Source organism: Streptomyces sp. NPDC093018 (genome assembly GCF_040684035.1).
GTDB lineage: Bacteria > Actinomycetota > Actinomycetes > Streptomycetales > Streptomycetaceae > Streptomyces > Streptomyces murinus.
On the sequence record NZ_JBFBFF010000026.1, the window covers coordinates 1 to 54028 of the forward strand.

Annotated in this window: 63 protein-coding genes and 3 pseudogenes (1 of these 66 cut by a window edge); 28 read left to right on the plus strand and 38 right to left on the minus strand. The window is 71.4% G+C overall.

Going from position 1 to position 54028, the window contains the following annotated elements; genetic code table 11:
• Window positions 1–174: 174 nt before the first annotated feature.
• Entirely contained in the window at window positions 175–2544 is a 2370-nt protein-coding gene (locus AB0N90_RS35470) for an excinuclease ABC subunit UvrA (protein ID WP_365203400.1), read from the plus strand.
• A 3-nt stretch (window positions 2545–2547) separates the two neighbouring features.
• On the opposite strand, the pseudogene AB0N90_RS35475 reads toward AB0N90_RS35470, so the two are convergent.
• The 7 genes and pseudogenes from AB0N90_RS35475 to AB0N90_RS35505 form a co-directional block, all read right to left on the minus strand.
• A pseudogene (locus AB0N90_RS35475) lies at window positions 2548–3023 on the minus strand (hypothetical protein).
• A gap of 48 nt (window positions 3024–3071) precedes the next feature.
• Window positions 3072–3716 (minus strand): RraA family protein, encoded by a 645-nt coding sequence (locus AB0N90_RS35480; RefSeq protein ID WP_365203402.1) that lies wholly within the window; start codon window positions 3714–3716, stop codon window positions 3072–3074.
• A 27-nt stretch (window positions 3717–3743) separates the two neighbouring features.
• On the minus strand, window positions 3744–5795 hold the full coding sequence (locus tag AB0N90_RS35485) for an AAA family ATPase (protein WP_365203404.1): 2052 nt from the start codon (window positions 5793–5795) through the stop codon (window positions 3744–3746).
• Window positions 5796–5862: 67 nt separating this feature from the next.
• Window positions 5863–6513 carry a TetR family transcriptional regulator gene (locus AB0N90_RS35490; protein WP_365203405.1) on the minus strand — a complete coding sequence of 217 codons (651 nt, stop codon included), beginning with the start codon at window positions 6511–6513 and terminating at the stop codon, window positions 5863–5865.
• A 20-nt stretch (window positions 6514–6533) separates the two neighbouring features.
• Window positions 6534–8654, minus strand: coding sequence for an aminoglycoside phosphotransferase family protein (locus tag AB0N90_RS35495; RefSeq protein WP_365203407.1), 2121 nt, complete (start codon window positions 8652–8654; stop codon window positions 6534–6536).
• Window positions 8655–8932: 278 nt separating this feature from the next.
• Complete coding sequence (locus tag AB0N90_RS35500; protein WP_243279501.1) at window positions 8933–9670, minus strand: HAD family hydrolase; 738 nt, start codon at window positions 9668–9670, stop codon at window positions 8933–8935.
• Entirely contained in the window at window positions 9670–10551 is an 882-nt protein-coding gene (locus tag AB0N90_RS35505; protein WP_361682557.1) for a GntR family transcriptional regulator, read from the minus strand. Before AB0N90_RS35505 ends, AB0N90_RS35500 begins: the two co-directional genes overlap by 1 nt.
• A 162-nt stretch (window positions 10552–10713) precedes the next feature.
• Here AB0N90_RS35505 and AB0N90_RS35510 point away from each other — a divergent pair, with 162 nt between their 5' ends.
• Complete coding sequence (locus AB0N90_RS35510) at window positions 10714–10902, plus strand: hypothetical protein (RefSeq protein ID WP_361682559.1); 189 nt, start codon at window positions 10714–10716, stop codon at window positions 10900–10902.
• Between the two features lie 12 nt (window positions 10903–10914).
• Here AB0N90_RS35510 and AB0N90_RS35515 read toward each other — a convergent pair whose 3' ends face one another.
• From AB0N90_RS35515 to AB0N90_RS35525, 3 genes are all read right to left on the minus strand, one after another.
• Window positions 10915–11844: a winged helix-turn-helix domain-containing protein gene (locus AB0N90_RS35515; RefSeq protein ID WP_365203409.1), complete on the minus strand. Its 930-nt coding sequence runs from the start codon at window positions 11842–11844 to the stop codon at window positions 10915–10917.
• Between the two features lie 322 nt (window positions 11845–12166).
• Window positions 12167–13402, minus strand: coding sequence for a GNAT family N-acetyltransferase (locus AB0N90_RS35520; RefSeq protein WP_365203411.1), 1236 nt, complete (start codon window positions 13400–13402; stop codon window positions 12167–12169).
• A gap of 71 nt (window positions 13403–13473) precedes the next feature.
• Window positions 13474–14076, minus strand: a complete 603-nt coding sequence (locus tag AB0N90_RS35525) for an aerial mycelium formation protein (protein ID WP_361682565.1) — start codon at window positions 14074–14076, stop codon at window positions 13474–13476.
• Window positions 14077–14259: 183 nt separating this feature from the next.
• Here AB0N90_RS35525 and dtd point away from each other — a divergent pair, with 183 nt between their 5' ends.
• On the plus strand, window positions 14260–14685 hold the full coding sequence (dtd, locus tag AB0N90_RS35530) for a D-aminoacyl-tRNA deacylase (protein ID WP_037653536.1): 426 nt from the start codon (window positions 14260–14262) through the stop codon (window positions 14683–14685).
• A 102-nt stretch (window positions 14686–14787) separates the two neighbouring features.
• On the opposite strand, the gene AB0N90_RS35535 is transcribed toward dtd, so the two are convergent.
• From AB0N90_RS35535 to AB0N90_RS35580, 10 genes are all read right to left on the minus strand, one after another.
• Window positions 14788–15753 (minus strand): folate-binding protein, encoded by a 966-nt coding sequence (locus AB0N90_RS35535; protein ID WP_361682567.1) that lies wholly within the window; start codon window positions 15751–15753, stop codon window positions 14788–14790.
• A 10-nt stretch (window positions 15754–15763) separates the two neighbouring features.
• On the minus strand, window positions 15764–16201 hold the full coding sequence (locus AB0N90_RS35540) for a transcriptional repressor (protein WP_037653437.1): 438 nt from the start codon (window positions 16199–16201) through the stop codon (window positions 15764–15766).
• Between the two features lie 66 nt (window positions 16202–16267).
• Window positions 16268–16843 carry an FABP family protein gene (locus AB0N90_RS35545; RefSeq protein ID WP_037653438.1) on the minus strand — a complete coding sequence of 192 codons (576 nt, stop codon included), beginning with the start codon at window positions 16841–16843 and terminating at the stop codon, window positions 16268–16270.
• Between the two features lie 210 nt (window positions 16844–17053).
• Window positions 17054–17992 (minus strand): hypothetical protein, encoded by a 939-nt coding sequence (locus tag AB0N90_RS35550; RefSeq protein ID WP_365203413.1) that lies wholly within the window; start codon window positions 17990–17992, stop codon window positions 17054–17056.
• Window positions 17989–18732: a hypothetical protein gene (locus tag AB0N90_RS35555; protein WP_365203415.1), complete on the minus strand. Its 744-nt coding sequence runs from the start codon at window positions 18730–18732 to the stop codon at window positions 17989–17991. The genes AB0N90_RS35550 and AB0N90_RS35555 overlap by 4 nt, the downstream gene beginning before the upstream one ends.
• On the minus strand, window positions 18729–19436 hold the full coding sequence (locus tag AB0N90_RS35560; RefSeq protein ID WP_365203417.1) for a hypothetical protein: 708 nt from the start codon (window positions 19434–19436) through the stop codon (window positions 18729–18731). The genes AB0N90_RS35555 and AB0N90_RS35560 overlap by 4 nt, the downstream gene beginning before the upstream one ends.
• A gap of 278 nt (window positions 19437–19714) precedes the next feature.
• Window positions 19715–20002 (minus strand): DUF1416 domain-containing protein, encoded by a 288-nt coding sequence (locus AB0N90_RS35565; RefSeq protein WP_006348354.1) that lies wholly within the window; start codon window positions 20000–20002, stop codon window positions 19715–19717.
• Between the two features lie 30 nt (window positions 20003–20032).
• Complete coding sequence (locus AB0N90_RS35570) at window positions 20033–20878, minus strand: sulfurtransferase (protein ID WP_365203419.1); 846 nt, start codon at window positions 20876–20878, stop codon at window positions 20033–20035.
• Between the two features lie 125 nt (window positions 20879–21003).
• Window positions 21004–21084, minus strand: coding sequence for an Ms5788A family Cys-rich leader peptide (locus AB0N90_RS35575; protein WP_350751515.1), 81 nt, complete (start codon window positions 21082–21084; stop codon window positions 21004–21006).
• Window positions 21085–21291: 207 nt separating this feature from the next.
• Complete coding sequence (locus AB0N90_RS35580; RefSeq protein ID WP_365203421.1) at window positions 21292–22038, minus strand: DUF2993 domain-containing protein; 747 nt, start codon at window positions 22036–22038, stop codon at window positions 21292–21294.
• Between the two features lie 173 nt (window positions 22039–22211).
• On the opposite strand from AB0N90_RS35580, the gene AB0N90_RS35585 reads away from it, so the two are divergent.
• On the plus strand, window positions 22212–22475 hold the full coding sequence (locus AB0N90_RS35585) for a DUF3099 domain-containing protein (RefSeq protein ID WP_085565426.1): 264 nt from the start codon (window positions 22212–22214) through the stop codon (window positions 22473–22475).
• 19 nt (window positions 22476–22494) lie between these two features.
• Here the strand turns inward: AB0N90_RS35585 and AB0N90_RS35590 are convergent, their stop codons facing one another.
• Genes AB0N90_RS35590 through AB0N90_RS35600 form a run of 3 tightly spaced genes read right to left on the minus strand, consistent with a single transcriptional unit; the run spans window position 22495 to window position 23392 of the window.
• A complete protein-coding gene (locus tag AB0N90_RS35590; RefSeq protein WP_085565427.1) occupies window positions 22495–22857 on the minus strand; it encodes a DsrE family protein in 363 nt (120 codons plus the stop codon).
• Window positions 22858–22889: 32 nt separating this feature from the next.
• Window positions 22890–23123 (minus strand): hypothetical protein, encoded by a 234-nt coding sequence (locus AB0N90_RS35595; RefSeq protein WP_161254105.1) that lies wholly within the window; start codon window positions 23121–23123, stop codon window positions 22890–22892.
• Complete coding sequence (locus AB0N90_RS35600; RefSeq protein WP_365203423.1) at window positions 23120–23392, minus strand: hypothetical protein; 273 nt, start codon at window positions 23390–23392, stop codon at window positions 23120–23122. The genes AB0N90_RS35595 and AB0N90_RS35600 overlap by 4 nt, the downstream gene beginning before the upstream one ends.
• Window positions 23393–23566: 174 nt before the next feature.
• On the opposite strand from AB0N90_RS35600, the gene AB0N90_RS35605 reads away from it, so the two are divergent.
• Together AB0N90_RS35605 and AB0N90_RS35610 are read left to right on the plus strand one after the other, a co-directional pair.
• Window positions 23567–24409 carry a DUF5753 domain-containing protein gene (locus tag AB0N90_RS35605; protein WP_346078211.1) on the plus strand — a complete coding sequence of 281 codons (843 nt, stop codon included), beginning with the start codon at window positions 23567–23569 and terminating at the stop codon, window positions 24407–24409.
• Window positions 24391–24663: a DUF397 domain-containing protein gene (locus AB0N90_RS35610; protein WP_358669934.1), complete on the plus strand. Its 273-nt coding sequence runs from the start codon at window positions 24391–24393 to the stop codon at window positions 24661–24663. The genes AB0N90_RS35605 and AB0N90_RS35610 overlap by 19 nt, the downstream gene beginning before the upstream one ends.
• On the opposite strand, the gene AB0N90_RS35615 is transcribed toward AB0N90_RS35610, so the two are convergent.
• From AB0N90_RS35615 to AB0N90_RS35645, 7 genes are all read right to left on the minus strand, one after another.
• The gene (locus AB0N90_RS35615; RefSeq protein WP_365203426.1) at window positions 24650–25843 is read right to left on the minus strand and encodes a methyltransferase domain-containing protein; all 1194 of its coding nucleotides are present in this window, start codon (window positions 25841–25843) and stop codon (window positions 24650–24652) included. The genes AB0N90_RS35610 and AB0N90_RS35615 overlap by 14 nt on opposite strands.
• Window positions 25840–25977, minus strand: coding sequence for a hypothetical protein (locus AB0N90_RS35620; RefSeq protein WP_365203428.1), 138 nt, complete (start codon window positions 25975–25977; stop codon window positions 25840–25842). The genes AB0N90_RS35615 and AB0N90_RS35620 overlap by 4 nt, the downstream gene beginning before the upstream one ends.
• 103 nt (window positions 25978–26080) lie before the next feature.
• A complete protein-coding gene (locus AB0N90_RS35625; RefSeq protein WP_365203430.1) occupies window positions 26081–26932 on the minus strand; it encodes a helix-turn-helix transcriptional regulator in 852 nt (283 codons plus the stop codon).
• Between the two features lie 14 nt (window positions 26933–26946).
• Window positions 26947–27471, minus strand: coding sequence for a DUF6879 family protein (locus AB0N90_RS35630; RefSeq protein ID WP_365203432.1), 525 nt, complete (start codon window positions 27469–27471; stop codon window positions 26947–26949).
• A 325-nt stretch (window positions 27472–27796) separates the two neighbouring features.
• Window positions 27797–29110 (minus strand): hypothetical protein, encoded by a 1314-nt coding sequence (locus AB0N90_RS35635; protein ID WP_365203434.1) that lies wholly within the window; start codon window positions 29108–29110, stop codon window positions 27797–27799.
• A 4-nt stretch (window positions 29111–29114) separates the two neighbouring features.
• Entirely contained in the window at window positions 29115–29369 is a 255-nt protein-coding gene (locus AB0N90_RS35640; protein ID WP_111583978.1) for a MoaD/ThiS family protein, read from the minus strand.
• Window positions 29370–29420: 51 nt separating this feature from the next.
• A complete protein-coding gene (locus AB0N90_RS35645; RefSeq protein WP_365203435.1) occupies window positions 29421–30245 on the minus strand; it encodes an alpha/beta fold hydrolase in 825 nt (274 codons plus the stop codon).
• Window positions 30246–30424: 179 nt separating this feature from the next.
• Between AB0N90_RS35645 and AB0N90_RS35650 the strand changes: the two genes are divergently transcribed.
• The 14 genes from AB0N90_RS35650 to AB0N90_RS35715 all read left to right on the plus strand — a co-directional run bounded on the left by AB0N90_RS35650 (window position 30425) and on the right by AB0N90_RS35715 (window position 44513).
• A complete protein-coding gene (locus tag AB0N90_RS35650) occupies window positions 30425–31204 on the plus strand; it encodes a response regulator transcription factor (protein ID WP_361682594.1) in 780 nt (259 codons plus the stop codon).
• Between the two features lie 87 nt (window positions 31205–31291).
• Window positions 31292–32317 carry a LacI family DNA-binding transcriptional regulator gene (locus AB0N90_RS35655; RefSeq protein WP_086806365.1) on the plus strand — a complete coding sequence of 342 codons (1026 nt, stop codon included), beginning with the start codon at window positions 31292–31294 and terminating at the stop codon, window positions 32315–32317.
• Between the two features lie 154 nt (window positions 32318–32471).
• A complete protein-coding gene (locus tag AB0N90_RS35660; RefSeq protein ID WP_365203437.1) occupies window positions 32472–33521 on the plus strand; it encodes a trypsin-like peptidase domain-containing protein in 1050 nt (349 codons plus the stop codon).
• 93 nt (window positions 33522–33614) lie between these two features.
• The gene (locus tag AB0N90_RS35665) at window positions 33615–33863 is read left to right on the plus strand and encodes a hypothetical protein (protein WP_365203439.1); all 249 of its coding nucleotides are present in this window, start codon (window positions 33615–33617) and stop codon (window positions 33861–33863) included.
• Between the two features lie 174 nt (window positions 33864–34037).
• Entirely contained in the window at window positions 34038–34772 is a 735-nt protein-coding gene (locus AB0N90_RS35670; protein ID WP_361682602.1) for a response regulator transcription factor, read from the plus strand.
• A complete protein-coding gene (locus AB0N90_RS35675) occupies window positions 34769–36250 on the plus strand; it encodes a HAMP domain-containing sensor histidine kinase (RefSeq protein ID WP_365203440.1) in 1482 nt (493 codons plus the stop codon). Before AB0N90_RS35670 ends, AB0N90_RS35675 begins: the two co-directional genes overlap by 4 nt.
• A gap of 40 nt (window positions 36251–36290) precedes the next feature.
• The gene (locus tag AB0N90_RS35680; protein WP_365203441.1) at window positions 36291–37121 is read left to right on the plus strand and encodes a serine hydrolase domain-containing protein; all 831 of its coding nucleotides are present in this window, start codon (window positions 36291–36293) and stop codon (window positions 37119–37121) included.
• A gap of 94 nt (window positions 37122–37215) precedes the next feature.
• The gene (mshD, locus tag AB0N90_RS35685; protein WP_365203443.1) at window positions 37216–38142 is read left to right on the plus strand and encodes a mycothiol synthase; all 927 of its coding nucleotides are present in this window, start codon (window positions 37216–37218) and stop codon (window positions 38140–38142) included.
• Between the two features lie 101 nt (window positions 38143–38243).
• Window positions 38244–38630 carry a GntR family transcriptional regulator gene (locus AB0N90_RS35690; RefSeq protein ID WP_085568618.1) on the plus strand — a complete coding sequence of 129 codons (387 nt, stop codon included), beginning with the start codon at window positions 38244–38246 and terminating at the stop codon, window positions 38628–38630.
• On the plus strand, window positions 38627–39499 hold the full coding sequence (locus AB0N90_RS35695; RefSeq protein WP_365203445.1) for an ABC transporter ATP-binding protein: 873 nt from the start codon (window positions 38627–38629) through the stop codon (window positions 39497–39499). Before AB0N90_RS35690 ends, AB0N90_RS35695 begins: the two co-directional genes overlap by 4 nt.
• Window positions 39496–40485 carry an ABC transporter permease gene (locus AB0N90_RS35700; protein WP_365203447.1) on the plus strand — a complete coding sequence of 330 codons (990 nt, stop codon included), beginning with the start codon at window positions 39496–39498 and terminating at the stop codon, window positions 40483–40485. Before AB0N90_RS35695 ends, AB0N90_RS35700 begins: the two co-directional genes overlap by 4 nt.
• 362 nt (window positions 40486–40847) lie before the next feature.
• On the plus strand, window positions 40848–43079 hold the full coding sequence (locus AB0N90_RS35705) for an RNA degradosome polyphosphate kinase (RefSeq protein WP_365203448.1): 2232 nt from the start codon (window positions 40848–40850) through the stop codon (window positions 43077–43079).
• Window positions 43060–44097, plus strand: a complete 1038-nt coding sequence (locus tag AB0N90_RS35710; protein WP_365203450.1) for a CHAD domain-containing protein — start codon at window positions 43060–43062, stop codon at window positions 44095–44097. The genes AB0N90_RS35705 and AB0N90_RS35710 overlap by 20 nt, the downstream gene beginning before the upstream one ends.
• Window positions 44094–44513 carry an NUDIX hydrolase gene (locus tag AB0N90_RS35715; RefSeq protein WP_365203452.1) on the plus strand — a complete coding sequence of 140 codons (420 nt, stop codon included), beginning with the start codon at window positions 44094–44096 and terminating at the stop codon, window positions 44511–44513. The genes AB0N90_RS35710 and AB0N90_RS35715 overlap by 4 nt, the downstream gene beginning before the upstream one ends.
• A gap of 16 nt (window positions 44514–44529) precedes the next feature.
• Here AB0N90_RS35715 and AB0N90_RS35720 read toward each other — a convergent pair whose 3' ends face one another.
• Entirely contained in the window at window positions 44530–44928 is a 399-nt protein-coding gene (locus tag AB0N90_RS35720; protein ID WP_365203454.1) for a hypothetical protein, read from the minus strand.
• 197 nt (window positions 44929–45125) lie between these two features.
• Here AB0N90_RS35720 and AB0N90_RS35725 point away from each other — a divergent pair.
• From AB0N90_RS35725 to AB0N90_RS35745, 5 genes and pseudogenes are all read left to right on the plus strand, one after another.
• Window positions 45126–45322, plus strand: a pseudogene (locus AB0N90_RS35725) (hypothetical protein).
• Entirely contained in the window at window positions 45306–45836 is a 531-nt protein-coding gene (locus AB0N90_RS35730) for a DUF6879 family protein (RefSeq protein WP_365203456.1), read from the plus strand. The pseudogene AB0N90_RS35725 and the gene AB0N90_RS35730 overlap by 17 nt, the downstream one beginning before the upstream one ends.
• Window positions 45833–46663 (plus strand): helix-turn-helix transcriptional regulator, encoded by an 831-nt coding sequence (locus tag AB0N90_RS35735; protein WP_365203457.1) that lies wholly within the window; start codon window positions 45833–45835, stop codon window positions 46661–46663. Before AB0N90_RS35730 ends, AB0N90_RS35735 begins: the two co-directional genes overlap by 4 nt.
• Before the next feature lie 61 nt (window positions 46664–46724).
• The gene (locus AB0N90_RS35740) at window positions 46725–47165 is read left to right on the plus strand and encodes a hypothetical protein (RefSeq protein ID WP_365203459.1); all 441 of its coding nucleotides are present in this window, start codon (window positions 46725–46727) and stop codon (window positions 47163–47165) included.
• Between the two features lie 4 nt (window positions 47166–47169).
• Window positions 47170–47598 carry a hypothetical protein gene (locus tag AB0N90_RS35745; RefSeq protein WP_365203461.1) on the plus strand — a complete coding sequence of 143 codons (429 nt, stop codon included), beginning with the start codon at window positions 47170–47172 and terminating at the stop codon, window positions 47596–47598.
• A 90-nt stretch (window positions 47599–47688) separates the two neighbouring features.
• On the opposite strand, the gene AB0N90_RS35750 is transcribed toward AB0N90_RS35745, so the two are convergent.
• A complete protein-coding gene (locus AB0N90_RS35750; protein WP_085565449.1) occupies window positions 47689–48687 on the minus strand; it encodes an inorganic phosphate transporter in 999 nt (332 codons plus the stop codon).
• A gap of 7 nt (window positions 48688–48694) precedes the next feature.
• Window positions 48695–49315, minus strand: coding sequence for a DUF47 family protein (locus tag AB0N90_RS35755; protein ID WP_037653474.1), 621 nt, complete (start codon window positions 49313–49315; stop codon window positions 48695–48697).
• A 233-nt stretch (window positions 49316–49548) separates the two neighbouring features.
• Here AB0N90_RS35755 and AB0N90_RS35760 point away from each other — a divergent pair, with 233 nt between their 5' ends.
• Window positions 49549–49893 carry a metal-sensitive transcriptional regulator gene (locus AB0N90_RS35760; protein ID WP_085565448.1) on the plus strand — a complete coding sequence of 115 codons (345 nt, stop codon included), beginning with the start codon at window positions 49549–49551 and terminating at the stop codon, window positions 49891–49893.
• Between the two features lie 20 nt (window positions 49894–49913).
• Here AB0N90_RS35760 and AB0N90_RS35765 read toward each other — a convergent pair whose 3' ends face one another.
• Both AB0N90_RS35765 and AB0N90_RS35770 read right to left on the minus strand, forming a co-directional pair.
• Window positions 49914–50075, minus strand: a complete 162-nt coding sequence (locus tag AB0N90_RS35765) for a hypothetical protein (protein WP_164932561.1) — start codon at window positions 50073–50075, stop codon at window positions 49914–49916.
• A gap of 180 nt (window positions 50076–50255) precedes the next feature.
• On the minus strand, window positions 50256–51122 hold the full coding sequence (locus AB0N90_RS35770) for a hypothetical protein (RefSeq protein WP_365203463.1): 867 nt from the start codon (window positions 51120–51122) through the stop codon (window positions 50256–50258).
• 114 nt (window positions 51123–51236) lie between these two features.
• Here AB0N90_RS35770 and AB0N90_RS35775 point away from each other — a divergent pair, with 114 nt between their 5' ends.
• Window positions 51237–51395: a hypothetical protein gene (locus AB0N90_RS35775; RefSeq protein ID WP_351006830.1), complete on the plus strand. Its 159-nt coding sequence runs from the start codon at window positions 51237–51239 to the stop codon at window positions 51393–51395.
• Between the two features lie 9 nt (window positions 51396–51404).
• A pseudogene (locus AB0N90_RS35780) lies at window positions 51405–51692 on the plus strand (NUDIX domain-containing protein); the annotation flags it as partial.
• Window positions 51693–51804: 112 nt separating this feature from the next.
• Here AB0N90_RS35780 and pstB read toward each other — a convergent pair.
• The 3 genes in view from pstB to pstC are tightly spaced (at most 37 nt apart) and all read right to left on the minus strand, a layout consistent with a single transcriptional unit that may run on beyond the window.
• Window positions 51805–52581, minus strand: coding sequence for a phosphate ABC transporter ATP-binding protein PstB (gene pstB, locus AB0N90_RS35785; RefSeq protein WP_085565458.1), 777 nt, complete (start codon window positions 52579–52581; stop codon window positions 51805–51807).
• Between the two features lie 37 nt (window positions 52582–52618).
• Entirely contained in the window at window positions 52619–53680 is a 1062-nt protein-coding gene (gene pstA, locus AB0N90_RS35790; protein WP_361682629.1) for a phosphate ABC transporter permease PstA, read from the minus strand.
• Window positions 53677–54028: the 3' portion of a phosphate ABC transporter permease subunit PstC gene (pstC, locus tag AB0N90_RS35795; protein WP_361682631.1), read on the minus strand. Its footprint extends 653 nt past the window's final position; only the last 352 of its 1005 coding nucleotides appear in the window; its start codon lies beyond the right edge, outside the window; the stop codon is at window positions 53677–53679. The genes pstA and pstC overlap by 4 nt, the downstream gene beginning before the upstream one ends.

Sequence of the window (54028 nt, forward strand, 5' to 3'; positions counted from 1 at the left end):
CGGACCGACAAACTCGCCATCGCCTACCAGGCCGCACTCCACCTCGCCGCCATCCTCATCTGGACCCGACGCTGACCAAAGAGACAGAACCTAGGGGCGGCCGGGCGGGCACACGCCGGAACCGGTCAGGATCGGAGAAGCCGTTCTTCCACGCCCCCGGTTACCGTGGCCCGCATGGACGCCGCCAACGCCGCCCCCGCCGCCGACCGACATGACCTGATCCGGGTGCTCGGAGCCCGCGAGAACAACCTCAAGGACGTCAGCGTCGAGATCCCCAAGCGCCGGCTGACGGTGTTCACCGGAGTGTCCGGCTCCGGCAAGAGCTCGCTGGTGTTCGACACCATCGCCGCGGAGTCGCAGCGGCTGATCAACGAGACGTACAGCGCGTTCGTGCAGGGCTTCATGCCCTCGCTCGCGCGGCCCGAGGTGGACGTCCTGGACGGGCTGACCACCGCGATCATCGTGGACCAGCAGCGGATGGGCGCCGACCCGCGCTCCACCGTCGGCACCGCCACCGACGCGGGCGCCATGCTGCGCATCCTCTTCAGCCGGCTCGGCACCCCGCACCTCGGCTCGCCCAAGGCGTTCTCCTTCAATGTGGCCTCGATCAGCGGGGCGGGCGCGGTCACCGTGGAGCGGGCCGGGCGGCAGGTCAAGGAGCGGCGCAGCTTCAGCATCACGGGCGGCATGTGCCCGCGCTGCGAGGGCCGGGGCACCGTCACCGACCTCGACCTCACCCAGCTGTACGACGAGGGCAAGTCGCTGAACGAGGGCGCGCTGACCGTGCCCGGTTACAAGGCCGGGGGCTGGAACTACCGCCTGTACGCGGAGTCCGGCCTGATGGATCCGGACAAGGCGATCCGCGCGTACACCAAGCGGGAGCTGGCTGACTTCCTGCACCGCGAGCCGACCCGGATGAAGATCGCCGGGATCAACATGACCTACGAGGGTCTGATCCCGCGCATCCAGCGGTCGATGCTGGCCAAGGACCGGGAGGGGATGCAGCCGCACATCCGGGAGTTCGTGGACCGGGCGGTCACCTTCACGGTCTGCCCGGACTGCGACGGCACCCGGCTGACCGAGGCGGCCCGCTCCTCGAAGGTCGCGGGGATCAGCATCGCGGACGCGTGTGCGATGCAGATCAGCGATCTGGCCGATTGGGTACGGGAGTTGACCGAGCCGTCCGTCGCGCCGCTGCTGGACTCGCTGCGGGGCACCCTCGACTCGTTCGTGGAGATCGGCCTCGGCTATCTCTCGCTGGACCGGCCCTCGGGCACGCTGTCGGGCGGCGAGGCGCAGCGCGTGAAGATGATCCGGCACCTCGGTTCCTCGCTCACCGATGTGACGTACGTCTTCGACGAGCCCTCCACCGGCCTGCACCCGCACGACGTGCGGCGGATGAACGGGCTGCTGCTGCGGCTGCGCGACAAGGGCAACACGGTGCTCGTGGTGGAGCACAAGCCCGAGGTGATCGCGATCGCCGACCATGTGGTGGACCTCGGGCCCGGGGCGGGCACCGCGGGTGGCACGGTCTGCTACGAGGGCGACCTCGCGGGGCTGCGGGCCGCGGGCACCCTCACCGGACGCCATCTGGACGACCGGGCCGCGCTGAAGAAGACGGTGCGCGAGCCCACCGGCGCGCTGGAGATCCGCGGCGCCACGACGCACAATCTGCGCGGTGTCGACGTGGACATCCCGCTCGGGGTACTGACCGTGATCACCGGGGTGGCCGGGTCGGGGAAGAGTTCGCTGGTGCACGGGTCGGTCCCGGCCGGGGAGCACGTCGTATCGGTCGACCAGGCGCCGATCCGCGGCTCGCGGCGCAGCAACCCGGCGACGTACACCGGGCTGCTGGACCCGATCCGCAAGGCCTTCGCCAAGGCCAACGGGGTCAAGCCCGCGTTGTTCAGCGCCAATTCGGAGGGTGCCTGCCCGAACTGCAACGGCGCGGGCGTCGTCTACACCGACCTGGGGATGATGGCCGGGGTGGCCACGACGTGCGAGGAGTGCGAGGGCAGGCGGTTCGAGGCGTCGGTGCTGCGGTACCGGCTCGGCGGGCGGGACATCAGCGAGGTGCTGGCGATGCCGGTGGCCGAGGCGGCGGAGTTCTTCGGCGCGGGCGAGGCGCACACCCCGGCGGCGCACCGGATCCTCGGCCGTCTCGCCGACGTCGGCCTCGGCTATCTCACCCTCGGGCAGCCGCTCACCACGCTGTCCGGCGGTGAACGGCAGCGGCTGAAGCTGGCCACGCACATGGCCGACAAGGGCGGCGTCTACGTCCTGGACGAGCCGACCACCGGCCTCCATCTGGCCGATGTCGACCAACTCCTCGCGCTGCTCGACCGGTTGGTGGACTCCGGCAAGTCGGTCATCGTGGTGGAGCACCACCAGGCGGTCATGGCCCACGCCGACTGGATCATCGACCTCGGCCCGGGCGCCGGGCACGACGGCGGCCGGATCGTCTTCGAGGGCACCCCGGCCGACCTGGTCGCGGCCCGCTCGACGCTCACCGGGGAGCATCTGGCGGAGTACGTGGGGGCGTGAGCCTCAGCGCGCCGCGAGCCACTCTTCGAGGACCCGGAAGTCGGTCTCCGTCGGGCCGTACCGGTGGTCCGCCCGGTGCGGGAGCGCGGGCCCGGGGTGGTGTGCGGCGACCCAGGCGCGGTCGGCCTCACCGATCTCGTCGTCCACCCGGGCGAAGGCCCGCCCCGGGGCCCAGGTGACCAGCGGGCGGGTCTCCAGTGCGGCGGGCCGGGCGGTCCGTCCTCGTCCGGCCACCGCACGACGGGCAGCGTGGGTAGGCCCAGCCAGGCCGCGAGCACGGCATTGGCCTCGTCCGTCCAGGTGGTGGCCCACACCGTCTCGCAGCCCAGGGCGGCGAGACGGTGGCCGAGCGCCGGGTCGACGCGGGTGAGCAGGGGGTGTTCTACGACGGGCGCGGGCGGGCCCTCGTGGACCGGGTACGCGTGGTCCGCCGCCCCGAACGGGATGAGCGGGCCGTCGACGTCGAGGAAGAGCAGCATCACCGTCCAGGATCGGCCCCCGGGGCGGCCGAAGGGCACCCCCTCACCTCACCCCTCGAACCCCCGCGCCTTCAGGATCTCCTCGATCCGCGTCCGGTGGGCCCGCTCCCAGTCGTCCAGTGACTGTGCCGCCTCCTTGGCGAGCTTGGCGCGGGCGGCGGTGAGGATGGTGGGGGCCTGGGCGGCCGGGACGGTGACCACGCCCTCCTCGTCGGCCACGATCACGTCCCCGGCCTCGACCCGCACGCCCCCGCAGCGCACGGGGAGGCCGAAGGGGGTCGCGGCCTCCTTGACGCCCGGGATGGGCACGATGCCGCGGGCGAAGACGGGGAAGCCCAGGTCACGTACCTCGGCGAGATCGCGGATCACTCCGTCGGCGACGAACCCGGCGATGCCGTGCCGCTGGGCCACGGCGCAGACATTGCCGCCGGCCAGGGCGTACCGCAGGTCCCCGGACTCGACCACGATCACCGAGCCGGGGGCGGCGCGGTGGACGGCGGCGTGCAGCATGAGGTTGTCGCCGGGCGGGCAGTTCACGGTGAACGCCGGTCCGGCCAGCCGGGGCATCGGCCCCCACAGCGGCCGTATCCCGATGTCCATGACCTGTTCCACGCCGAGCAGATCGGCGAGGGTGGTGGTGGGGATGTCCCGGAAGGCTTCGAAGTCGGTCTCTTCAGCGGTGAGTTCGCTCATGTACGGCACGCTACCCACCGCGCCCGCTCAGAACGGCAGCGGCCGCCCGTGCACCACGTCCAGGCGCGACACCGCCCGGGTCAGCACCACGTACAGCCGGTGCGCGCCCCGCTCCTCCGCCTCGGCCACGGCGGCCGGTTCCACCGCGATGACATGGTCGTACTCCAGGCCCTTGGCCACGCTCGCGGGGACGAGGGTCAGCCGGGCGCCGAGGGCGTCGGGGGCGGCCGGATCGAGGCCCGCGGCGGTGAGGGCGCGGGCCACGGCGGGCACGTCCGGGTCGGCCGCGATCACCCCGACCGAGCCCTCCCGGGTGAGGGCGCGGCGGGCGGCGGTGACCGTGGTGGCGAGGACGTCCTCGGCCGGGTGCAGGGTCAACTCCCCGTCGGCGCGCAGGGACCGGGCGGGCGGCACCGGCACCTCCAGGCGGGCCAGCAGCCGGTTGGCCAGGGCGACGACCGCCGCCGGCACCCGGAAGCCGGTGGTCAGCGACACCACCGCCGCGTCCGGCCGACCGAGGTGGCGCAGCTGCGCGGACCAGTCGCGGGCGGCCCAGGGCGCGGTGCCCTGGGCGAGGTCGCCGAGGACGGTCAGCGAGCCGAAGACGGCCCGGCGGGCGATGGCCCGGCACTCCATCGGCGAGAGGTCCTGCGCCTCGTCCACCACGATGTGCCCATAGCTCTCGGGGTGTTCGATCAGCCCGGACAGCTCGTCCAGCAGGACCAGATCGGCGGCCGACCAGCGCGCGGACTTGAACGAGCGCGGCGGACGCGCCCACAACAGCGCCTCCTGCTCGCCGGGTTCCAGGAGTCCTCGCGCGGCCCGCGCCAACACCTCCTTGTCGGTGAGGAGTTCGGTCAGCACCTCCTCCGGGCGGAGCCGCGGCCACACCAGATCGAGCTGGGCGGTGAGCGGCCGGGCGCGCTCCATGCGCCGCACCCAGGCGGCCGGCAGCACCCCGGAGCGCCGTTCGGCGAGCGCGCGCAGCCGTCGTACCACCCGGGTGCGCACCCGCTCGCGGCCGACGGCGTACGGCGGCTCCTCCGCGCGCACCTCCCGTACGATCGCGGCGAGTTCGGCGGCGCGCACCCGCCAGCGGTAGGAGCCGTCGGGCACCGCGAGGTCGCTCACGCCGTCCGTGGTGACATGCGCGTACAGCGCCCGGCGCAGCACCTCGGCCATGCGGGGGTCGTGCTTGAGGGCGGCCGTGGGCACCGGGTCGGTGCCGGTGACCGGGTGGCGGGCGATCTCGTCCAGCAGGGTGGACTGGCGCACGCCGCTCTCGCCGAGCGCGGGCAGCACCTCGGAGATGTAGGCGAGGAAGGTGCGGTTGGGGCCGAGGATCAGCAGTCCGGCGCGCTGGAGCCGCTTGGGGTGGGTGTAGAGCAGATAGGCGGCGCGGTGCAGTCCGACGGCGGTCTTGCCGGTGCCGGGGGCGCCCTGCACACACACCGAGTCGGCGAGGGCGGCGCGCACGAGGTCGTCCTGCTCGGGCTGGATGGTGGCGGCGATGTCCCGCATGGGGCCGACACGGGGGCGCTCCAGCTCACGGGCGACGATGCCGTCCGCCCTGAGCGCACCGGCCTGCTCACCTTCCCCGTGCCCCTCCCCCAGGTGCTCGTCCTCGAAGCCCGTGAGGTCCGCCGTCTCCCCGGTGCTGCCGGGCGCCCAGCCGAACCGCCGCCGTACCGCCACACCCTGCGGATCGCGGGCGCTCGCCTGGTAGAAGGCGCGGGAGACGGGCGCCCGCCAGTCGACCACCAGGGGCGGGGCGGCGGGGCTCTCGGTGATGCGCAGCCGCCCGAGGTGGAAGGGGAGCCCGCCGTGCTCGGGGTGGTCGCGGGCGAAGTCCAGGCGGCCGAAGAACAGGGGTCCCGGCGGGAGTTCGCGCAGCGCCTTGGCCTGGCTGCGCAGTTGGTGGCCGAGGACCTCGGCGTCGGCGCCGGAGGCGGAGACGTCCTCGCCGATGACGACCTGCTCCGCGGCGCCCTCGACCATCGCGGCGAGAGCGGTCCGGCAGGCGTCGTGATGGGCGCGCTCGGTGCGCAGGGCGTCGGTGAGGGCGGGGTGTGACGTCATGCCGCCCAGCGTACGACAATTCGTTACCGAGTTAAATTTTTAACCCAATCTCACAAGGGTTTGCCGCTCAGCCGCTGGTCAGCGCCGCCCCCAGCCGCCCGAACGCCCGCTCCGCCGCCCGCACGGCATCCGGCGCGACGTCCGCCACCTTCTCCCCCGCCGCGATCCGCCGCCAGTTGTCCAGGGCGAGGATCCGCTGGACGGCGATGATCTGCCCGGCCGCGAGCCGCGCGTCCAGGTCGCCGCCGAGCGCCTCGGCGAGGGCCGCCTCCGAGCGTTCCTGGTGTCGGTAGGCGCGCGCGACCAGGGACGGGGTGCCGTAGAGCAGGGTGTGGAAGGCGAGCACCTGGGGGTGGTCGTTGAGCCCGGTGACCGGGTCGCGCCGCTCCAGGCCCGCGAGGAAGTGCCGGCGCAGCGCGTCCACCGGGTCCGGCGCGCCCGCGGCCACCCGCGCGGCCTCGTCCTCGTGGTCCGCGATCCGGTGCAGGACCAGGTCCTCCTTGGCCGGGAAGTACCGGAAGAGGGTCGGCTTGGAGATCCCGGCGGCCGCGGCCACCTCCGCCACCGGCACCGCGTCGAAGCCCCGCTCCAGGAACAGCCGTACCGCGGTGTCCGACACCTCCTGGTACATCCGCCGCCGCTTGCGCTCCCGCAGCCCCGGCTCCGGCCCCGGCCCCCGCGTTTCCGTCTCCCGCTCGCGCGGCTCCGACTCACCCATGGGGCGAGCCTACGCAGTGCTCAGCCGAGCCCCAGCCTGGGCAGTCCCAGCCGGGGCAGCCCCCAGGGGCGTCCGGACAGCCCCAGCGAGGCCGTCGCCGCCGCGAGCGTCATGCCGTACGACGCCACCGCCCGCCGTACGTTGGGCGCGTCCAGGCTGGATCCGGTGACCAGCCGGTCGAGGTCGACGTAGGCCGAGCGGACCAGCTCGATCCAGCGGTAGACCCGCCAGTCCGCCTGCCAGTCATGGGTGTGGCGCGCGTCGAGGCGGGCCGCCCAGCGGCGGAACATGCGGTCGCGGATCTCCGGCCGGGTCGGGGTGAGGTGCATGTGCCGGACCAGTTCGTACAGCGGGTCCCCGACCAGCGCCATCTCCCAGTCGATGAGGGTGAGGGCGGGGCCGTCGTCGCGGCGCACCAGGTTCCAGGGGTTGAGGTCGCCGTGCAGCAGGGCGGGCGCGCGGTCGGTGACCCGGTGGCGGGCGAGGATCTCGCGCAGCCGGGGCGCGTCCGGCAGGCCGAGGAAGCGGGCCGTCTGCTGGGACTGCCGCGGCAGCGCCTCGACCAGCGCGACGAGCTGCTCGCTGAGCCAGCCGTAGAAGCCGGGGCGGCCGCCGAGCGGGTCGATGCCGGCCGGGTCCACACCGGTCAGCGCGGCCAGCTGGTCGACCAGGTGGTCCGCCTCGTGCGGGCGCAGCCCGTCGACCGGGTGGTCGGGGCGGCGGCCGAGGTCGCGGCCGCCCTCGTAGGTGTGGACGGCGAAGCGGTCGCCGCGGTAGCGGTGGGCGGGGTCGGCGGCGTGGCTGGTGCCGAGCGCGAGGACGCGGGGGGCGGCGACCGGCACCCCGGACCGTTCGATGGCGGCGAGGACGGCGTGCTCGCTGAGGAAGCTGCGCTCGCGGCGCAGTACGACGGTCACCTCGCGGCGTACGACGACGGGGAAGCCGGTGCCGGGCACCCGGAGCACGGTGGTGAGGTGCGCGGCGCCCTTGAACACCCGCTCGGCCGGGGCGGCGCCCTCCAGGAACAGGGCGTCGGCGACCGCGTGGTGCGGGAAGCCGGGGTGTTCGGGGACCCGCCGGTCCGGTGTCCAGGCGATGGCCCGGGGGCGCAGGGCGGGCCGGGCGGCGCCGCGCCGGAAGAGGATCCGCTCGATCTCGTCGGCGCCGGGCACCCGGCCCAGCCGCAGTGGTTCGGTGGCCGCGCGCAGGGCGTCGCCCACGACGGCGGTGGCCCGCTCCAGGGACTCCGGGTCGAAGGAGCGGCCCAGGGCGCGGACGGCCCGGACGACATCGGTGTAGAGGGACTGAGCGTGTTCGAGGGCGAGGTAGTGGGGCAGGTCCTTGCCGAGTCCGGCGACGGCGGCGGGCCGGGCGCGGGCCAGCGCGTCGGCCCAGGCGCGCACGAGTGCCGCCCGCTCGGGCTCGGGGCGGCGCGTCCGTACGAGGTGGACGGCGAGGTCGTACAACGGGTCGCCGTAGCTCGCCAGTTCCCAGCCCGTGCAGTGCAACCCGTCCTCGGCCAGGACCAGTTGGGCGCGGCGCAGATCGCCGTGCAACAGGACGTACGGGCGGCGGGTCAGCGCGGGCACCCGCTCGGCGAACCTGGTGAGCGCGTCCTCGGGGACGCCGAGCGCGGTGAACAGGCCGCCGTACCTGCGCCAGCCGGCCCCCCGGATCTGCCGGTCGGCGAGGTGGGCGAGGGTGCGCAGAAAGCCCTGGGAGTCGGTGTGGTTGCGCGGCCAGTGCGGGGGCAGCGGGGGCAGCGCGGTGCGGCGCACCTGGGCGAGGGCGGCGAGCAGCGCGGCGATGTCCTCCGGCGGCGGTCCTTCGTCCGGTGTCCGGCCGTCCACCCGGCTGTGGATGACGTATCCCTCCCCGGCGGCCAGGCACTTCGGTGCCCGGGGCAGCACCCGGTGGACCGCGCGCAGGATCTCCGCCTCGCTCTCCCAGGTGCGCACGGCCGGTGCCGCGTCCGGGCGGGGCAGCCGCACGGTCACCGGCGTGCCCGGGGCCCGGCCGAGCAGACCGGCGAGCGGTTCGGTCAGCGGCAGCACATGGTCGCGATGGCGCGGGCCCTCGCGACTCGCCCCCGCGGCCGCGGCACGGGCCACGAAGGCACGGCAGGCGGCATCCGTCCGCATGGCTTCGGCGCGCTTCCCCACGACGGTAGGGGGAATGGACGGTGCGCCCACTGGCCGCTCCGGAATCGATCGCACAAGGGGGAGGACCTGCCGGGCGACGGGTCCGGGGAAACGCTATTCCCCCGTGGCGGCCGGTACGGCCTCCGGGCGCGGTGGAGTAGCCCAACGGGTGGTCCGCCGCTCGGCTGTGCCGATCCGGCGCCCGGGGCCCGGCACCTCGCCGCGCCCCGCACCCGCGTACCCGCGGCCGGACGGTGACCCGGCCGCGTCTCCGCATGCTAACCGACCCCCCGGCCTCCCCTGAGCAGGCGCAACAGCGGTTCCAGCGACCGTACGACGTGCTCGGCGCCGGCCGCGCGCAAAGGTTTCTCCTTGGCCTCGTTGCGGGCGTAGCCCAGGAAGGGGACCCCGGCGTCACGGGCGGCGGCGAGATCGGAGGGGGTGTCGCCGATCATCAGGGCGGCGGTGGGAGCGGCCCCCATGGCACCGAGGGCGCGCAGCAGGCAGTGCGGGTCGGGCTTGAGGTGGTGCAGCTGCTCGGTACGGCCGTACAGGTGCGGGGCGAAGCAGGCGGTCAGGCCCCGGGACTCCAGGTAACTGCGGGCCACGCGGGGCGAGTTGTTGGTGGTGACGGCGAGCCGGGCGCCGACGGCGGTCCAGGTGCGGATCAGCGGGTCGGCCCAGGCGGTGGGCAGCGCGGAGGCGGCGGCCCGCAGTTCCTCCTGGGTGAGGCGCTCCTCCAGGCCGGTGACGAGGTCGCTGCCGGGCCGGCGGCGGCCCACCGCGCGCAGCACCACCTGGGGGTCCAGGGTGCCGCGTTCGGCCGGGGTGAGCAGTCCGTGCAGGCCCTGCCGCTCCAGCCAGGCCACCAGGTCCGCGGCGATCCGCTCGGCCTTGTGCGTGGCGAACAGCCGGCAGATGGGGCCGTCGAAGTCCCACAGCACGACCCGGGCGGAAGTGATCAGTACACGAAGCTTCTCGATCTCGCTCGCATCAGAAGTCGTATCAGAAGTCACTAGGAGAGTGTCAGGTCCGTGGAGATGGTTTCCCAGAGGGCGTCGAACCACTTCTGCGATTCCTCCACGAACGCCGCGTCCCGCTGCCCGGCGCCCCGCTCGAAGGAGAAGAGCAGGGACTCGGAGCCGACCGCGTCGTACATCTCCAGCGTCCCGCTGTCGGTGGGCTCGGCGCGGCGCGTGATCATGTAGTGCGCGAAGAGCGCCTCGGCCCCGTTGAGCAGGTACAGCTTCACCGGCGGGGTGAACGGCAGGGCCCGGAAGCTGACATGGACGTCGATGTCATGGGTGGCGCGCAGGGCCTGGAGGTTGTACTGGAGCACCTGCCCCTGGGCGTTGCGCATGGCCAGCCAGCGCTGGTGCACCATGTCGTCCTCCGCGCTCCCGGCGTCGACCGAGACCGGGAAGGCGAGGCTGATCTCCCGCGAGGGCAGCAGGACACGGGCGTCGATCCGCTCCGGGCGCAGCTTGCCCTCGTGGATCAGTCGCAACGGTTCGCCGAGGGCCGGGATCAGGCTCTGCGCGGTCAGGCAGACGGCGTCGATCCGCACCTGCGGCGCCGCGAACGCGTCGGTCAGCCGGGGCGCGAGGGCCACCATGGTGGGCTGGGGCTCCCCGCCTTTGGAGCGCTGCTCGGCGACCCGTGGCGGACTGCCCTTGCTGACCCCGCTGAGCAGGCCGTCCTGCTGGAGCACCCGCAGCGCCTGGCGTACGGCACCCCGCTCGACGCCGAACTCCTCGGCCAACTCGGCCTGGGTGGGCAGCCGTTCGCCCGGCCGCAGGATTCCGGCGCGCATCCGCTCGCGCAGGACGCCCGCGATCTCCTGGGGGCTGCGTCTGCCGCTGCCGTTGACTGCCATGTGCTCCTGGGTCACCACCAAACGTTACAACTTCCGTCCATCTAAGGTGGAGTTGCCGAGAAGTTGTTTATGTAGTGCCACCAAGTGGGGACAACTTAAACAGAGTTGGTTGCCAACTTTCCCAAGTTGGCGGAAGTTTTGCCTCCCACCGTTGCTCCACCGGCACCCGAAGGGGGATTCGCCGTGCCCGCTCCCGCCCTCCTCTCCGCCACCCTCGTCCTCGGCCTCGAACAGCTCGTGCAGTGGAAGTACGGCACCGCCGGCGCTCTCGGCCTGCTCCTGTTCACCGTCGGCCACAAGGCCAAGAGCCCGGCGGTCAGCTCCGTCGGCGCGATCCTGCTCGCGGTGCTCCTGACCGGTCCCGCGATCTGAGCACCGAGGTCGCTAGGACGTCGGCTCCAGACCGGAGCTGATCGTCTCCCACAGCGCGTCGAACCACCGCCGGGACTCCGCCACGAAGGCGGTGTCCCGCGCTCCGGCGTCCCGCGACCCGGCGTCCCGTGTCCCGGCGCCCGGCCCGAAGGCGAACAGCAGCGAGCGCGTGCCGTCCGCGTCGTACAGCTGGAGCGGTTCGCCGCCGGACTCCCGCTGCTCGTGAAGTCCCAGGGTGTAGTACGCGAACAGCGCCTCGGCCTCATTGAGCAGGTAGAGCTTGACCGGGGGTGTGAACGGCAGCGCGCGGAAGGTCAGCCGCACATCGATGCCGTGCGTGGTGCGCAGGGCCAGCAGGTTCTGCCGCAGCACCATGGCCTGGGCGTTGCGCACCGCCAGCCAGCGCTCGTGCAGCAGCCCGCCGTCGCCCGCGTTCACCGGGTCCACCGGGGTCGGGAAGGCCAGCTCGATCCGGCGGCTGGGCAGCAGCACCCGGACATCGATCTTGGCCGGTTTCAGCTCCCCCGCATGGATCAGCCGCAGCTGCTCGCCGACGGCCAGCGTGAGCGACACCGAGGTCAGGCAGAGCGCGTCGATCCGCACATGAGGGGCGGCGAAGGCGGCCGCGACGCGTGGGCCGAGCCCCACCATGGTGGGCTGCGGCGGCGCGCCGGACCACCCCGGCCACGCGCCCTCCGCCACCCTGGCCGGGCTGCCCTTGGACACCCCGGTGAGCAGTCGCTCCGTGTGCAGGATGTCCAGGGCCTGGCGGACGGCGCCGCGCTCCACGCCGAACTCCTCGGCCAGCTCGGCCTGGGTGGGCATGCGCTGCCCGGGGCGCAGTGCGCCGGAGACGATCCGGCTGCGCAGCTCGTCGGCGATCTCCAGGTGGGACGCGCGGGACGCGCGGGGTTCCCTGACGGAGGCGTGCTCCGGGTCCACGGGAAAACCCTACAACTTCCCGCCAACTTAGGGCAGTTCGGCGACAGCTGGTTATGAGACGCCTTCCAACGGAGATAAGTAGAGATAAGTTGGCAGCCAACTCGGCTGACATGGTCAAGCTTTCCAGTGGTTGGCCGTATCGGGGACGGCCCGCGAAGCGCACAGTCACAACTGAAGACGCGAACAACTGAAGACGACGACAACTGAAGACGACGCGCACAGCCACAACTGAACACACGCACAACCGAAGAACGCACAGCACAGCCACAACTGAACAGCTCGCTACGGATGTACAGTTCAGCGCCGCCGATGAGGGGAGCGGTCAGAAGTCGTCCGGGCACCACGGGCGCCCGGGCGAGCGGAACAGGGCGTCGGCCTGCCGGGCGGCGCCCTCTCGCGCTGCCCGCACCCGGCCCAGCGCGGCCAGCCGCAGCAGCGACTCCCCGCCGAGCCATACGGACGCCAGCTCTCCGATGCCCAGCGTCAGATCGGCGCTCGCGGTGGTGGCCGTACAGGACGCGCCCTGCGGCGAGGTCTCCAGCCGGTAGCGTCCGCCCGCGTATCCGGCCTCGTCCACGATCTCCAGGACCAGCGCGCCCTCCCGGTCGTAGGCGCGCGCCTCCAGGGCCCGTACGACGTCCAGGATCCGCACCCAGAGCATGTCCGACTGGTCGACGATCCGGGCGGCGCGCGAGTCGGGCAGGAAGTACGGGAGCAGATCGTCGGGGCCGCGGCCGCCGCTGTCGACCTTGGTGATCCAGTCGATGGAGCACATGTAGTGCCACAGCGCGCGCTCGGCCGCCGGGGTGGTCCCGAAGAGCCGCTCGACGCGCGCGGTCTGATCGGGCTGCTGGCCGGTCCAGGTGTGGTCGTTGCGGTACGTCACCAGGCCCTGGGCCTCGCCGGAGGCCGAGCGGTACAGGGCGTGCACCGGCTCCGCGTAGTCGGCGTGGGCACGCAGGGTGCCGGTGAACTGCTCCCACCACAGCTCGTTGCGGCTGACCGCGCCGGGCTGTCCGCGGCGGAACCGGTCGAACAGTTCGGGGCCCAGCTTGCGCACCTCCGCGCCGTCCAGCAGCTCGATCCGGCCGCCGTCGTCCGGACCGGACCAGCGGGGGTCGAGGCCGGCCCGCGGGACGTCGACGGTCCACCGGGACATCCAGGTGGCCGGGCCGAAGCCGAACCGGCCGTAGATCGGGTACTCGGCGGCGAGCAGGGTGGCGACGACGTCCCCGCGCTCCCGGGCCGCCGCGAGGTCCTTCGCCATCATGCGGCTCAGCAGACCGCGGCGGCGGTGCGTCGGGCTGACGGTCACACCGCTGATGGCGTCGGCGGGAACCACGGCGCCGCCGACCGTGGTCAGCTCCTGCTCGAAGGAGCGGAACGTGGCCACCCAGCGGCCGCCGTCCACGGCCCCCAGATAGCGGCCCGGTGTGAACCTCCGCCGTCGGGCGTCGAGTTGCTCACGGGCCAGGGCCGGAGGCTGGGTGAATCCCACGGCCAGGGCGCGCTGCCAGTCGTCGAAGTCGGCCTCGGTCGCGGTGCGGACGTCGTTCATGAGCCCACGGTAGGCATCCGTCCCGCCGGATGTCCTGCCGATTTCCGCCCCTTGGTCCCCTCACGGTCCCCTCACACCAGCAGGTCGTCCACCTGCGCCTCACCCACCCGGTAGCGGCGGGCGATCTCCCCGCCGCATCCGTCGGCGGTGTGCTGGAGGCGCTGGCGGCGCCGCGACACCTCCTGCTCGTAGCGCTCCAACCGGCCCATGGCGGCGGACAGTTCGAGGTCGGTGCGGGCGGTGAGGTCGCTCAGCTCCACCTCGCCGAGCATCTCGGCGGCGAGCCGTCGTACCTCCTCGCCCCGGGGGGTGCCGACGGTGACATGGCGGGCCGAGGAGCGGTGCCGGGCCGGGGCGTCGAGCAGGATCTCCGGGAGCCGCTCGACCACGGAGGCGTCCTTGGGCGCGGGCACGGCCGCCCGGCAGCGGCGGGCCAGTTCCGCGTGCAGGATGTCGATCCGGCCCTGCAACAGCCGCCGCACATAGCTGAGATCGGCTTCGTCGCGCTGGGCGTCGCGGCGCAGCGCGCGCAGTTCGGACAGGCTCAGCCGGGACAGCTCGGGCGCCTGCGGCCGCACGGAGGCCGGTGTGATCATGGGCTCGTCGGCCCGCTGCATGGGCGGCCGGTACGTCCCCTGAGGGACCGGCAGCTCACTGGTGCTGGATGTGCTCATGTGGTTCGGACCGTCCCCTCGACCGGCGTGTGGAAGCATCGTGCCACCCCCGGCGCACCGTATGTGACCGAGTGCCCCCGAACAGCCCCGGATGGGCGGTAAGGGTTCCATAAGCTCTACCTGTGAACGCGTCCCGAAGGTCCGCCCGCGGCCGCGTCCCGGGGACCCGGCATCATGGTCCGCATGCGAGCGGTGGTGCAGAGAGTGGACGGCGCGAGCGTCGTCGTGGACGGCGAGACGGTGGGCGCGATCGAGGGCGAGGGCCTGTGCGTCCTGGTCGGCGTGACCCATGAGGACACCAAGGAGAAGGCGGCGCAGCTGGCCCGCAAGCTCTGGTCGGTGCGGATGCTGTCCGAGGAGCGTTCGTGCAGCGACCTCGACGCCCCGCTGCTCGTCATCAGCCAGTTCACCCTCTACGGCGACGCCCGCAAGGGCCGCCGCCCCACCTGGAACGCGGCGGCCCCCGGCGATGTCGCCGAGCCGCTGGTGGACGAGGTCGTGGCCCAGCTGCGGGCGCTGGGCGCGACGGTGGCGACGGGCCGGTTCGGGGCGAAGATGCGGGTGTCGCTGACCAACGACGGACCGTTCACGGTACTGCTGGAGATGTAGCCGCCCCGGACCGCCCGGAAGCGGCTACGGACCACCGGGGACTGCTACGGACCGCCCGGGGACGCCCCGGACCGCCGGGGGCGTAACGGACCGCCGGGGGCGCTACGGCTCGACCACGACCTCCTGCGCCGCCGCCGTGTCTCCGGCCAGGAGCGCCGCGTCGAGGGGGACGTTCCGCTTGACCAGGGCGAGCGCCACCGGCCCCAGCTCGTGATGCCGGACCGAGGACGTCACGAAGCCGATCTTCCGGCCGTCCGGGCCCTCGTCCGCCAGCCGGATCTCCGTGCCCGGCGCCGGCAGGTGCACATCGCTGCCGTCCAGGTGCAGGAAGACCAGCCGGCGCGGCGGCTTGCCGAGGTTCTGCACCCGGGCGACGGTCTCCTGCCCCCGGTAGCAGCCCTTCTGGAGATGCACGGCCGTGCCGATCCAGCCCAGCTCGTGCGGGATCGTACGGTGATCGGTCTCGAACCCGAGCCGCGGCCGGTGGTGCTCGACCCGCAGCGCCTCGTGCGCGAGCAGCCCCGCGGCGGGCCCGTGCGACGCCGCGAAGGACTCCAGGTCCGCGCGCGGCAGGAAGAGGTCACGGCCGTACGGGGTCTCGCGTACGACGACGCCCTCGGGCACCTCGGCGATGGACCCGGCGGGCAGGTAGACCACCGCGAACTCGTCGGTGCGGTCGGCGACTTCCACCCGGTAGAAGAACTTCATCGACTCCAGGTAGGCGGCCAGCGCCTCGCGGGTGCCCGGCTCGACGTGCGCCCAGACCGTGGTGCCGTCGTCCACCAGGTACAGGGCGTGCTCGATGTGCCCGTTCGCCGAGAGGATCAGCGCCTCGGTCGCCTCACCGGTGGGCAGATCGCTGACGTGCTGGGTGAGCAGCAGATGCAGCCAGCTCAGCCGGTCCTCGCCGGTGACGGTGAGGACACCGCGGTGCGAGAGGTCGACGAATCCGGTGCCGTCGGCGAGTGCGCGCTGCTCGCGGAACAGATCGCCGTAGTGGGCGGCGACGCCTTCGTCCACGCCCTCGGCGGGAACGGCGCCGGGCAGGGACAGCAGGGGGCTCTTCATAAGCGCAAGCCTACGACGTGGTAGTTGAACTCTTCAGGGAGCAGTCCTTGCAGCGGCCGAAGATCGCGAAGTGCTTCATGTCGGTGTCGAACCCGAACTGCCGCCGCAGCTTGGCGGTGAACTCGGCCGCCACGCTCACATCCGCCTCGATCACGCTCTCGCAGTCCCGGCACACCAGATGCAGATGGTGGTGCCGGTCGGCGAGATGGTACGTCGGCGCACCGTGCCCCAGATGGGCATGGCTGACCAGGCCCAGCTCCTCCAGGAGCTCCAGCGTGCGGTACACGGTGGAAATGTTGACCCCCGACGCCGTCTTCCTCACTTCCACGAGGATGTCGTCGGGGGTCGCGTGTTCCAGGGTGTCCACGGCTTCGAGGACAAGTTGCCGTTGCGGAGTCAGCCGGTAGCCGCGCTGCCTGAGGTCGCTCTTCCAGTCGGTGCTCACCACACCGACGAGTCTAGAACGACGCCCGCCGCAAGGAGAGCCGCCGAGGACCCCGCGGGCCCCGCGGGCCTACTTGAAGAAGGCGATGCCGTCGTCCGGCATGTCGTCCGGGAGGGCCTTGGCCCAGCGTTCGACGTCCTCGGGGGTGACGACCTTCTTCAGGTGGGCGGACATGTAGGGGCGCAGCTCGACCTCGGGGGTCTGCTTCTCGCCGACCCACATGAGGTCGCTCTTCACATAGCCGTACAGCCGCTTGCCGCCGGTGTACGGCCGGGCGGCGGCGGTCCGGGCGACGGCGTCCGTGACCAGGTCGATCTGGGGCTTCTTGTCGGCCATCTCGCCGTACCAGATCTCGATGGTGCCGTCGTCGCGGGTCATCGTGACCTCGACCTTGCGGCCGGCGTCGATCCGCCAGAAGCCGGACTCGGTCTCCAGCGGGCGGACCTTGTTGCCGTCGTTGTCCAGCACCCAGGTACGGGAGTGGTACTCCAGGAAGTCCCGGCCGTCGTGGGTGAAGGTGACTTCCTGGCCGAAGTTGCACTTCTCGGAGCCGGGGAAGTCATGCACGCCGGCGCCGGCCCAGTCGCCGAGGAGGAAGGCGAGCGGGACGAGGTCCTTGTGCAGGTCGGACGGGATCTCGATCATGAGCGGTGCTTCCTGGTGGGAGGGTCAGCGCTGGCCCTGGTACAGCTTCTTCACGGTCAGGTAGGCGAAGGCGAGCACGCCGACGCAGACCAGGACCAGCAGGGTTTCGAAGAAGATCTCCACGGGTGCTCCTTGAGCGAGGGTGGGCATACGACAGAGCCGGAGCCCAGCTTACGCGGCCGGGCCCCGGCTCTCTTTCCGAGGTGCGCCTCAGCCGAGCAGCTCCTCCTGGAGCGCCACCGTCTGCTGGAACGGCACGGCGCGCGCGCCGCCCTTGCGGGACTGCACGACGAGTGCGATCACGTCTCCGGCGAGGAGATACGCCTGCCGCACCTGCTCGGCGCCGTACGGCCGGGGTTCGTCGTACGCGTAGTGCGTCACGTTCGGCAGCTGCCAGCTGTCCGGGAACTGTCCGTCCAGCTCGGTGGCGGGCGCGCCGCGCAGCGTGCGCGGGGCGTGGTCGTACCCGGCGAAATCCTCCTGCTGCACCTCGCCCGCGACCAGCCCGGTGTCGAACTGGAGCAGATAGATCCGGGTGCGGGTGCCGTCCGGTGTGGTCCAGCCGCGGGCGGCGATGTGGCGCAGCCCCCGGTCCCTGAACACACCGCCGAGCAGCTCCCGGTCGTCCTTGAGGGGGTACTCGTCGAGGAAGGTCCCGGTGCGCACCCAGCCGTGGGACACCGCGAGCGTCTTGTCGGCGGTGGCGCCCCGCGGCGCCGGCAGCACGAGTTCGCGCAGGTCGGCGTAGTGGGCGGTGGCCTTGTTCGAGGAGGCGAAGGGGGCCGGGCGGCCCGCGGGCAGCGGTGGCCGGACCAGCTGCGGGTAGTCCCAGCGGCCGTCCGGAGCGGTGGCGAGACCGGGCACGTCGGTGCGCTCCAGCCGGGTGACGCCGTACGCCGTCGACGCCCCGAACACCGCGAAGACGGCGAGGGCGGCCGCCCAGCGGAGCGCTCCGCGCAACGGCCGGGAGGCGCGGGCGGCCCGGACGGCCGGGGGCACCGGCTCCTGCCCGACCCCGACCGCGGCGCCCCCGACCGCGGCGCCTCCGGCCTGCTCCCGCTCCTCGCTCACGCCCTCGGTCACACCCTCCGCACCCGGCTCCTCGATGACTCCGTCAATGAATCCCTCGATGGCCTTCTGCTCGCTCATACGGCCTTCCCCGGGTCCTTGATGCGGTCGAGCTGGCGCCCGATGAACAGGGCGAGGGCGTTGGTCTCCAGCGGCCGGGGCCCCTCGGCGGTGACGCTGACCAGCACGCCGCCCTGGTAGGCGTTGCAGAACATGAGGTCGAAATTCTTGTCGGCGGCCTTGGGCGTCAGGAAGCACACCGCGTCCTTGTGGCCCTTGATCGCGGGGCCCTTGCGGAAGTGCAGGGCGGAGGCCAGCGCCTGTCCGAACTCGACGTCGCGGTCGTGCGCGGAGCCGCCGCCGTCCATCCGGACCAGCTGGACGTTGACGGTGAAGGAGCGCTTCCCGTCGTTGTCCCGGCCGATGTTCGCGTAGCTGCGCATGGCCATGCCGCTGATGTGCTGCTTGTCGATCAGCTCGTCCATCCGGCGCCGGGTGTCCGGCGGCAGGCTTTGGACGGACTGCTTGCGCAGGGCGGTGGCCTGGCGCCCGGTGAGTTCGACGTCGGAACCGTACCCGGCGATGTCCGGCCCCCGCTGGTACGCGGTCGGCCCCTGCCCGTACGGCAGCAGCACCCCGCTGAGCCCGGACGTCCGCGGTCCGCCGCCGTCCTTGGCGGAGGACGCCGGGGGGAACTTCCAGACGGGCCTGCCGGGATCCCGGTCGGCGCCGGACACGGTGACGGCCGTGAAGCCGACCCCGGCGACGACCGCGGCGGCCAGCAGCCCGGCCCCGACGTACGTGCCCTTCACTCTGCTCACAGCCGGCCCACCTGCCGCTTCGCCAGATCCATGATCTTCTTCTCGGGCACCGGCTTGGTATCGGTGATCCACATCTGCATGACGATGTCGCCGCGCGAGGCATAGGCCTCGGCCTGGTACATCGGCAGGTATCCGGGCTCGGACCGCGGCCGCCGGCTCACATAGGCCATGCCGTCCCCGGCTCCGGGCACCGGCCGGCTGTCGACGCCCGGCTTGCTCCCGACCCAGCCCTCCTGGTCCCGGACCGTGTCGCGGGCGCCCAGGGTCTGCTCTTGGCGGTACTGCACGAGCCGTATGTCGACGCTGTACGTGGCGCCGACCCGCCAGCTGGTGGCGGCGACGCGCCGCAGCTGGCTCTGCAGGGCCCAGCGGAAGCCGGCGCCGGGGTCCTCGCTCCAGGTCGCGTACTCCTCCAGATCCATCCAGCCGTCGCCGCCGGCGTCCTCGTCGCGGGCGCCGCGCGGCCTCGGCAGCAGCAGTTTGCGCAGGTCGCCATCGGTCTTGACCTGCCGGTCCTCAGCGGCGGTCAGCAGCGGGACCGCGCCCTTGCCCTGCCGCAGCACCGGCTGCGACAGCGGCGGCAGCTCCGTGGGCGCCCGGCCGGCCTGTACGACGTACCCGACGCAGCCCCCCGCGACGATCCCGAGGGCGGCGGCCGAGGCGATCAGTGCGGCGGTACGGCCACGCCGCCGCACCGGGGCCACGGGTCTCTCCCCCTCCCCCTCCTCCGTCGGCCCGGCTTCCGGTTCCGGCTTCTCCAGTGCTTCCAAGACATCCCCTCGCGGTGCGGAACGCGGATCCGGTGGCCCGCGCATGCACAGCAGACTCATGGCATGCACATGGAGTTGTAGGCGGAAGGATCACGATTCGGGGAAGCGCCGAGGAAGCGACAGGGCCGCGGGGACGGGGATGCCCGGACATGCCGAAGGGCCGTACCCCGTCCGGCGTCCAACCCAGGGGTACGGCCCTTCCGCGCCTGCCGTCAGACGGCGATGGCGACCTCCGCGAGCCCGCCCTGCTGCGCGACGACCGTGCGGTCGGCGGTGCCGCCCGGCACCAGCGCGCGCAGGGTCCACGTGCCCTCGGCCGCGTAGAAGCGGAACTGACCGGTCGCCGAGGTGGGCACCTCCGCGGTGAACTCGCCGGTCGAGTCGAGCAGACGGACGTAGCCCGTCACCGGCTCGCCGTCGCGAGTCACCTGACCCTGGATCGTGGTCTCACCGGGCTTGATCGTCGAGGCGTCGGGGCCACCGGCCTTCGCTCCGCACATGCTGTTTCTCCAGAGGTCGCTTGGGATCGCTTACTTGTTGGCGCCGAGCTCGATCGGCACGCCGACGAGGGAGCCGTACTCGGTCCAGGAGCCGTCGTAGTTCTTGACGTTCTCCACGCCGAGCAGCTCGTGCAGCACGAACCAGGTCAGGGCCGAGCGCTCACCGATGCGGCAGTAGGCGATCGTGTCCTTGGCGAGGTCCACGTTCTCCGCGGTGTAGAGCTCCTTGAGCTCGTCGTCCGACTTGAACGTGCCGTCGTCGTTGGCGTTCTTCGACCACGGGATGTTGCGCGCGCTCGGGACGTGGCCCGGACGCTGCGACTGCTCCTGCGGCAGGTGGGCCGGGGCGAGCAGCTTGCCGGAGAACTCGTCGGGGGAACGGACGTCGACCAGGTTCTCGGCGCCGATCGCCTTGACGACGTCGTCGCGGAAGGCGCGGATCGCGGTGTTCTGCGGCTGGGCCGTGTACGAGGTCGTCGCGCGCTCGGGGACCTCGTCGCCCGCGACCAGCTCGCGGGCGTCCAGCTCCCACTTCTTGCGGCCGCCGTCGAGGAGCTTGACGCTCTCGTGGCCGTACAGCTTGAAGTACCAGTAGGCGTACGAGGCGAACCAGTTGTTGTTGCCGCCGTAGAGGATCACCGTGTGGTCGTTGGCGATGCCCTTCTCCGACAGGAGCTTCTCGAAGCCCTCCTGGTCGATGAAGTCACGGCGCACCGGGTCCTGGAGGTCCTTGGTCCAGTCGATGCGGATCGCGTTCTTGATGTGGTTCTTCTCGTAGGCGGACGTGTCCTCGTCCACCTCGACGATCGCGATGGTCGGGTCGTCCAGGTGCTCCTGCAGCCAGTCGGCGTCGACCAGGACGTCGCTGCGACTCATGCTCTTTCTCCTCCGGGGCAGTTACGGCGGGGCGTGCGAGTGCGAAAGGGCGCGCGCTCGGGGTGCGAGCGGCGCACGGGTGCCCAGCAGGGCAGGGGTGAAAGACGCGGAAGCGGAACTTCCGCTCAGAAGGGGCGACAGAGCATGGCGGCAACGCGGCACAGGTCGACTGCCCGCCGCTTCGTGAGATCCGCCTGTCGCTTCATGACCTCGATCGTAGGTACGCGAGGGCGCGCGTGTCACCGGTGTGTCGCATGGCGAGACACGATCGTCCGAATGGCGGGACGAGAAGAGCGCCCGGCGGCCGGGGAAGGGCCCTCCGGGCGCTCGGGTGCGCCATCGCATCTACGGTACGGACGTCACTGTCTCGCCTGTCGGACGAACGGTGCCCACCCGGGCCGTTTCGCGGCTTTCTACCCCGCCAGCTTGACGTCCGAACCCTGCACGCTGATCTTCACGCCGTTCTCGGCGGCCTCCACCTTGGCCAGCTTGATGCCGCCCGGCAACTGGTCGATGACCTGCTGGAAGTCGGTGATCGTACGGACCCGGTCCTCGGCGAGTCCGAGTCCGGCGACCGAGGGGAGGGAGTCGGCGCGCACCTCGACCTTGTTGTTCACGACGCTGACGGTGCTCAGGACGGAGACCGTGCGGTCGATGGGGATGGCGCCGGCGACGGTGCCGCTCACCTTGACGGCGACCTTGATCTTGCCGTTGCCGCCGTCGGAGAGGCCGACGACCTTGGCCCGTATGCCCAGGCCGATGTCGGTGGGCTGCGACTTGGCGGTCTTCATCAGCTCGTCGTACGAGATGGTCGCGGTGCCGGTGGCGCTGGAGGCGGTGGCCGAGCTGTAGTCGCCGGAGAAGGAGACGCCCTTCATGTCGGCTTCCAGGTCGTCGATGCGGATCGTCTTGCCCGCCTCGCCGGTGGCCGCGTCATAGCTCTTGATCCCGACCTCGACATCGTCCAGCGAGCCGCCGGCGACCTGGGTGAGGAACGGGAAGCCCTTGATGTCCACGTCCGGCGTCACCGACAGGTTCTCCGACGACTTCAGCTTGTCCGCGACCTCCCCCTGGGCGAAGTGCACCGCCACCCGGTCCACGATCACGAACAGCCCGCCCAGGATCACGACGATGATCAGCAGTATTCGCAGGGCGCGCATGTGGTGTTTCCCCCCAGGTCGACATAGGTCACGGCTACGCAACGGTAACGCCGCGCGGCTTCGCGGAGGGTAAATGTCGATCAGCTGTGACAGGGCACGCAGTGGGAGGCGGCGATCCGAAGCGTCCCCGGCACTATGGCGCCGAACCCGACGCCCGGACCTACTCTGTAAGCATGTACGCACGGCGACGTCACGTGTACTTCGCCATGATGGGGATCTGTATCGGCCTGTTCGTCCTGGCGTGGGGGGTCGTGCGGATCTGGTCCGTCCCGGCGGCCGTCGGCATGTGTGTCGTCGCCATGGTGATCCCGCCGGTCGCCGCGATGATCGCGAACCGGCGGGGGCCGGAGGACCGCTGGTGGGACGACCCCTCCGGCGATCCCCAGTCCGACGAGTGGTGGGACGAGCTGGACGGCAAGAAGCGCCCGCGCCACTGAGGGAGCCGTACTACCCGTACTAGTAGACGAGCGCCTGGGTGTCGTCGGCCAGCGCCTCCTGGACGAAGACCTGCGCGCCCGCGATGCGTACGCCCTCGATGACGTCCTTCTCCGTGATCTCCCGCCGGGCCGCGCACTGGGTGCACAGCGTGACGCGGCCGGCCGCGAGGATCGAGTCGATCAGGTCGGGCAGCGGAGCGGCGTGCGGCAGCTCGAACTCGGCGGCCCGTCCCGGCAGCGCGAACCAGGACGACTCCCCGGTCAGCCACAGCGACACCTCGACCCCGCTGGCCACGGCCACCGCCGCCACCGTGAACGCCTGCGAGCAGCGCTCAGGGGCGTCCGCCCCGGCCGTCACCTTGATCACGAGCTTCTTCGCCATACGGGAAGCGTAGCCCGCGGTGCGAGTACGGCTCAGACCGCCACCACGGCGAGCGCCACCAGCAGGCCCGCCAGGCTGAGCACGGTCAGCGCGCCGCTCACGAACGCGCCGTCGACCCTGCGGGCGCGGTGGCGACGACGCCGTACGACGGCAGGGGCGGGGGCGGGCGCCTCGGGCGGCAGCGGCCGGGGCGGTGGCGGGAACAGCGGCGGCGGGATCGCGTAGCCGGGGTTCAGCGGGGCCCGGTTCTCGTCGTTCCTGGTCACGGGCAGTGCTCCTGCCTCAGGTGCCTGCGCAGCAGCACGTTCGCGTCCGCCTCCGCGCTGCGGTCGCACTCGGCCCGCGCCGCCTCGCGCCGCTCCGCGAGCGTCAGACACGCCGGACAGCCCGGCACCGCCCGGGGCGGTCGGCTCAGGTCGTCCGGGTCCGGCGGCAGCGCCTGCCCGCGCTCGTTGGCGATCCGCACCTCGGCACTGAGGCGGGCGCGGCTGTAGAGGGAGGGCCCGGTGTCCTTGCTGGCTGGATCCGTACACATCGATTTCGCTCCTTTGCTCCAACTTCTATACGAAATGCGCCAGTTGCACTACTCTGCGTGTTCCTGGCCTGATACGAGAATGGCCCAGCACGGGGGCGGAAAAGCGCAGAACGGCGCCTTGTGCCAGGTCGTGCGGGCCATGTGCCACAAATTCCACAAACCGGGGAGGGCGCGGTGCCGCAGCGACGGGCGATCACGGGTCGCAGCCAGGAGCCGAGGGCTCGGTTCGCCGAGGAGTTGCGGTTACTCCGGGAGGAACGGCACCTGACCTTCCGGGCGTTGGCCGCGCAGGTGGGCTGGGACCCGACCCTCTTCAGCAAGATGGAGAAGGGCCAGTCGCTCGGGGGCCCGGAGACCGTGGTGGCCCTGGACACGTTCTACGGCACGGGCGACAAGTTGCTCACGCTGTGGGAGCTGGCGAAGGCGGACCCGACGCAGTTCAAGGAGCGGTATCGGCAGTACATGTCGCTGGAGGCCGTAGCCCTCAGCATGTGGCACTACGGCGGCAGCGTCCTGCACGGTCTCCTTCAGACCCGCGAGTACGCATTGGAACTGCTCGCAACGGGTGGCCTCACCCACAATGAAGTGGAACAGCAGGCCGACGCGCGCATGGACCGCCAGAGTCTGCTGGACGGGGAATGCGCCTCACCATTTCGCGTCATCCTTTCCGAGGCCGCGCTACGGAACTCTCTGCAAGATGCGCAGATGTGGCGGCGGCAGTTGGAGCACCTGGTGATGCTCTCCGAGCGCCCGAACATCACCTTCTACGTGCTGCCGTTCGGCGCCGGACTGCATGGTCTGATGGACACCGCCGTGACATTCCTACGACTTCCGGATGGCCGCACCGTCGCCTACGTCGAGACTGTCGTAAGCGGTGAACTCATCGAGGAAGCAGGCCCAGTTGAGGACCTACAGCGCAGATATGATGCGATTCGCGACGCGGTCATGGATCCTGCCGCCTCGCGGAAGTTCATCTTGCAGATGCTGGAGGAAGCGCCATGCGAGCCATCGACCTGAGTAGCCTGACGTGGCGTAAGAGCAGCTACAGCAACTCGGAAGGCGGCGCTTGCGTCGAGGTCTCTGACGACCTCCTCCAAACCGCCGACTGGCGCAAGAGCTCGTACAGCAACTCGGATGGCGGCGCCTGCCTGGAGTTCGCCGACAACCTCCCCCTCGTCCCCGTCCGGGACAGCAAGGACACCACCCGCACCCCCCTCCTGTTCGGCGCCCCCGCCTGGGCGGCCTTCGTCGGCGGAGTCAAGCGGGGCTGACGTCCAGCGGCCACGACTCAGCCGACGGGTTGTCCAGCCAGACCCGTTGACCAGAGGAACTGACCGTCAGACCGAAGCGGTGGAGTCCGGGCGAGCCCCGGTCCCGCCACCACTCGTAGGCTCTGACCGCCTCGTCCCAGAGGCGTCGGGGCCCCCACTGCCAGACCCGGGCCCGGTCGCCGTCGTGGAACAGCACGCAGGCCCACGACATGTCGGCGAGACTGTAGAACCACACCGGCCGGGCGCCCTCGCGCTTGTCCGCCACGGCGTGCCGGCACTGCGGCAAGCGGAGACCGAGCACGAACGGCAGGTCCGTGAAGCGCCCCGTCACGAATTCCTCCTCGGTCAGGGAAGAGGTCGTCTCATCCGCGTCCTGGAGGGGCCCCGCCGAGAGATAGTCGGTGTGGGGCAGGGGGCTCCCTCGCTGTGCGCGGAGTTTCATGAACTCCACGGGCCGGGTGAACGGGCCCGTCGCCGAGTCGCCCTCCACCGTCAGACGGACCACGGCGTCCACGTTGCCGTAGACCGTGCCCCAGGGCGCGAGGATCAGGCCGCCGGGACGCGTCTGCCTGACCCAGGCCATGGGCAACTGACGGAGGGCGACCGTGGCCAGCACACGATCGTACGGGGCTCTGCCGCGATGGCCCTCGAACCCGTCGCCCACGATCACCTCCGGTTGCAGGCTCAGTCGGCGCAGCCGCTCGCGGGCCCTCGCGGACACGGACTCGTCCACCTCGATGGTCGTCACGTTGCGCGGCCCGAGGCGGTGGGTCAGCGCGCCGGCCGTCTCACCGGTGCCGGTGCCCACGTCCAACACCCGCATGCCGTCGTCCACTTCCAGGCCTTGGAGCAGGGCGTAGACCACGGACGGCATGGAGGACGAACTGGTGGACAAGGTTCCCGGACCAGGGCCCGGATGGGCGCCGTCGTCCCACTGCGTGACAATGGGGACGTCGCTGTCCGCCGCCGCGAGCCAGGCACCCGGGTCCTCCCGTCGGTCGACGGTGACGCTCACGCGGGCCGCCATGTCGTAGGGCCACATGAGGTCCGGGAGGAACGCGGCCCGGTCGACGGCCGCGAACGTCGATGCCCAGTCCGAGGACAGCGCACCTGACTCCATGAGGACGCGCCCCAGCTTCTCGCGGCCGGGGCGGTCCATACGCTGGTGGTCGTAGGTCACTTACGGTGCTTCCCGTCGCCTTCGGGGCTGGAGCCGTCCGGGCTCGGGGGCTCCTCCGGCGGGTTCCACGGCTGGCCGGGAGCGCCGTCCTCTCCGCTGCCCCGGTCGGCGTACGGGTCGGTGGCAGACTTCATCGCCATCTGTCCTTTCGTCCCATCGCGCTCCACGCGCGATGACGGACACGCTAGAGACGCCGGAAGGTACATCCCAGGGAAGTTCCACGGAGTTCCACGGGAATCAGAGGAGGGCGTCCATGGCGGTGGTGATCAGATCCCGCGCCTCGGCCCCGTACACCGCGATCCGGGAGAACTCCCTGAACGCCGAGAGGTACTGGCGGACTTCAGTCGGCGCGGTCACGTTCACCCGGGCGGTCAGCAACTCGACTTCGGCCTGCGCATCGTCGTAGACGGTGAAGGTCTCGATCATCCACATACGGCGTTCCGCGGAGGAGGGGATCACACCGAGCGAGACGGACGGGAGCGCCATGGCGGTCAGCAGGTGACGCAACTGCCCAGCCATCGTCTCGGCGTCACCGACACGGTGCCGAAGTACGGACTCCTCCAGAAGCAGGGCGAATCGGTGGTCGCCCTCGTGTACGACGCGTGCCGAACGGGCGAGGCGCGCTTCAACGGCGTCCGCGACATCGTCGGGCGCCCGGTGAAACCGGCTGATCGAGCCCAGAAGGGCCGTGGCGTACCCGCGCGTCTGCAGGACACCGGGGACGACGTTGGCGCAGTAGGTCCGGAAAACCCGCGTTCGTTCGTAGAGCGGGACGTACGACTCCTGGAGCCTGCGCAGGCCGGTGCGTTGAACGCGCCGCCACTCCACGTACATGCTGTCGGCGGACCGGACCGCCGCGATCAGGTCGGGTGCCTCGTCCTCTGCTCCGCAAGCGGCGCACCACCGACGGATGTCGTCGTCCGAGGGCGGCGTCACGGCATTCTCCAGCCGGGACACCTTGGACTTGTACCAGCCGGCGCTCTCGGCCAGGGCGCGGCCGGTGAGACCCGCGTCCTTCCTGAGCTCCCGCAGCCGATCGGCTATGGCCTTGCGGGCGGCTTGGACGCTCGATGAGGGGGACGCGGGCACGTGCGCCGACCGGTCTATCGGATCCGGTAGTCCTCGTGTGGGGTCGCACGCTCCCACACGGCGTCGAACGCCGACGCGCACAGCTTCGCCACTTCGGGACGCTCGTCCAGTTCCGGACCGGCCGAGCCACCCTCACCGGTGAAGTGGTTCCACATGATCACGCGTCCGTCGAACAGCCAGAAGTCATTGCCGGGAAGCGCGATGTCCGAGGCTTTCCGGCGGGGCAACCAGCGGACCGACTCCCCCGCCGCCACATTCTGGTAGGTGCAGGCATGCTCGTACCGGATGTATTCGCTCACCGGCTCGGACACGATGCGCGCCCTGCGCAAGGCGACTCCCCGGGCCTTTGCATCCCGCACCCAGGTATGGAAGTCGTTCCACCACGTCTCCGGGTTCGGCTCCGGTCGCCAGCCGGAACGCCACCGCTCGAACTCGGCCGCCTCTTCCCCGATCCCGTAGGAGTCGCGCATCTCCAGATGCACGGCCGAGTGGCACGCCTGGGCAAGCAGATCAGTGAACGCCGAGTCGGTCCGCGACATCGCATGCCTCCCTCAGCGCGGGCACCATGCGGATGGGCAGTCGTACCACCGCTTCCGTCTCCGGGACCGGCCCCGTCTCCCGGCACTGGGCCAGGAGCGCTTCCCCCGCCTTCCACCCCTGCACGACGATCTCCCTCGCTTCGTCGTCCACCCAGGCCGTGGGGCACTGTGCCCCGTTCGTGTCGGGGTCTTTCGCGATGAACCGTAAGGCCATGACCGCCTCCGCCTTCTGTGGTCTCCACGACGTGCGAGGACCATCATCCGGCAGAGGGGGCCGGTCATGGGCGCCTTTCATCCTCGCGGTGAATGACGGGCTTCCGAACGCCTAGCCCAGCACCCGTCCCAGCGCCCACACCACCGGTGCCGCCGCCGACAGGGGCAGGGCGACGCCCGCGGTGAAGTGGACGAAGCGGGAGGGGTAGTCGTAGCTGGCGACCCGGTGGCCGACCAGGGCGCACGCGCCGGCCAGGGCGCCGAGCAGGGCGCCCTGGGTGCCGAGGCCGGTCATGCCGCCCACCGCGATGCCCGCGCCCGCCGCGGCGAGCAGCGCGACCACGACCGACGCCGGGGTCGGCAGCGGCAGCGCACGCGCCAGCGCGGCGACCGCCACCGCGGCCGCGCCCACCGAGACCGCGTGCGGGTCGGCGCCCAGGTAGCCGGTGGCCAGGATCGCCAGGGCCGCGGAGGCGACCGTCGCCATCAGGCCGTACATCCGCTCGTCCGGCGAGGCGTGCGAGCGGAGCTGGAGGACCAGGGAGAGCAGGACCCAGACGCCGAGGGTGCCCAGGATCGCGGCGGGCGCGTTGCCGCGGCCCGCGGCCAGTACCGCCGCGTCGGCCGCGAGACCGCCCAGGAACGCCAGCGCGATGCCCTGCCGGGCCGGCCACATGCCGTTCAGCCGGAACCAGCCCGCCGCCGTCACGGCCTGGAGCAGCACCAGCGGGACGGCCAGGGCGTACGAGCCGAGGCCCGCCGCCGCGGCCAGCAGCAGACCGAGCAGCGCGGTGAGCAGCGCCGGCTGCATCCCGGGCTCGATGACCGGCGAACGGCCTTCCAGGCGGGCCCGCTGCGCGTCGGTGATCCGGGAGTTGCCGGCGAGCGTCGCGGGGCCGTAGGAGGGCTCGTCACCGGACGGTTCCCCGGCGGGGCGGTCCCCCGCGGCGGGCCCGGCGGTGGCGGGCCCGGCGGTGGCGGGGGCGGGGGCGGCCGACGCGGATCCCGCCATCGGCTGAGGCTGCGCCGTCGGGTACGGCTGCGGCATCGGCGTCGCCGACTGCGGGTACGGCTGTGGGTACGGCTGCGGCTGGGCCATCGGCTGGGGGCCGGGGTGGCCCATCTGCTGGTACTGGTGCTGCCCGGCCTGCGCTCCCGCGAACCCCTCGCCCTGCTGCTGGTACTGCCCCTGCTGCGGATACCCCGTCACCGGCGGCAGGTACGCCGTCGCCTCCGCCGCCGCCTGGACCGGTGCGTGGGTCTGGGTCTCCCAGGTCTGGCCCTGCCAGGTCTGGGTGGACTGCGGGTCGGGGCCCCCCTGGGCGCCCTGCGGTGCGGTGCCCTGCCAGTCCTGCGGCGGCGCGGGCTGCTGCTGGTAGGGGTCGTAGCCCTCGTACGGGCCGCCCTGATACGGCTGGTCGGTCATCGACTCACCCTCCTGCGAACGGCGGGAGCACCTCGACCGTGCCGCCCTCGGCCAGCCGTACCGTCTCATGCGCGCGCGTGCCGACGGGGTCGCCGTCGATCAGATAGGAGCAGCGCTGGAGCACGCGGGTGAGTTCACCGGGGTGCCGGGTGCGCACGGCGGTGAGCGCGTCGGCGAGGGTGGCCGCGTCGTACGGCTCCTCGGCGACCCCGGCCGCGGCCTTGGCGGCGGCCCAGTAGCGCACCGTGACCTTGGGCATCTGGTTCCTCAATCGACGGCTGGTAAAAGTCAGTAAGTAACGGGAGCCAGGCTAGCCGGACCGGCGGGCGGCCCAGTCCCCGATGCGGTCCACCAGGGCGTCGTCCGCGGCGTGCTCCGCATGGCCCATGCCCGGCTCCAGCCACAGTTCGGCATGGCCGCCGGAGGCGTCGGCGAGCATCCGCGGGTGGTCGAGCGGGAAGTAGCCGTCGCGGTCGCCGTGCACGATCAGCAGGGGCGTGGGGGCGATCAGGGGGACCGCCTCGACGGGAGAGAGCGGTATGGGGTCCCAGTCGCGGTGGTGGATGCGGGTGCGCAGACCGTAGCGGCCGACCAGGCGGCCCTCGGGGCGGGTGACCAGCCAGTGCAGCCGGCGCATGGGGGCGGTGCCCCGGTAGTACCAGCGGGCGGGCGAGCTGACCGCGGCCACCGCGTCCACCGCCCCCGGACGCAGGGCCGCGTGCCGCAGCACCACCGAGGCGCCCATGGAGAAGCCGACGGTCGCCACCCGCACATGCCCGAAGCCGCGCGCCCACGCGAGTGCGGCGGCGAGATCGAGGACCTCCTTGTCGCCGACCGTGGAGCGCCCGCCCGAGCGCCCGTGGCCCCGGAAGGAGAAGGTCACGACGGCGCCGTAACGGGCCAGCCCGGCCGCCACCCTTCGTACATGCGGGCGATCCACGTCCCCGGTGAAGCCGTGCGCGACCACCAGCACCGGGGCGTCCGGGTCGTATACGGCCGCCCCCGGGTCGTATACGACCTCGACCGGAACGCCGTCCGCCGTGCGCAGGTATGTCCGGACAGGGCCTGGTCTGCCTGTCTCGGCATCCGGACGTACGGTGGAACGTGCCACATGTCCTGCCGGGCGATTGCTCATGTGGGCTATTCTGCTGGGCAGAGGACTCGGGCAGCGTTGCCACCGGGTCCTTTTGTGCTTTCGGAAGCGTTGTATACGGAGCGGGACTCCCTCGGCGTCCCCCGGTGTACGGGCCTTCGGGAACGCAGAGCAGTGCCCGTCCGCACAGTTCTCGCAGGGACCGAGGAGGAACCAGACGTATGAGTTCTCTGCTGCTCCTGACCAACGCCCTCCAGCCGTCGACGGAGGTCCTGCCGGCCCTCGGCCTGCTCCTGCACAATGTGCGGGTCGCGCCCGCCGAGGGCCCCGCCCTGGTCGACACGCCCGGCGCCGACGTCATCCTGGTCGACGGCCGCCGCGATCTGCCGCAGGTGCGCAGCCTGTGCCAGCTGCTGCGCTCCACCGGTCCCGGCTGTCCCCTGCTGCTCGTGGTCACCGAGGGCGGCCTCGCCGCCGTCACCGCCGACTGGGGCGTGGACGACGTGCTCCTCGACACCGCGGGTCCCGCCGAGGTCGAGGCGCGGCTGCGGCTCGCCATGGGGCGCCAGCAGCTCACCCACGACGACTCGCCGATGGAGATCCGCAACGGCGATCTCTCGGTGGACGAGGCGACGTACTCCGCCAAGCTCAAGGGCCGGGTCCTCGACCTGACCTTCAAGGAGTTCGAGCTGCTGAAGTACCTCGCCCAGCACCCGGGCCGGGTCTTCACCCGCGCCCAGCTGCTCCAGGAGGTCTGGGGCTACGACTACTTCGGCGGCACCCGGACCGTCGATGTGCATGTACGGCGGCTGCGGGCCAAGCTCGGCCCGGAGCACGAGTCGCTGATCGGCACCGTACGGAACGTCGGTTATCGATTCGTTACCCCGGAGAAGGGCGACCGGGGCAAGGAGGAGAGCAGGGCCGAGGCGAACCGGGCCAAGGCGGAGGAGCCGGACGCATCCGGCGCCCCGGCCGAGGACGAGGTCCACGCGGACGCTTGATCCTCCACACCTTCCGACGACTTCCCGCGCACAGCGAGGGTGCCGAACACCCTGCCCGAACTGGGTCAATCCGCGTAGACTCCGCGCGTGGCCAAGGTGACTCGGGATGATGTGGCGCGGCTGGCGGGGACGTCCACCGCCGTCGTGAGCTATGTCATCAACAACGGACCCCGGCCGGTCGCCCCGGCCACGCGCGAGCGTGTCCTCGCCGCGATCAAGGAGCTGGGGTACCGCCCGGACCGGGTCGCCCAGGCGATGGCGTCCCGGCGCACCGACCTCATAGGGCTGATCATCCCGGACGCCCGCCAGCCCTTCTTCGGGGAGATGGCGCACGCCGTGGAACAGGCGGCCTCCGAGCGCGGCAAGATGGTGCTCGTCGGCAACACCGACTACATCGCCGAGCGCGAGGTCCACTATCTGCGGGCCTTCCTCGGGATGCGGGTCTCCGGTCTGATCCTGGTCAGCCACGCGCTCAACGACCAGGCCGCCGCCGAGATCGACGCCTGGGACGCCCGCGTGGTGCTGCTGCACGAGCGGCCCGAGGCGATCGACGACGTCGCCGTGGTGACCGACGACCTCGGCGGCGCCCAGCTCGCCGTGCGCCATCTGCTGGAGCACGGCCACCCCTACGTCGCCTGCATGGGCGGCACCGCGGACACCCCGGCCATCGGCGACCCGGTCTCCGACCACGTCGAGGGCTGGAGGCGGGCCATGGCCGAGGCGGGCCTGAGCACCGAGGGCCGGCTGTTCGAGGCGCCGTACAACCGGTACGACGCCTATCGCGCGGCCCTGGAGATCCTGTCCGGGCCCCGCCGGCCCCCGGCGATGTTCTGCTCCACCGACGACCAGGCGATCGGCGTGCTGCGGGCCGCCCGCGAGCTGCGCCTGGATGTGCCCGGGGAGCTGGCCGTGGCGGGCTTCGACGACATCAAGGAGGCCGCGTTCGCCGATCCGCCGCTGACCACGGTCGCCTCCGACCGCTCGGCGATGGCGCGGGCCGCGGTCGACCTGGTGCTGGACGACGGGCTGCGGGTGGCCGGGTCCCGGCGCGAGCGGCTGAAGACGTTCCCCTCCCGGCTGGTGGTGCGCCCCTCCTGCGGGTGCGAGCACTGACAACGTCGTCGGGTTCTCGAGAGCCGCTTCTTAACGGCTGGTGAGAGCCCTCGCCGAGCGCCGAGAGGCGTCTTTATATCGGGCAAACGAGGTTCTGCCGGGCTTCTCAGCGAGCACTCAGGAAGCTCTCATGGTCGCCGGGGACGCTTCTTCCATGACCGAGAGCTTCCGCCGCAGCGGCGAGTACGACTACGACACCCCGCAGGGTCCGTACAGTCAGAGTCACGGCTACTCCGCTCCCGTGAACCCGGAGTGGCCGCCCCCGCCGGCGTACGAGCCGGCGGCCGCCTCGCCGCTGCCGGCCGCCGGGCCGGAGCCGGAGCCGCGGCGCAAGCGCGCCCGGGGTTCCGTCGCCCTCCTCGCGGCGGTCGCGATCGTGGCGGCGGCGGTCGGCGGCGCCACCGCGTACGGCTTCCAGGAGCTGGCCGGCAAGAACGACGTGACGGCCACCGGGACCAGCACCGCCGTGGTGCCGGCCGGCAAGAAGGGCGACGTCGCCGCGATCGCGGCCGCGGTCAGCCCGAGCGTGGTGGAGATCAACGCCACCCTCGACAACGGCTCCTCCACCGGCTCCGGCGTGATCATCTCCTCGAACGGCGAGATCGTCACCAACAACCACGTCATCGCGGGCGCGCAGTCGGTCAAGGTGCGCACCAGCGACGGGCACAGCTACACCGCCGACGTGGTGGGCACCGACAGCTCCAAGGACCTCGCGCTGATCAAGCTGCAGGGCGCCTCGGGGCTGCGGGCGGCGAGTCTCGGCGACTCCAGCGGGGTGCAGGTCGGCGACTCGGTCGTGGCGATCGGCTCGCCCGAGGGCCTGACCGGCACCGTCACCAGTGGCATCGTCTCGGCGCTCGACCGGGACGTCACCGTGCCCACCGACGAGAGCCAGGCGCAGGGCCAGGGCGGCGACGGAAGCTGGCCGTTCCAGTTCGGCGGCCGCAACTTCAACGGCGACACCGGCTCGTCCACCACCACGTACAAGGCGATCCAGACGGACGCCTCCCTCAACCCCGGCAACTCCGGCGGCGCGCTGATCGACGCGGCCGGCAACATCATCGGCATCAACGCCGCGATGTACTCGTCGAGCCAGCAGGCGTCCTCGTCCTCGGACGCGGGCAGCATCGGCCTCGGCTTCGCGATCCCCGTCAACACGGTCAAGTCCGACCTGGCCAAGCTGCGGTCGGGCGGGCAGAACTAGGGCCTCACCGGGGCCCCACCTGGGCCCGATCAGGGGCTCACCCGGTCCTCACCAGGACCTTTCAGCGTCACTCGGGGTGTCTGGAGGAACATCATGATCCAGCTGACTTTCCACCGGGAAGCGGGCCTCGGCCCGGCCGACCTCACCGTCGCCCTCGCGGTGGCGCGCCGACTGCACACGCCGGCCGCCCCCGAACCCCGCGCCGCGGAGATCGTCCCGGCGCACGTCCCCCAGCTGATGGGGCTGCGCCGCAGCTCCGCGGACCGGCATCACCGCCGGGGCCACAAGGTGCCGCTGCACCGGCTGACCGCGATGCGCAATCTCGCGGCCCTGACGGCCTGACCCTTGGCGTCCGTGCCTCCCGACCCGGCACCATGGGAGGCTGGAGGACACTTCACCAGGACACCCGAACAACCCGGACGACCTGAACGACCTGAACGACCTCAACAACGACCCGAACGACATCAACACGGACACCCCCCACCACACGACCCATCTCCACAAGGAATCGCGAGCATGAGCCCCGCCGATGGCGACCGTGACACCCAGCGCATCCTGATCGTCGACGACGAGCCGGCCGTACGCGAGGCGCTCCAGCGCTCTCTCGCCTTCGAGGGGTACGACACGGAGGTCGCCGTCGACGGCGCGGACGCGCTGGAGAAGGCCGCGGCGTACCAGCCGGACCTGGTCGTCCTGGACATCCAGATGCCCCGGATGGACGGTCTGACGGCGGCCCGCCGGATCCGCGGCGGCGGAGACACCCTGCCGATCCTCATGCTCACCGCCCGCGACACGGTCGGCGACCGGGTGACCGGCCTGGACGCGGGCGCCGACGACTACCTCGTCAAGCCCTTCGAGCTGGACGAGCTGTTCGCCCGGATCCGCGCCCTGCTGCGGCGCAGCTCCTACGCGGCCGCCGTCTCCCCGGCGGCCCAGGCGGACGAGGCCCTCACCTTCGGCGATCTGCGCATGGACCTCGCGACCCGGGAGGTCACCCGGGGCGGCCGGCAGGTCGAGCTGACCCGCACCGAGTTCACGCTCCTGGAGATGTTCATGGCGCACCCGCGCCAGGTCCTCACCCGGGAGCAGATCCTCAAGGCGGTCTGGGGCTTCGACTTCGAGCCGTCCTCCAACTCCCTGGACGTGTACGTGATGTACCTGCGCCGCAAGACCGAGGCGGGCGGGGAGCCCCGGCTGGTGCACACCGTGCGGGGCGTCGGCTACGTCCTGCGACAGGGCGGCGCCGAGTGAACAAGGTCGTACGGCGCTACCGCTCCCTCCCGATCCGGGCCAGGCTGGCCGTGCTGGTCGCGGCGGCGGTGGCGTTCGCGGTGGCGGCGGTGTCGGTGACCTGCTGGTTCATCGTGGAGCGGAAGCTGTACGAGCAGATCGACAAGGACCTGGAGAGATCGGCGCCGCGCCCGGCGGCGGAGGCGGTGTACAAACTGCTCGCCTCCTGCCCGCCCAAGCCGGTCGACCCCACTCCCTACAGCGGCCTGCGCACCCACGAGACCGTCTACTCGCAGCTGGTCAAGCCGGACGGCACGCCCTGTGTCCCTTCGGATTCGCCGGGCACGGTGCGGACCACCGCCGCCGACCGGGCCGTGATCCGCGACGGCGGCACCCACAGCAGCGGCATCCTGCGCAACGGCACGGACACCCAGGGCAATGACGTCCGGGTGCTCACCATGCCACTGGTGATCGACACGAACGTGGGCCCCCAGCTGTATCCGGGCGCGGCCATGATGATCGCCGTACCCCTGAAGAACACCCAGAAGACCCTCAACGACCTGGCGCTCATCCTGCTGCTGGTCTCCGGTGTCGGCGTCCTCGGCGCCGGTGCCGCGGGTCTCGCCGTCGCCCGGGCCGGGCTGCGGCCGGTGGACAAGCTCACCGAGGCCGTGGAGCACGTCTCCCGCACCGAGGATCTGACCATCCGGATCCCGGTGGAGGACGACAGCGAGGACGAGGTGGCCCGGCTGTCCCGGTCCTTCAACTCCATGACGGCCTCGCTGGCCGGTTCCCGGGAGCTCCAGCAGCGGCTGATCGCGGACGCCGGGCACGAGCTGCGCACCCCGCTGACCTCGCTGCGCACCAATATCGAACTGCTCACCCGCAGCGAGGAGACCGGCCGCCCGCTGCCGCCCGAGGACCGCAAGGCGCTGCTGAACTCGGTGAAGGCGCAGATGACGGAACTGGCCTCGCTGATCGGTGACTTGCAGGAGCTGTCGCGTTCGGAGGGGCAGCGCGGCGAGCGGGTGCAGGTGGTGCCGTTCCAGGACACCGTGGAGGCGGCGCTGCGCCGGGCCCGGCTGCGCGGCCCGGAGCTGACGATCACGGCGGACCTGGAGCCGTGGTTCGTGGTCGGGGAGCCGTCGGCGCTGGAGCGCGCGGTGGTCAACATCCTGGACAACGCGGTGAAGTTCAGCCCCGAGGGCGGCACCGTCGAGGTCCGGCTGACCGAGGGTGTCCTCACCGTCCGCGACCACGGCCCCGGCGTCCCCGAGGACGAACTCCCCCATGTCTTCGACCGCTTCTGGCGCTCCCCCGGCGCCCGCGCCCTCCCCGGCTCCGGCCTCGGCCTGTCCATCGTCGCGCGTACGGTCCAGCAGTCCGGCGGCGAGGTCACGTTGGCCCCGGCCCCCGGCGGCGGCTCGGTGGCGACCGTACGCCTGCCCGGCGCCCCGGTCCCCCCACCGGAACCGGCGGCGGCCGAGGTGGCAGGCTAGCCCTGTCCGGTACCGCCGAAGGTCCCGCCGAAGGATCACCATGTCCCGCGTACCCACCTGCGTACTCAGCAGCTTCGAGGCGCCCCGGATCCTGCATGGCCACGACCCCGGTCGGTTCGTGCAGATCGGTTCCCTGACGAAGACGTTCACGGCGACCGTGCTGACCGCCCTGGCCGACCGCGGGGTCCTGGCACTCGACGACCCGCTGGAACGGTTCCTGCCGGCGCCCGGCGGCACCGGGATCACCCTGCGCCATCTCGCCGAGCACACCTCGGGCCTGCCCCGGCTGCCCGAGGGGATCCGCGGGCGCGACCCGTACGCGGGCTTCGACGACCGCGCCCTGGACTCGGTCGTACGACGCCTCGACACGCTGGCCACGGCGCCCGCGGGCAGCACCGAGGAGTACTCCAACCTCGGCTACGCCCTGCTCGGCGCCGCCCTGGTCGCGGCCACCCGCACCCCGTACGAGGAACTCCTGCGCCGCCATCTCCTCGACCCCCTCGGCGTCACCGATGTCACCGCCGACCCGCCCGCCGACGTACGGCTGTGCCGCCGGGGGCTGTTCGGGCGGCCGCGGCGCCCCTGGACGATGACCGGCGCGATCCTGCCCGCCGGAGGGCTGTGGGCGACCCCCCGGGCCACCGCCCGCCTCGTCACCGGCCTGCTCGTCGACCGCAGGCTCGGTGCGCCCGCGCCGGCCTGGCAGAAGGCGGGGCGCCTGCTGTGGCACAACGGCGCGACCCGCGGCGCGTCCGTCTTCGCCGGTGTCGTACCGCAGGGCTGGATCCTCGTGCACCGTCTGTCCGGTGCGAGCGCCGCGACGGACAAGCTGGCCCTGGACACCCTGAGGGCCGCCACCCGGACCTCCTGACGAACACCGCGACGACACCCCGGCGCACCCGCGCCGGTCGACTCCCGGCCGGTGTTCTCGGCGTCGCCCGTACCCGCCCCGTACCCTCGTACGCATGAGCAGCGACGACACCGTACGGGCCTTTCCCGCCCGCTCCATCGAGACCCATTCCGCGCTCACCCCGGACCAGGCCGAGGCCGTGCTCACCCTGCTCGGCGAGGCCGCGCGGGTCGACGGGCAGCAGCCGGTGTCCGAGCAGGGCCGGCTACAGCTGCGCGGAGGAGCCCGGGAGGGCGTCTCGCATCTGCTGCTGGCCGTCGACGGCCAACTCGTCGGCTACGCCCAGCTGGAGGACACCGATCCGGTGGAGGCGCCGGCCGCCGAACTCGTCATCGGCCCCGAGTTCCGCGGGCACGGACACGGGCGGGCGCTCGGCGCGGCCCTGCTCGCCGCCTCCGGCAAGCGGCTGCGGGTGTGGGCGCACGGCGGACACCCCGCCGCCCGCCATCTCGCCCAGGTGCTCGGCCTCACCCTGTTCCGCGAACTGCGCCAGATGCGGCGGGAGTTGACCGGCCTTGAGCTGGCGGACCCGCAGCTGCCCGAGGGCGTGAGCGTGCGCGCCTTCGAGCCCGGCAAGGACGACACCGCGTGGCTCGCGGTCAACGCGGGCGCGTTCGCCCACCACCCCGAGCAGGGCTCGCTGACCCAGCGCGACCTGGACGACCGCAAGGCCCAGCCGTGGTTCGACCCGGCCGGGTTCTTCCTCGCCGAGCGGCGCGGGGAGCTGATCGGCTTCCACTGGACCAAGGTGCACGCCGAGGAGGGCCTCGGCGAGGTCTATGTGCTCGGCGTCCGCCCCGGCGAGCAGGGCGGCGGCCTCGGCAAGGCGCTCACCACCATCGGCCTGCGCCATCTCGCCGCGCAGGGCCTGCCGACCGCGATGCTCTACGTCGACGCCGACAACAAGGCCGCGGTCTCGGTGTACGAGCGGCTGGGCTTCCGTACGTACGAGACGGACCTGATGTACCGGACCGAGACGTGACATAGGGCCCGCAAGGGACCTTAAGGGGCGGTCGCCTTGACGGCCGCCCCTTCTTTGCACCACCCTTTCACTACTCAATTAGTGAAAGGGTGGTGCAACGCGTGGTCGAATATCGCATCGACCGGCACAGCGGTGTCGCCACGTACGTCCAGATCGTCCAGCAGACCAAACAGGCCCTGCGCCTGGGCCTGCTGCGCCCCGGCGACCGGCTGCCCACGGCCCGCGAGGTCGTCGAGGCCACCGCCATCAACCCCAACACCGTCCTCAAGGCCTACCGCGAACTGGAGCGGGAGGGCCTGGTCGAGGCACGGCGTGGACTGGGCACCTTCGTGCGCCGGGCACTGGGCGCCACCCCCGCCGACTCCCCGCTCCGCACCGAGCTGGAGGACTGGGCGCGCCGCGCCGACGCGGCCGGCCTGGAGCGGGAGGACGTGGCCGCGCTCTTCACCGCCGTACTCGACAAGCACTTCCAGGGAGATCCGTCATGAGCAGCGACACGGCCCTGCGGGCCGACGCTCTGGGCAAGCGGTTCGGCCGCCGGGGCCGCTGGGCCCTGCGGGACTGCGCGTTCCACCTGCCGACCGGGCGCGTGTGCGCCGTCGTGGGCCCCAACGGGGCGGGCAAGTCCACCCTGCTGGCCCTCGCCGCCGGACTGACGGCCCCCACCGAGGGCACCCTCACCGTCCTCGGCACCACCGCCGCGGGGGCCCGGCCCCGGGTCGGCTACGTCGCCCAGGACAAGCCGCTGTACCCGCAGCTCACCGTCGCGGAGACGCTGCGCATGGGCGCCGATCTCAACCCCGGGCGCTGGGACGCGGAGCTGGCCGGGCACATCGTCGAGGAGCTGGACGCGACCGCCCGGATCCGCACCCTCTCCGGCGGCCAGCGCACCCGTGTCGCGCTCGCCCTCGCCCTCGGCAAGCGGCCCGAACTGCTGCTCCTGGACGAGCCGATGGCCGACCTGGACCCACTGGCCCGGCACGAGCTGATGGGCACGCTGATGGGCCAGGCCGCGATGCACGGCACCACGATCGTGCTGTCCTCGCACGTCATCGCGGAGCTGGAGGACTCCTGCGACCATCTGCTGCTGGTCGCGGGCGGCCGGGTCCGGCTGGCCGGCGAGATCGACGAGCTGCTCGGCGCCCATCTGCGGGTCAGCGGCGCCGCGAGCGCCGACCTCGCCCCGCACACCGTGGTCGAGTCCCGCGTCACCGGCCGCCAGCTCACCGCGCTGATCCGCCCGGCCGGACCGCTCGCCGACGACTGGCGCACCACCGCGCCCTCCCTGGAAGAGCTGGTCCTCGCCCATCTGCGGGACGCCGGCGCACCGAACCCGACCGAGGAGCGTGCCGCGTGAGCGCCGTGACCCTGACCGCCGCGCCCGTCGACCGGCCCCGGCAGACCCGCTGGCTGCTGCGCCTGCACCGGCCCGCGATCTACACCTGGGCCGTGTTCTGGCTCGCCCTGGCCGCCCTGCTGCTCGCCCTCGACGGCCCGCTCCTGAACGCGGCGGCGGACGCCTGGCGGCAGTACGAGAGCTGCACCACGAGCGAGCGGTGCAGCTACGACCAGAACGCGATCCTGCGCTACAAGGACTACTACAACTACGCCACCATCGCCCTGAACGTGCTGCCCTTCGTGCTGGCCGCCTGGGCGGGCGCCGCGCTGACCGGCCGGGAGCTGGAGTCCGGCACCGCCCGGCTCGCCTGGACCCAGGCCACCTCCCCGGCCCGCTGGCTGGCCGTGCGCCTGGCCGTCCCGGCACTCGGCGTCACCGTCTGCACCGGACTGCTGGCCTGGCTGCACCACCGCGCCTGGACCGCGAGCCAGGGCCGGATCGAGAGCGCCAAGGAGTGGTACGACCGCTTCACCTTCCACGCGGGCGGCCCCACCCTCGCGGCCATGGCCCTCGCCGGGCTCGCCGCCGGCGCCCTGGCCGGGCTGCTGCTGCGCCGGACGCTGCCCGCGCTGGCGGTCGGCCTGGTGGCGGTGGGCGTCGTGCGCTGGCTGATGGAGCTGGCGATGCCGCACCTGTGGCCCGCGGTGACCCGGCTGAGCACCGTCGACCAGGGCTTCCTCGGCAAGGGCATGGTGGTCGACCAGGGCATGGTGACCGCCTCCGGCGCCCATGTGCCGCCCCCGACGTGCGACTCCGTCACGTCCTGCGCGACGGCGTTCGACCGCTTCACCGGCCGCTACAACACCTACCAGCCGCAGTCCCACCTCTGGGGCCTCCAGCTCACCACCACCGCGCTGACCCTGGCCGTCGCCGCGCTGCTGGTCACCGGCTGCTTCCTGGTCCTGCGCCGGCAGACCGGGACGCTGCGCGCCGCGCGGGCCTGAGCCCCCTCGGGCCGGGCCGTCCGGCCTTTCTCCGCCCGGGTGCGGGACCGTACGCCGCCGTACGGTCCCGCACCCGGGCTTTCGAACCCGTACGACCTTGTACGACCTTGTACGACCGCGTCCGGGGCGCTGCGGAATCCGTCGCTTTCGCGCCCCGGACCCCCGGGAGCCGCCCCGCGCTATCCCGCACGTCATGTCTCCGTAACCATCGATTCAGACGGGCTTGCGACGCTCGGCCAATGAAACCCGTCGTGCCAGAGCCTTCGCCGCCCCCCGAGGGGCCCGCGGGGAACGGGACCGTGACGCTCCCGCCCGCGCGTTCCGACGCGCCTGTCGCACCGGTCGCGCGGAAGAATGGGTTCATGAGCCAGCAAGACACCCAGGCAGAGGCACAGCACCCGCAGCCCCCCGTGGGCTCCATCGCGGCGCACCGGCCGCACACCGTGACCTCCGCGGTCTCCGACCTGGAACCCGACATCGACGCGGATCTCGACGCGTACGAGGAGTCCCAGGCCGACGGCAGCCCGCTGCCCCAGGGCCGCTTCCTCGACCGGGAGCGCAGCTGGCTCGCCTTCAACGAACGCGTCCTGGAACTGGCCGAGGACCCGAACACCCCCCTGCTGGAGCGCGCCAACTTCCTCGCGATCTTCGCCAGCAACCTGGACGAGTTCTTCATGGTCCGGGTCGCCGGACTCAAGCGCCGCATCGCCACCGGCGTGGCCACCCGGTCCGCCTCCGGGCTCCAGCCGCGCGAGGTCCTGGAGATGATCTGGGCCCGCTCCCGCGAGCTGATGGCCCGGCACGCCGCCTGCTACCACGAGGACGTCGCCCCCGCGCTCGCGGAGGAGGGCATCCACCTGGTGCGCTGGAGCGAACTGGCGGACAAGGAGCAGGCCCGCCTGTTCACGCTGTTCCGGCACCAGATCTTCCCCGTCCTCACCCCGCTCGCCGTGGACCCCGCGCACCCCTTCCCGTACATCTCCGGCCTGTCCCTGAACCTGGCCGTCGTCGTACGCAACCCGGTCAGCGGCCACAAGCACTTCGCGCGCGTGAAGGTGCCGCCGCTGCTCTCCCGCTTCCTGGAGTCCAGCCCCGGCCGGTACGTCCCCGTCGAGGACGTCATCGCCGCCCACCTCGAAGAGCTGTTCCCGGGCATGGAGGTGCTGGAGCACCACGCCTTCCGGCTCACCCGCAACGAGGACCTGGAGGTCGAGGAGGACGACGCCGAGAACCTGCTCCAGGCCCTGGAGAAGGAGCTCATGCGGCGCCGCTTCGGGCCGCCGGTGCGCCTGGAGGTCGAGGAGTCCATCGACCGCGAGGTGCTCGACCTGCTGGTGCGCGAGCTGAAGATCTCCGAGGCCGAGGTCTACCCGCTGCCCGGCCCGCTCGACCTCACCGGTCTGTTCCGCATCCACGGCCTGGACCGGCCCGAGCTGAAGTACCGCAAGTTCATCGCGGGCACCCACCGCGACCTCGCCGAGGTCGAGTCGGCCTCCGCGCCCGACATCTTCGCGGCGCTGCGCCAGCGGGACGTGCTGCTGCACCACCCGTACGACAGCTTCTCCACCTCCGTGCAGGCCTTCCTCCAGCAGGCCGCCGAGGACCCGGACGTCCTCGCGATCAAGCAGACCCTGTACCGCACCTCCGGCGACTCCCCGATCGTGGACGCGCTCATAGACGCCGCCGAGTCCGGCAAGCAGGTCCTGGTGCTGGTGGAGATCAAGGCCCGCTTCGACGAGCACGCCAACATCAAGTGGGCGAAGAAGCTGGAGGAGGCCGGCTGCCATGTCGTCTACGGCCTGGTCGGTCTGAAGACGCACTGCAAGCTGTCGCTGGTGGTCCGCCAGGAGGGCGAGACCCTGCGCCGCTACAGCCACGTCGGCACCGGCAACTACCACCCGAAGACCGCCCGGCTGTACGAGGACCTCGGCCTGCTCACCGCCGACCCGCAGGTCGGCGCGGACCTCTCCGACCTGTTCAACCGGCTGTCCGGCTACTCCCGCCGGGAGACCTACCGCCGGCTGCTGGTCGCCCCCAAGTCCCTGCGGGACGGCCTGATATCGCGGATCACCAAGGAGATCCAGCACCATCGCGCGGGCCGCCCCGCGTTCATCCGCATCAAGGTCAACTCGATGGTCGACGAGGCCGTCATCGACGCCCTCTACCGGGCTGCCCAGGCGGGCGTGCCGGTGGACGTCTGGGTCCGCGGCATCTGCGCGATCCGGCCCGGCGTCCCCGGGCTCTCGGAGAACATCCGGGTCCGCTCGATCCTCGGCCGCTTCCTGGAGCACTCCCGGGTGTTCGCCTTCGGCAACGGCGGCGAGCCCGAGGTGTGGATCGGCAGCGCCGACATGATGCACCGCAACCTCGACCGGCGGATCGAGGCCCTGGTGCGGGTCGTCGACCCCGGCCACCGCGCGGCCATCAACCGGCTGCTGGACACCGGCATGTCCGACACCACCGCGTCCTGGCACCTCGGCCCGGACGGCGAGTGGACCCGGCACGCGCTGGACGCGGACGGCCAACCCCTGCGCAACATCCAGGAGATGCTCATAGACGCCCGGAGGCGCCGGCGTGGCACAGCAACACCTTGACCCGACGGACCCCACGGCCGAGGTGGTGACGGGGGACGCCCTCGCGGGCTATCTGCGCACCCACGCCACGGAGTTCCTGCGCGCCCTGCGCCTGCACCGGGAGACCGGGGGCGCCACGGGCTCCGGCGAGGAATCCGTCGACGCGGCCCGCGCCCTGCGCCGCTCGGCCCGGCGCATCAGCGGCAGCCTGCACACCTACCGCCCCCTGCTCGACCCCGCCTGGTCGGAGTCGATGCGGCCCGAACTGGCCTGGCTCTCGGGCACCTTGGCCCTGGAGCACGCGTACGAGGCCCGGCTGGAGCGGCTGCTGCAGGCGCTGCACCGGCTGTCGGGGGCGGCGGCCTTCCCCGAGCAGGTGACGGTGCCCGGCGGCCCCGTGGCCGCCCCGCCGGAGCGCGGCAATCTGACGGTGGGCGCGGCGAAGGCGGGCGCCCTGCTCGACCGCCAGCTCACCCTCGCCCGGACCCGCGCCCACTCCACCGCCCTCCAGGCGCTCGGCTCCAGCCGCTTCCACGCCGTCGCCGACAAGGTCGCCGTGCTCGCCAGCGAGGTGCCGCTCACCCCCACCGCCCCCACCACCGACCTGCGCCCGCTGGCCGGCGCCGCCCGCGAACGGCTCACCGACGCCATCACCGCGCTGCCGCTGCTCACCGCGGGCCACCCGTACAACGCGGAGGCCCTGATCCACGGCCTGTCCCCGGATCCGTCCCCGCACCCCCAGGACGGCCCCTGGCACCAGGTACGGCTGCTGCTGCGCCTGCACCGCTACGCGCGCGAGGTGCTGGACGCCGGGACCCCCGTGGACGTACGGCTGCTGGCGGCGGGCCAGGCCCTGAACCGGCACCGCGACGCCTCCGAGGCGGCGGCCGCCGCGGCCCAGGCGGCCCGCACCCCCCGGATCGCCCCCGCCACGGCCTACGCCCTCGGCGTCCTGCACGCGGACCAGCGCCATGAGGTGGAGGCGGCCCGGTTCGCCTTCCAGCGCGCCTGGCAGCGAGAGGCGGTGGAGACGGTATGACCGGCACCCCGGTACGGGCCGCGGGCTGCGTCCTGTGGCGCCGTTCCCCCGCCGGAGCCGTCGAACTCGCCCTGGTCCACCGCCCCAAGTGGTCCGACTGGTCCTGGCCCAAGGGGAAGCTGAAGCGGGGCGAGAGCGCCGAGGCGGCCGCGCTGCGCGAGGTCGAGGAGGAGACGGGCCACACCTGCCGCCTCGGCACCGCCCTGCCGACCGCCCGCTACCTCGACCACGCGGGCCGCCCGAAGGAGGTCACGTACTGGGCCGCCGAATCGACGGGCGGCTCCTTCACCCCCAACGCCGAGGTCACCACCCTCCTCTGGCTCCCCCCGACCGAGGCCCGCGACCGTCTGACGTATCCCCACGACAGGGACTTGATCCCCCCGGCACTGGCGGCGATCGCGAGGGTTCCGCGCTGACCGGATGTTCCGGGGGTCAGACCACCAGCGCGGCGTGCAGCGCGCTGAATGCCTCACAAAGTTCCGACGTGCCGATCGGGTCGATCTCTATCTGCAAATGACACACGCCGTCGTCGCCGTGGGGAGTCAGGCGCACAAAAAACGCGAAACCGTCCCCGACGGGCTCCGCCGTCAACCTCAGCGGATTGTTCCGACCGGGAGTCACCGCGGCGGAAAAGCGTCCACCCGACGGCGCACGCAGGTGGGAGAGCATGCGGACCGCGAAGTCCACGACCTCCGCAACGCTGAGATCCACGGCGAAGTCGGCTGTCAGCCACGAGCACCAATCGGCGGTGACCTGCCAGCTCTCCCCATCGTTCCGAGCCAGTTCCAGCCACACGTCGTCGCTGCCGAGTCTTATCCGCGGTTCGTCCATCGTGCCCCTCCGACCTCCATGCCTGGGCCCAAGATCCTATGAGCACCAGCAGCCACTCCCCTGCGCGACGGAGGCCGAAGACCCGTCCGCTCGTGCCGACGATTTCCAGTAATGGAAACCAGGGGCTCTTGCTGAACGTGCGGCACACTCGGGACGATCAGTGATGACGCCTGGTCCGCAAGTGGGAGGAGTCTGCGGTGGTAAAGCTGACGCGGCTGGTGGGTGACTGCGACGAGGGCGAGTGTCCGACGCTGTATGCCACCGATCGGGGAACCTTAGTCGTGCAAGGAGGCCTGCTGACCGATCACGGTCGGGAGATCCCCCCCCGCACGAGGCTCCCGTCGAAGTCCCCGTCGAACTGATCCGAAAGGCTGTCCGTGGCAACCTCGTCTAGCCGGACGTTCGGGGAGTGGTTCACCGCGTTCGAGCGAGAAGCGTTCCGGCTCGAAACGCTGGACGACTACAGCCAGTCGGGAGGAGTCGATGCCTATCAGGCGTTTCTGGCGGGGCGCGAGCAGCCGGATTCGTATCAGGCGGCCGAATGGCTGACCACGGTGGGGAACGCCACCGAGGCCGGAAAGCGCGTGTACCGCGTTCATGTTCTGGCCCGTCCGCTCACGGATTATCTCCGGTTCGAGCTGTCCTGGGGATACCGGCGCAACATGACCGCCGGTGAGGAGTTCTTCATCCTCGACGTCACCGAGAAGGCGAACCCGATCCCGGACGCGCCCGACTTCTGGATGTTCGACGACACGGCCGCGGCGGTGATGTCGTACGACGGTGCCGGTAAATACCTTGGGAGCGAATTCGCCGAGGAAGACCTGCTCGCCGAGTTCCGGGCCTACCGCGACACCGCGCTGGCGCACGCCGTGCCGTTCGCGGAATGGTGGGCACGGCACGGGGAGTGAACAAGGCTGAGCTGGGGTCCGCGCTGCGGGCGCTGCGGCAGGCATCCGGGTTGGAAGCCAAGACCGTCGCCCGCAGGGCGGCCATGTCCGGTTCGAAGCTGTCGAAGATCGAGAACGGCAGCGTGATGCCGAGCGTCGTGGACGTGGACCAGATCCTGACCGCCTTAGGGGTTTCCGAAGAAATCAAGGCCGAGTACATGTCGGTCGCCAGGGCGGCGGCGACCGAGGCGACGGCCTGGCGTCTGTACCGGCGGCTCGGATACCACCGGAAGCAGCAGCAGATCCAGGCGATCGAATCCCGTATGACTCTGTTGCGGCTCTTCCAACCTGCCCTCGTACCCGGCCTGCTTCAGACGCCGGAATACGTCCAAGCGGTGCTCGGCCGTAAGAATCTCACCGCGGACCAACTCGCACGAGCTGTAGGTGCGCGGCTTGCCAGACAGGGCATTCTCTACGAGCCGGGACGGCAGCTTCGCTTCATCGTCACCGAGTCGGTGCTGCGCTGGAGAATCGTCCCGCCCCTCGTGATGGCCGGGCAACTCGACAAGCTCATCTCCGTTTCCCGAATCCCCGGTGTCGACTTCCGTGTCGTACCACTTTCGGTGCGTCAGACCGATTTCCCCAGTCACTCGTTCTCGATCAAGGACGACCGCATGGTGACGGTGGAAACCGTGCACGCGGAGCTTGCGGTGACCGATCCGCGAGACGTCGCCCTCTATATCGAGAAATTCGAGGGATTCGCAGCCGTCGCCGTATCCGGAGATGTCATGCGAAGCATGGTCGAGGAAATCCGCGACCATTTCTTGCGGGAACAGGAAATCGGCTAGAGCGGTGCGCCTGGCCTGTCGAAGATGAGGCATGTCGGTTCAACCGGAGAGAGGAACCCTCATGACTGTGGCCCCTGACAGGCCGGCCGTCGCCCTGCGGCACGGACGCGACCTCGTGCCCCTCGAACTGTTCGCCCGACTGACGGACTTCTGCGCCGAGGAGTACGGGTACGAGCGCTCCCTGGCCGAGCGGATCATGGACGAGGCCCTGGCGTTCGTGGACGTCATGGGCCGGACCGGCGAGGGCATGTCGCCCTCCAGGGCCGTGGACCCGGGGTGGCACACGTTCATGCTGCACACCGAGGAGTACGCCGAGTTCTGCCGGACCCGGTACGGCCGGTTCGTCCATCACGCGCCCAAGTCCCGGTACCGGGACAGGGCGACGATGGCAGATGTCGTGGCGCGGATCCGTGCCCATGGCTTCTCCGTGGACGAGTCCCTGTGGGGCACCAGGGCGGACTGCAACGAACCGGCGTGCTGCGGTGACGGCCCCTGCTGCTGAGCCCGTGGCGACCACCGGAGGAACGAAGGGCCGGGGGCGGGTGACCGCCTTCTCCCTGTTCGGGCCCGTCTTCGGCTACGCGACCACGCTCGTGGAGGACCGGCAGTTCGCCTACGTGGGGCCGCTGACGCCCGGTGTCGGGTGGCGTCTGCTGTGGCGGATGGCCGAGAGGTGCCACAACGACGGGGTGACGGAGGCCAGGAAGGCCGAGTGGATCGTGTCGCAGGCGTCCCGGGCGTTCATCTGCGGAAGCGGTGTCGTCGTGAAGCTCTCCGAGGCCGACTGGGTGATGGAGCCTGGCGGCTGGACCGTGCAGTTGGACGGCTCCTGGTGCAACCAGGACGTCCTGGTCACCGGCGATCTCACGGTGCCGGTGCTCGCGGCCGGAGAGATCGCGGCGAGGCACAGCCGTTTCCCGCAGTACGCCGGCTGACGTCCCGGTCCGCGGGGGCAGAAAAAAGCCCACCCTCTCGTCGGCTCTGCGGCCGGGCGAGAGGGTGGGCAGGAGGGGAAGAGGGAACGGTCAGAGGACCGTCAGCTTCACCAGGCCGAAGGCCAGTGCGGCGACCAGCGCGGCCGCCGGCATCGTGATGAACCAGCCCAGGACGATGTTCTTGGCCACGCCCCAGCGCACCGCGTTCACGCGCTTCGTCGCGCCGACGCCCATGATGGCCGAGGTGATGACATGCGTCGTGGAGATCGGCGCCTTGAAGAGGTACGCCGTACCGAACATGATCGACGCACCCGTCGCCTCCGCGGCGAAGCCCTGCGGCGGGTCCAGTTCGATGATCTTCCGGCCGAGCGTGCGCATGATGCGCCAGCCGCCGGCGTACGTACCGAGCGACAGCATCATCGCCGAGACCAGCTTCACCCACACCGGGATCGGGTCGTTGTACGTGGCGTGCCCGGCGATGACCAGGGCCATCACCACGACACCCATCGTCTTCTGGGCGTCCTGGAGACCGTGGCCGAGCGCCATGCCCGCCGCGGAGACCGTCTGCGCTATGCGGAAGCCCCGCTTGGCCTTGTGCGGATTGGCGCGGCGGAAGAGCCACATGATCAGCAGCATCACGAGGTAGCCGACGATCAGACCGACGACCGGGGACAGGAACATCGGCACGATGATCTTGTCGACCACGCCGTCCCAGTGGACCGCCGTACCGCCCGCGAGCGCCGCTCCCACCAGGCCGCCGAACAGCGCGTGCGAGGAGGACGAGGGCAGGCCGTAGTACCAGGTGACCAGGTTCCAGGCGATCGCGCCGAGGAGCGCGGCGAAGAGGATCCCCATCCCCGTACCGCCCGACGGCGTCTCGATCAGCCCCTCGCTGACGGTCTTGGCGACCCCGGAGCCGAGGAACGCGCCGGCGAGGTTCATCACGGCGGCCATCGCCAGCGCCGCCCGCGGGGTCAGCGCCCGCGTGGACACCGACGTGGCGATCGCGTTCGCCGAGTCGTGGAAGCCGTTGGTGTAGGTGAAAAGAAGCGCGACCGCTACGGTCACGACCAGAGCCAGGGTGTCCATCGACGCCTCAGGACTCCTTGACGGCGATGGTCTCCACCGTGTTCGCCACGTGCTCGAACGCGTCCGCCGCCTCTTCCAGCACGTCCACGATCTGCTTGAGCTTCAGCACCTCGATCGCGTCGTACTTGCCGTTGAAGAGGTGCGCCAGCAGCTTGCGGTGGATCTGGTCGGCCTGGTTCTCCAGACGGTTGACCTCGATCCAGTACTCGGTGAGGTTGTCCATGGTGCGGAGGTTCGGCATCGCCTCCGCGGTCAGCTCGGCCGCGCGGGCCAGCACCTCGATCTGCTGCTCGACCCCCTTGGGCAGTTCCTCGACCTGGTAGAGGACGACGAGGTCGACGGCCTCCTCCATGAAGTCCATGATGTCGTCCAGGGAACCGGCGAGGGCGTAGATGTCCTCACGGTCGAACGGCGTAATGAACGAGGAGTTCAGCTGGTGGAAGATCGCGTGCGTGGCATCGTCACCTGCGTGTTCCGCTGCCCGCATACGCTCTGCGATCTCGGCCCGGGCGGAGGAGTCCGCCCCGAGCAGTTCCATCAGGAGTTTCGAGCCGGTGACGATGTTGTCCGCGGAAGCGGCGAACATGTCGTAGAAGCTCGTCTCCCTGGGGGTCAGACGAAAGCGCACGTGGGGTCCTCGGGGTGCTTCGGTTTCGGTCAGGCTGATGCTAGGCGCATCATCCGGCCACGGCTATCGGGCCGCCCTCCAGTGTCGCCCATCGAGCAGAGCGATCATCACGGGGGCGCACCAAGGCCCCCATACCCAGCAAAATTCGGTACCATATACCCAGTAGGGGTATGCCGGGCGATATGTCCCCCGGTGTGTGACCGAGAACACCCGTCCCGAGATGGAGGCCCGCTATGACGACCACCGAGGCCGGCGCCACGGCACCCTCCGAGCAGACGGACTGCGGTGAGCACGCCACGCACGGTTACCACAAGCAGAAGGACGAGCACCTCAAGCGGCTGCGCCGGATCGAGGGCCAAATCCGCGGCCTGCAGCGGATGGTGGACGAGGACACCTACTGCATCGACATACTCACCCAGGTCTCGGCCTCCACCAAGGCGCTCCAGTCCTTCGCGCTCCAGCTGCTGGAGGAGCATCTGCGGCACTGCGTGGCGGACGCGGCCCTCAAGGGCGGGGACGAGATCGAGGCGAAGGTGGACGAGGCGACGAAGGCGATCGGCCGCCTGCTGCGCACCTGAGGCCCGTCGCCGCGGCGCCGTCAGCTGTCTCGTTCCTGCCGTTCCACCCGCAGTACCTCGTCGATGCTCTCCAGGCTGAGCCGGTCCTCGGCGGCCGAGGCCGCGATGATCAGCTCGCCGCACAGCTCGATCTCGGCGAGGGCCACATGGTCCTGAACCGCCGTACCGCCGACCGCCGCCACCCGCCTCACCTCTTCCCTGACGTCACCGAACTCCTAGGGTAGGAGGCGGTTTACCTACCGCGCATGGCACGGACGGGCTACTTACGGGGTGGCGTCAAGGGACTAGTACGGGGTCGGCGGCTGGCCGGATTCAGCCCCTGTCAGCCTCTGACAGTCCCTGCCAGCCCCTGTCAGGTTCTCTCAGGCCCCGTCGGTCCCCGCGTCCTCCGCGATACGCCCGGCGTAGATGTCCCTCTCCTGCGGGAGTGCGACGACGGCGGGGGCGCCGAAGTCGTACAGCAGGGTCGTCGAGGTGACCGCGACGGGCGTCTTCTGGCGGCCGTTGACGAAGCTGAAGCGCTGGCGCAGCTTGCGCAGACGGCCCTGGTCGTCCAGGTAGGCGTCGAAGGGCACCTGCGCCGTGGCGAACCCTTTCGCCGCGGCTGCCAGGGATTTCCGTACGTCCGCGGGTGCGTACCGGGCCGCGTGGGCGAGGTCGGCGGTGCCCCGGTAGTGCCGCACCGGCACGCCGGCCAGCTCGGTACGGCCGACATAGCTCGCCCGCCGGGTGCCGCGCAGCACCTCGGCGGCGGTGTACGGGTCGGTGACGCCACCGGTGACGAGATTGCCGTCGGAGAGCGTGGCCGTCTCCACCCGCACCCATTTGTCGGCGGGCACCCCGGCCCCCCGGTTCTTCATGAACAGGGCGCCGGGCGCGAGGAGTTCGGTGAGCGGGCGGTGCTCCTCGGCGCCCGCCGGGTCCTCGGGGAGTACGACGGTCAGCCGGCCGAGCCGGTGGACGTAGTCGTAGACCCCCTTGCCGCGGATGGTGACCCGGGTGCCGCCCGTGGCCATCTCCATGGCGGTGCCCGCCTTGGAGCTGCCCGCGTCGGTCAGCGCCGCGGCGGCGCCGGTCAGCAGGGTGATCGGATCGCCCGCGCCGCTGCTGACGTCCTCGGCGGGGAGCCCGAGATCCGAGCAGCCGCCCACGCCCGTGCCCAGCGCGAGCGTGAGGCCCAGCGCACCGGCCGTCCTGACCGTGCGCCGTCTGTACTGCCGCCGTTCCATCGCCCTGCCTTCCCCCAGCCGGTACGTCCGTTACGGCCCCCCTGTCGTCCGGTTAACGACGAGTAGGGGACTGCCGTCACGCTCTGCCCTTGGCTTCTCGGTACGGTGGACGGCGTGGCGGAGCAGGACGCGCGGGACCCGGACCATCTGACGACGACGACCGAACAGGGCCGCTTCTGCGTGGCCCGCTGCACCTGCGGCTGGCGCGGCCCGGCCCGCAGGGCACGCAGCCAGGCGAGAACGGACGCGACGCGGCACGAGAGCGGCTGCTAGCGCGCAACCGCCGTCCGCGAGACGCGCGAGGAGACCGGCTTCGACGTCGAGATCGTCGGCATCGTCGGGACGTACAGCAACCCGCGTCATGTCTTCGCCTACGACGACGGTGAGGTGCGGCAGGAGTTCTCCGTCTGCTTCCTGGCCCGGCCCACGGCCGGACGACTGGCCGTGTCCGAGGAGTCCACGGACGTCCGCTGGTTCCGGCCCCCGGAAGTCGACTCGCTTCCGATGGTCCCCGCCATCCGCAAGCGCGTGAACGACTGGCGCGAGGGCACCATGCCCGCGGCCCGGTAGCGGGCGGGCGGAGGACGGCGAACGCCGTGGGCCCGCCCCCGGAGATCGGGGGCGGGCCCATTGCATCCTCCCGGTGGCACCGCCATGCAGCACCGGTGAGGAAATCGGGGGATCAGCCGAAGCGGCCGGAGATGTAGTCCTCCGTCGCCTGGACCGACGGGTTGGAGAAGATCCGCTCCGTGTCGTCGATCTCGATCAGCCGGCCGGGCTGGCCGACCGCCGCGAGGTTGAAGAAGGCCGTGCGGTCGGAGACGCGCGCCGCCTGCTGCATGTTGTGCGTGACGATGACGATCGTGAACCGTTCCTTCAGCTCACCGATCAGGTCCTCGATCGCGAGCGTGGAGATCGGGTCGAGCGCGGAGCACGGCTCGTCCATCAGCAGCACCTTGGGCTCGACCGCGATCGCGCGGGCGATGCACAGCCGCTGCTGCTGGCCACCGGAGAGGCCGGCGCCGGGCTTGTTCAGCCGGTCCTTGACCTCGTTCCAGAGGTTCGCGCCCTTGAGCGACTTCTCGACGACGTCGTTCAGCTCGCTCTTGCGGTAGTTGCCGTTCAGCCGGAGACCGGCCGCCACATTGTCGAAGATCGACATCGTGGGGAACGGGTTCGGGCGCTGGAAGACCATGCCCACCTCGCGCCGCACCGACACCGGGTCGACCCCGTTGCCGTACAGGTCCTCGTCGTCGAGCAGCACCTTGCCCTCGACCCGTCCGCCCGGGGTGACCTCGTGCATACGGTTCAGGGTGCGCAGGAACGTCGACTTGCCGCAGCCGGAGGGCCCGATGAACGCCGTCACCGAGCGGGGCTCGACGGTCATCGAGATGTCCTCGATCGCCTTGTGGGAGCCGTAGTAGGCGGTCAGTCCGCTTACGTCGATTCGCTTGGCCATTACTTGCTTCACTTCCGTCAGTCGCTGAGGGGCCGCGTCAGCGACCGGTCTTCGGGGCCTTCCAGCGGGCGATGCCGCGGGCCGCCAGGTTGAGGATCATCACGAAGGCGATCAGCGTGAGCGAGGCCGCCCAGGCGCGGTCGTACGCCGCCGTGGAACCGGAGCTCTGCGAGTACTGCTGGTAGATGTACAGCGGCAGCGCCTGCTGGGCACCCGAGAACGGGTTGTTGTTGATGAAGGAGTTGCCCCACACCAGCAGCAGGACCGGCGCCGTCTCACCCGCGATACGGGCGATGGCCAGCATGATGCCCGTGGTGATGCCGCCGATGGAGGTCGGCAGGACCACCTTCAGGATGGTGCGCCACTTGGGCACACCGAGCGCCAGGGACGCCTCGCGCAGCTCGTTCGGTACGAGCTTGAGCATCTCCTCCGTGGAGCGGACCACGACCGGCATCATCAGGATCGCCAGCGCCAGCGAGCCGGCGAAGCCGAAGGGCTGCATGTCGGCCATCAGCATCAGGCTGAGGATGAAGAGACCGGCGACGATCGACGGGATGCCCGTCATGACGTCGACGAAGAAGGTGACCGCGCGGGCGAGGCCGCCGCGGCCGTACTCCACCAGGTAGATCGCGGTGAGCACACCCACCGGCGCGCCGATCAGGGTGGCGAGGCCGACCTGCTCCAGGCTGCCGATGATCGCGTGGTAGATGCCGCCGCCCGGCTCGGAGTCGGCGACGACGCCCATGGAGTGCGTCAGGAAGTAGGGGTCGAGGACCTTCACCCCGCGCTTGACCGTGGTCCAGATCAGCGAGACCAGCGGGAGCAGCGCGATCAGGAAGGCGACCCACACCAGCGAGGTGGCGATGCGGTCCTTGGCCTGGCGGCGGCCCTCCACCGCGGAGGCGATGACATAGGTGCCGAGGACGAACAGCAGCGCGGCGATCAGGCCCCACTGGATGTGGCTGGTCAGTCCGGCGCCCTCGCCGATGCCCACCGCGACCACGATCGAGCCCGCGGCGATCGCCCACGGCGACCACTTCGGCAGGCTGGCGCTGCGCAGCGAGCTGCGGCGCTTGTCGGTGACGGCTGCGGTGCTCATGCGTTGGCCCCCGAGTACTCCTTGCGGCGGGCGATGATCGCGCGGGCCGCGCCGTTGACCAGCAGGGTGATGACGAACAGGACCAGACCGGAGGCGATCAGCGCGTCCCGGCCGTCCTGGGTCGCCTCGCCGAACTTGCTGGCGATGTTCTGGGCGAAGGTGCCGCCACCCGGGTCGAGCAGGCTGGTCTGGATGTCGAAGGTCGGGGAGAGGACCGTGGCCACGGCCATCGTCTCGCCGAGCGCGCGGCCGAGGCCGAGCATCGAGGCGGAGATCACGCCGGAGCGCCCGAAGGGCAGCACCGACATGCGGATGACCTCCCAGCGGGTGGCGCCGAGGGCCAGCGCG

Coding starts and splice junctions, on each gene's coding strand:
- AB0N90_RS35470 (WP_365203400.1), top strand. CDS start 175: ATGGACGCCGCCAACGCCGCCCCCGCCGCCGACCGACATGACCTGATC.
- AB0N90_RS35480 (WP_365203402.1), bottom strand. CDS start 3,716: ATGAGCGAACTCACCGCTGAAGAGACCGACTTCGAAGCCTTCCGGGAC.
- AB0N90_RS35485 (WP_365203404.1), bottom strand. CDS start 5,795: ATGACGTCACACCCCGCCCTCACCGACGCCCTGCGCACCGAGCGCGCC.
- AB0N90_RS35490 (WP_365203405.1), bottom strand. CDS start 6,513: ATGGGTGAGTCGGAGCCGCGCGAGCGGGAGACGGAAACGCGGGGGCCG.
- AB0N90_RS35495 (WP_365203407.1), bottom strand. CDS start 8,654: ATGCGGACGGATGCCGCCTGCCGTGCCTTCGTGGCCCGTGCCGCGGCC.
- AB0N90_RS35520 (WP_365203411.1), bottom strand. CDS start 13,402: ATGAACGACGTCCGCACCGCGACCGAGGCCGACTTCGACGACTGGCAG.
- AB0N90_RS35525 (WP_361682565.1), bottom strand. CDS start 14,076: ATGAGCACATCCAGCACCAGTGAGCTGCCGGTCCCTCAGGGGACGTAC.
- dtd (WP_037653536.1), top strand. CDS start 14,260: ATGCGAGCGGTGGTGCAGAGAGTGGACGGCGCGAGCGTCGTCGTGGAC.
- AB0N90_RS35535 (WP_361682567.1), bottom strand. CDS start 15,753: ATGAAGAGCCCCCTGCTGTCCCTGCCCGGCGCCGTTCCCGCCGAGGGC.
- AB0N90_RS35545 (WP_037653438.1), bottom strand. CDS start 16,843: ATGATCGAGATCCCGTCCGACCTGCACAAGGACCTCGTCCCGCTCGCC.
- AB0N90_RS35550 (WP_365203413.1), bottom strand. CDS start 17,992: ATGAGCGAGCAGAAGGCCATCGAGGGATTCATTGACGGAGTCATCGAG.
- AB0N90_RS35565 (WP_006348354.1), bottom strand. CDS start 20,002: ATGTGCGGAGCGAAGGCCGGTGGCCCCGACGCCTCGACGATCAAGCCC.
- AB0N90_RS35570 (WP_365203419.1), bottom strand. CDS start 20,878: ATGAGTCGCAGCGACGTCCTGGTCGACGCCGACTGGCTGCAGGAGCAC.
- AB0N90_RS35575 (WP_350751515.1), bottom strand. CDS start 21,084: ATGAAGCGACAGGCGGATCTCACGAAGCGGCGGGCAGTCGACCTGTGC.
- AB0N90_RS35580 (WP_365203421.1), bottom strand. CDS start 22,038: ATGCGCGCCCTGCGAATACTGCTGATCATCGTCGTGATCCTGGGCGGG.
- AB0N90_RS35585 (WP_085565426.1), top strand. CDS start 22,212: ATGTACGCACGGCGACGTCACGTGTACTTCGCCATGATGGGGATCTGT.
- AB0N90_RS35590 (WP_085565427.1), bottom strand. CDS start 22,857: ATGGCGAAGAAGCTCGTGATCAAGGTGACGGCCGGGGCGGACGCCCCT.
- AB0N90_RS35600 (WP_365203423.1), bottom strand. CDS start 23,392: ATGTGTACGGATCCAGCCAGCAAGGACACCGGGCCCTCCCTCTACAGC.
- AB0N90_RS35610 (WP_358669934.1), top strand. CDS start 24,391: ATGCGAGCCATCGACCTGAGTAGCCTGACGTGGCGTAAGAGCAGCTAC.
- AB0N90_RS35620 (WP_365203428.1), bottom strand. CDS start 25,977: ATGAAGTCTGCCACCGACCCGTACGCCGACCGGGGCAGCGGAGAGGAC.
- AB0N90_RS35630 (WP_365203432.1), bottom strand. CDS start 27,471: ATGTCGCGGACCGACTCGGCGTTCACTGATCTGCTTGCCCAGGCGTGC.
- AB0N90_RS35635 (WP_365203434.1), bottom strand. CDS start 29,110: ATGACCGACCAGCCGTATCAGGGCGGCCCGTACGAGGGCTACGACCCC.
- AB0N90_RS35640 (WP_111583978.1), bottom strand. CDS start 29,369: ATGCCCAAGGTCACGGTGCGCTACTGGGCCGCCGCCAAGGCCGCGGCC.
- AB0N90_RS35645 (WP_365203435.1), bottom strand. CDS start 30,245: ATGAGCAATCGCCCGGCAGGACATGTGGCACGTTCCACCGTACGTCCG.
- AB0N90_RS35650 (WP_361682594.1), top strand. CDS start 30,425: ATGAGTTCTCTGCTGCTCCTGACCAACGCCCTCCAGCCGTCGACGGAG.
- AB0N90_RS35660 (WP_365203437.1), top strand. CDS start 32,472: ATGACCGAGAGCTTCCGCCGCAGCGGCGAGTACGACTACGACACCCCG.
- AB0N90_RS35665 (WP_365203439.1), top strand. CDS start 33,615: ATGATCCAGCTGACTTTCCACCGGGAAGCGGGCCTCGGCCCGGCCGAC.
- AB0N90_RS35670 (WP_361682602.1), top strand. CDS start 34,038: ATGAGCCCCGCCGATGGCGACCGTGACACCCAGCGCATCCTGATCGTC.
- AB0N90_RS35680 (WP_365203441.1), top strand. CDS start 36,291: ATGTCCCGCGTACCCACCTGCGTACTCAGCAGCTTCGAGGCGCCCCGG.
- mshD (WP_365203443.1), top strand. CDS start 37,216: ATGAGCAGCGACGACACCGTACGGGCCTTTCCCGCCCGCTCCATCGAG.
- AB0N90_RS35695 (WP_365203445.1), top strand. CDS start 38,627: ATGAGCAGCGACACGGCCCTGCGGGCCGACGCTCTGGGCAAGCGGTTC.
- AB0N90_RS35705 (WP_365203448.1), top strand. CDS start 40,848: ATGAGCCAGCAAGACACCCAGGCAGAGGCACAGCACCCGCAGCCCCCC.
- AB0N90_RS35715 (WP_365203452.1), top strand. CDS start 44,094: ATGACCGGCACCCCGGTACGGGCCGCGGGCTGCGTCCTGTGGCGCCGT.
- AB0N90_RS35720 (WP_365203454.1), bottom strand. CDS start 44,928: ATGGACGAACCGCGGATAAGACTCGGCAGCGACGACGTGTGGCTGGAA.
- AB0N90_RS35740 (WP_365203459.1), top strand. CDS start 46,725: ATGACTGTGGCCCCTGACAGGCCGGCCGTCGCCCTGCGGCACGGACGC.
- AB0N90_RS35750 (WP_085565449.1), bottom strand. CDS start 48,687: ATGGACACCCTGGCTCTGGTCGTGACCGTAGCGGTCGCGCTTCTTTTC.
- AB0N90_RS35760 (WP_085565448.1), top strand. CDS start 49,549: ATGACGACCACCGAGGCCGGCGCCACGGCACCCTCCGAGCAGACGGAC.
- AB0N90_RS35770 (WP_365203463.1), bottom strand. CDS start 51,122: ATGGAACGGCGGCAGTACAGACGGCGCACGGTCAGGACGGCCGGTGCG.
- pstB (WP_085565458.1), bottom strand. CDS start 52,581: ATGGCCAAGCGAATCGACGTAAGCGGACTGACCGCCTACTACGGCTCC.
- pstA (WP_361682629.1), bottom strand. CDS start 53,680: ATGAGCACCGCAGCCGTCACCGACAAGCGCCGCAGCTCGCTGCGCAGC.